This is a genomic window from Paraburkholderia suaedae (assembly GCF_040812055.1).
Classification (GTDB): domain Bacteria; phylum Pseudomonadota; class Gammaproteobacteria; order Burkholderiales; family Burkholderiaceae; genus Paraburkholderia.
The window spans coordinates 1-56,241 of sequence record NZ_JBFOAH010000011.1; the positions used below are offsets into that span (position 1 = coordinate 1).

Sequence of the window (56,241 nt, forward strand, 5' to 3'; positions counted from 1 at the left end):
GCGCCTGGCAGCGGTAGTCGATGCGGCTCGCCCGTTCGGCGCGACCGTCGTTGCGGAGGGCGTGGAAAGCGCCAGCCATCATACGGTGGTCACCCAGTCGGGAGCCGATTTCGGGCAGGGCTTCTTCTATGGTCGAACCATGGTCATCAGTCTTCTGCTCACGTTTCTCGAGGCCGGTGGAACGTCACTGCGGATGCAAAAGAAACGGCGCTGGCGATGAATGGCACCATATTCACTGCACTCCGAAGGATGAAAGATTCAGCCGACGCATGCTCACACGTCCCGTGCCATGGGGGAAAGAGGAAGAAAAGCGCATGAAGGAAAACCGCGCAACTTCACAAGCCCGGCGATGGCCAGCCGCGCCACGATGGAAGGGCGCGAGCTGCAGGACGGCCAAAAGGACGAAAACGTGGTGCTGGAGTTTCGACCGAATACCCGGTGCTATCCGCATGGGGAACATGAGTTACAGCATTTATCTGCTGCATGGTCTCGTGATAACCATCTTCATAACGCGACCGGGGGTAATGCCTTATGCGCTGGAAAGCAACGAAAAATCCTGGATGGTCACTGCTACCGTGTTCGCCATCATCATCGCCACGTCCATCGTTTCTTTTGCGGTGATCGAGCGCGGAGGAATCCGGCTCGGTCGCCTGTGTTTAAAACTCATCGACGAGCACGGATGGACCGGGCAGAGGTGCACGTTGAAGTCGTGAACGAGACTGTTTCCACGAGGTAGACCCTTCCATTGATCCGAGGCGCATCGTATCGACGCAATTGCCATCGCTGCTGTTCCCGCGTAAACGGCTGCCGCCGTTTCGTCGTGACACGCACGCTCTCGCATACAATTGCGGCTTTTAGCCGGGGGGCAGAATGAAAAGCAAGATCGTGGCTGCGATGTGCATGGTGCTGTCAGCTTGTACAACTATCACCGATGTAACGCCGGCAGGAAGCGGTAACTACACCGTAACTACGCAGGTGCGCGGTGGAATGACGCCATGGGGCGAGATAAAGGCGACGAGTCTGAAGCGGGCCGACGAATACTGCCGCAGCCAGTCCAAACAGATGGAACAGGTCAACATGGAGACGCACGGCGTCCGAGGATGGACGCCTCAGGAAGCCGAGCTCGTCTTCAAATGCTCTAATCACACGACGGCGCAGTAACGGTCAAACGTGCGCCCCTAGCGGTGGAGCGGTCAAGCGGCCCATCGGTTTACGCCAGGTCGGCCAATCTGTTCGGCTATTCGCACGGGCTGATGGTCGTCAACGCGTTCTTTGAGAACGTCAGCCGCGCCAGGATGGAAGGGCGTGAGCTGCAGGACGGCGAGAAGGACGAAAACGTGGTGCTGGAGTTTCGACCGAATACCAGCGGAGAAATGCTGATCGCCTGTCTGTGGTCGCACTGTTTCGGATTCGCATGGATCGGGGCGTACTTCATCGTCCCACTACTGCGCGGCTGGTGGCCGAGTATTGCGCAGCCGAGCATCCCGCCCGAGGCGTGGATTGCAATCGGTGGCGTGCTCGGGGTGGCGAGCTTCTTCCGCGGGAAGATGCAAAGCGACCCGCGTGTGCTGAGCGACAACCGCGGATGAAGTTTGTTGCCGTCGCCCCAGTCTCCAGCATGACCCCGCTAATGAAGCTTTCCCGCAAGGGCCTAAGCAGCTTATCATCGCCAACTCGATTAAGTGCGCGACCGCCGGGTTCAAGAATCTCCCCCTTGGTTGGGCCGGCCCCTCGCAGCGTGCGCCCATGGCGCACAGCATTCGGTGCCGCTGCGAGCAAGACTTTTGCGAGGTCCCAATGACACGAATCTGTTTGAACATGATTGTGAAAAACGAGGCGCCGGTGATCGCCCGATGCCTCGCGAGCGTCAAGCCGTGGGTTGACAGCTGGGTGATCGTCGACACGGGATCAAGCGATGGCACCCAAGCGATCGTCGAAGAGGCGATGAGCGGCGTCCCTGGGACGCTGCACGAACGGCCGTGGCGCAATTTCGCGCACAATCGCAACGAAGCCATGGAACTGGCCAGATGCCACGGAGACTATCTGCTCTTCATTGATGCCGACGAAGTGCTCGAAACGGATCTAGGGTTCGCTTGGCCAGAACTGCATATTGGGGGCTACCAGTTACGCTGCAAGTTGGGCGACTGGAGCTACAACCGCAACAGCCTGGTCGCGACGGATCAGCTGTGGCGCTGGGAAGGCGTGCTACACGAGTACCTGACGCTGGACAGTCCGCATACGTGGGGCGTGCTTCCCGGCGCGTCGATCGTGGTGGCGAGGGATGGCGCGCGTGCACGCGACGCCAACACCTATCTGCGCGATATTGAGGTGTTGGAACGCGCTGTGCGAGACGAACCGCATAACGCACGCTACCGGTTCTATCTCGCCCAGAGCTATCGCGATGCCGGCCGCTCCGAGGAGAGCCTGCGTGTCTATCGTGAACGCGAAGCGATGGGTGGCTGGGAAGAGGAGCGCTGGTTCAGCCTGTATCAGATCGCCGTGCTTCTGGAAGCGGCCGGAGCATCGCGCAAGGACATCATCGAGGCATACCTGAGCGCCTGGCAGGCGCGTCCCCAGCGCGCGGAACCGTTGTACCGGCTTGCTCGCTATCATCGCCTGCGCAACGAATTCGCGCTGGCCTGGATGTTCGCGGGCCAGGCGGTTGCGATAGCCCGGCCTGCCGATGCGCTGTTCCTCGACGACTCGGTCTACGCGTGGCGCTCACTCGACGAACTCGCGGTGAGCGCCTATTACGTCGGCGCCGTGGAGCAAGGGCGCGCCGCGCTGAAACAGCTGCTGGACGAGCGTAGATTTCCCAGCGAGGAACATCCGCGTATTGAGGGGAATAAGCAGTACTTTGGGCTTTAGTCTGGAATGCGGGCCGTACCGCAAAGAGCGGCCCGCATTCCAGCGGGTGCAGAAACCTAGTTCGGCAGCACGCCGCTCAGGCAGATCATGTAGGTGAGTCCGGCGCTAGGTGGCGCAAGAGTGGGCAAATCGAAAGTTCCGCCGCTACCGCCAAACGAATAGCCGATCACAGAGAAGAGCTGAGCGTAAGTGGTCGTCGATTCGGCTGTCCCAATGGCTGGCACGGAGTTCGTCATGGCCGAAATGGTGGCGGAGTCGGCCGCCGTCAGCCAGACAGTGCCCACCGTGCAAGCGGTCGGGCCGGTGGCACCGATGGCCCCAGTCGCGCCGGTGGCGCCGACGGGCCCCATAATTCCCATGGGGCCCGTCACGCCAGTCGCTCCGTTCGCGCCCGTCGCGCCCGTCGCGCCCGTCGGCCCGGTGGGTCCACCGCTGGGCCCAGTCGCGCCCGTCGCGCCTGCGGGCCCAGTCGCGCCAGTCGCGCCGCTGAGCCCAGTCGCGCCAGTCGCGCCGCTGGGCCCAGTCGTGCCCGTGCCCGTCGCGCCGGCGGGCCCGGTCGCGCCCGTTGCTCCGGTCACACCCTGACCGCCTTGTGCGCCCGTTGCTCCGCTCGCGCCGGCAGGCCCAGTCGCCCCAGTCGCTCCTGCAGCGCCAGTCGCGCCAGTCGCGCCAGTCGCGCCAATGTTGCCACTCACGAGTTGCTGGGCCACCGTGGTGAGGCTCGTATTCGTACTCGCGAGTTTTGCCTGCAACTGCTCTAGTGCATCATCATACGCATCGCCGCTCGTGGCCTGAAATTGCTGGTTGAGCAGATTCACCGATGCGGCACTGACCCCCAGGTTCGTCAGTAACTGGTTGACGTTCGCGAGCGAGGTCGCGAGGCGGGCAGTGGCGACCGACGCCGAGGCCGACGAGAACGTGTTGAAGAACGTCTCGGTGTCCGTGCTCATGGCCAGGCCGGCCGTCACGAGTTCTGTGAGAGGGGTGACATCGGTACTGCCGGGCGCCTGGATATAGGAGTGGAGCGCCTCTCCCCCCGACGTCATGACGCGCGCGACGCAAGGCAGCGCCAGCCCGGAGGTGGAGACGCTCCAGGTGCCGTCGGCGGCGGTCGTGGTCGTCGTTTGCCCGGACACGCAGTTGAGCGACAGACTGGCGTTCGCGATCGGCGCGCCGGTAGCCGCGGTACCATTGATGGTAGCGGGAGGCAGGGACTGTGGGGTAGAGCCGGAGCCTCCACAGCCAGAGAACAACGACGTAACAGCCAAGGAAAGAACGAATGCTGAATGCTTTTTTTTCATTGCGATCTCGCATAACGGGATCGCACGGTGTGCCGACTAGCGACCCGCCGCGCGGTTGATTGAAATAGAGCTTTGTCCACAAGCTGGCCGCGCCCATTGTTCGTACGTCATGGTGCTTCTCACAATCCGGCGGCCCGGGTGAAGGGCTCGGGTGTCCATTGGCTGATGTATTGCCGTTTGTTCTCCAAGAGGTCGGCGTTCACGGCACAGCCCAACGAGATGGTTAACGGCCGCTTTTTTTCATTCTTTAGTTTTCTTAAAGAAATAGATGCGTAAGCAACTAGGCGGCCTTGGTCGTTCTGACAGTATGTCGCGACTTTTAAGTGGAATGTACAGGGCAGATATTGTGTACAGGATGTCCGTTGACTTTGGTAGAGCGAACATTCGAACCACAACCTGGTCCTTCCCCTCCCGGCCGATTGTCGTCCGATGAGCGCGCGCGAGCCCCGGACTGCGAAACAGTCGGCCGATGCTCTAAAAGGGGGAGTTTCGTGCGCTACAGATTTGCTACAGCAATTGTAGAAACCCATAGCTGACAGGCCTTGCGCCTATCATTCCACCCCCCTGAACTACGGGACATCAAAGGCCTCGTGCTTGCCAAGCTACTGTGGACTCCAGCCAGCCTCGCGGCCGTCATGGGTCGAGATCGGCAACTAGCGGCCAAGAAGAGCCGGTTGAGTCGTCAGGGAGAGCGGCCGCATCGGCGCCGGCATCGGACGTTCGCGCCTTCAGAACAAAAGTTTAAAAGTGCAATTTTTGCTCCCTGTAGTTTCGGCGAGTTCGCGCGCTCGCGTACACTGGGTGATCAGTGCGTTCGGGTGCAACACGTCACGAGAAACCTGAACTAGGGGTAGGCAATTGCTGATAGTTGACAAAGAAATCGAGGCACAATGGCCACCAATGAGTTGACCCAAAATGCATCCATTGAAAGGGGCTGGTCGGCCTTCTTTGAGCATTTTGAGCGTTTCGACCAGCAACGGTTACATCAAAAGAAGGAAGGTCTCAACGACTACAGCCTTCTCGCGTCCGTGCTGCGCATTAGCGATGAAGTGCGACTGCATTCTCGCTTCCTTTTCTCGATGCTCAATCCCGCCGGATTGCACTTCCGCGGTAGCGCTTTTGCCGAGGCATTCATGTCCGCTCTTGGACATCCCGATTTGCTTGACTGGTCAGCAGTACGTGTCCACCGCGAACACAACTATGTCGATCTCTATTTAACAGACGGAAAACGCCATGTGCTGATCGAAAACAAGCTGAATGCGATCGATCAACCAGGACAAATCCGGCGATACGTCGACTGGGTTAGAAAGGAAGGCGAGGAAGGAGAATCATCGGCCGATGCCGACGACGTCTTCTTTGTCTATCTTTCGAACGGACGGTCGCACCCTTCGCCTGCAAGCTTGGCTCCGTATCAAATAGAGACCTCGCTCGACGGCTCCTATATCGTCGATTCAGAGCGCGGGAAGCTAGCTCGCTTTATGAGTGCCCACTACGCGGAGCACGTTCTCTCGTGGATTTTAACGTGCCTCGAATCGGTTCGTGACATTAAGAACTTGCGGAACGCGTTCGAGGAGTACCGTGTCATCGTTCAACGTGTCACAAAGACCTATAAAAGCCGCGTCATGAATCTTGAATCGTTTTTGTTGGAAGACTCCGCTGAAATGGACAGCCGTTCGCGCATTCGTTACGCCTTCGAAATTTCCAAAAAACTGCCCTTGATAAAAGCGGGGTGGCTTACGAAGATGTTCGAAGAAGGTTTGACGAATCTCCTTCGCGAATATGTGACCAACGGGCAGTTGGTTCCGATCAGCGCTACTGAAAGCGTGGATCTCGAGCGTTTTCAATTCGTGGATCGACACGCAAGGCTTTTTTTCAACGAGAAGGGTACAAAAGAAGTCAAGGATAAGGGACGGTTTTGGCGTATCACTTCGGGGCCGCTATCCGATTCCATGGTCCTAACGGTGGCTTTTGGCAGAAGTCATTTGCATATTGGTCTGCTACCAATTCGAGTCAGTGATTCGAATCAAACTGAATTCGACAAGACCGAACGAAAAAGTGCGTGTGCATTCAAGCTCGCAGCAGACGGCGAAGCATTCGAATTCAAGCGTCACGCAGCCATCAACAAGGTGCTTCCGGGCTTGGTCTCTTGGTCGGCCCCGCTTGACGAGGAAATCGAGAACTTGGCGACGTTCGAGGGAAGCCGGCAAGCGTCCGTGGTCAAGTCACTCCTTGAGCGGGCGATCCAAGGGCACCCGTCGCTCGTGTCAGAGTTTGGATAAGGAAATGAAGGTATTTCTCGACGATTTGCGCGAAACGCCGGCCGGGTGGGTGCGCGCTTACTGGCCTGAAGAGGTCAATTGCTTGCTGGAGGCATGCAACGTCGACGAGGTGAGTCTTGACCACGATCTCGGTGACGACGCGCACGGAACGGGATACGACGTAATTGTCTGGATCGAGGAGGCCGTCGCAATTGGGGGATTTACGCCACCGCGCATCATCGTACATTCAGCGAATTCCGCGGCAGCGGCACGAATGGAAGCAGGCATTCGTGCAATCGAAGCTCTCGTAAAGGCACGGCCCAAGCCTCCAACGAACACGCAAAGGTAACTGATAGCGTTGACGAAATGGCCGACTAACCGCCGCTAGCAGCCCGCGTAGCTGCCCTGCGTTGCCGCTCGGACGTTACCAACGGCCCTTTTGCACCTTCATTTCGGCCGTTCGGGCCGGAAAGTGGAAAGTCCCCTTCGGGTCGGCTTCCGGCGGTCGCCATCGGTCGAGATTGGCAGGATCCGTCGCTCGCCCCCCGCGCCATCCAATCAAAGCTGCCGACCTTTGCCGTGCGTCACGAGCGACAAGCGGGGATAGCGGTGAAGCAGGGCGGCTCAAGTGTGTCGCGTCTGCTGCATCCGCCGTGCCGGGGGCTCGTCGCCAGACCCGGTTGCTCTCACCCTTGGTCCCGGACGGCGCCACACGCCTCTGTCAAGATAGGCTCGATACGCCATAGCGACGCGTGCGTCCGATGCCCGTTGGAATCGACAACAGGCACGTTTGCTTGCTCGTGCTTGATGCGCAAAAAAGTAGAGTTTGCCTGAAGCATTCTGCCAATTTCCGCGTTGTCAGAGTGCATCACCGGAGTTTCCAGATCTGATAGAAACATTCCATTTGCTTCGGCGATGATTTCGCCGGTGTGCAGGTATACGTACTGGTGGGTTCTGCGACGGTCGATGGCCTGTGCGAGTGACGATAGAGCTAGCCTCATAACTTCTTCCTTGGACAAGTAGAAAATCAAGCTGTTTTGCGATTTCACATCGCTGCCTGCCACGCCGTCCGTTGGATGCAGGACCCAATGCGGTGACGTTGGTTCTAAGAGGCATCCCGGCGCGGAAAGGCGGCCAGTCGTCATCAGCAGCCGTACTCGCTGTCGACGACCCCCGCACCCTCGGCGACACGCGCCAGGTCGGCGGCCCGTTGCAGTTCTAGTTCCAGCAACGCCATATTCAGCGAGGAGACCAGTTCTTGCGCCTGGTCTTGCGTAAGCACGACCGTCTCGACTCGCTGTTCGACTCTCCAGACGTTCGGGAACGCCCGCCCGCACAGGCGGATGGTGGACTGTTCGTTGGCCGAGTCGACGTCAATCTTCCAGCGGCCTGTTGGGATGAGTATTCGCGGCATCATGCTTTCGCCCGTGCACCGGGTCTTTCTGTAAGCGACATGGATAAATTAGAAACGTATGCAAGCCTGCTAAGGCCGCATGAAGTAATTGCGGAAAACCTTGCTTAGCTGTCCGAGGAGCCTAATGGAAAAAACCCGCCCCCTTGTGAGGGGCGGGCTTCAATACCCTGAGGCGCGAGCCAAAGGGTATTTACAAGGCAAATGCTGATTACGAAGCCAACACGACGCCGTGTCCTGCGTTGAGCGTCGCGCTGACCGTGTGCAGCCCAGTGATCTGAACGAGCGAGTCACCTTGAGCCAGTGTGCCACCTGCGGCTGCGGCTGCACTGTTCTCGACGACGTACGTATTGCCGGCGTACTGGAACGCAACCGCCTGGTGACCAGCGACGTTCGTCAGGCTTGCGTCCGCCAGTTGGAGTGCTGCGGCGAACGTTGAGGCCGCGCTGACCGACGTCTGCAGGGCGGTGCTTGCCTGTGCAACCGTCAAGATGCCGGCATCCTTCAGCGTGATGATGTCACCCGCAACGGCACCATTGATAACGGTGTTCGCTGCGACTGCACTTGCGGCCACGCCGTCAACCAAAACAGAATCGGCGCCGGTTGCGAGCGTATGCGTACCCAGATTGACCGTTGCCAAGTAGCCCGAGACCGAGTTCGTTGCAGCGCCGCCGGAAACGTTAATCAGGTTCGAACCCGTGCCCACGGTGATGTTGACCGTGCCCGCCGTGGTCGCATCGACGATGCTGTTATTGGCGTTGCCGAGCGTAACAGCGTTGGTACTGCCTGCAGCAGCTGCACCCAGAGTCAGAGACACATGGCTGTTATCCGTAGCACCCGAAATCGTGATGCCCGAGGTGTTGCTGTCGTTCAGCGTCACATTTTGGCCAGCCGACAGAGCAAGCGACTTGAGGTTGTTATCAGTCACTGTCGCCGTCATCGCGCCCGTCAGCGACAGCTTGGTCGCAACCAGCGTCGCGTCGTTGAACGTGACAGAGCCGGTGCCCGAGTTCGTGACCGACAGGGTACCTGCGACGCTGTCCGTCAAGTTCAAGGTGGTCGCACCGGTGCCCGAGAACGTCAGGTTGCCCAGCGCGTTATCAGTCATCGTGACAACCAACCCAGCCGCATTGCTACCCGTGTTGTTAATCGCCATGCTGGTAGCCGCGTTGCTGAACGCCGTAGCACCGATGGTTAGACCACCCGCGCCGCTGAAGTTCAGCGTGCCAACATTCGAATCAATGAGAGTGGCGATATTGTCACCCGCATAGTTGAACGCCACGTTGTTGTCGACCAAGTTCAAGGTGCCAATGCCATTGCCGTTCGCGTCAGCCAACGTCAGCGACGTCACCGCTTGAGCTGCGCCAGTAGCCAACGTCGAAGCAGCGGCGCCGTTCAAAACAACGGTCGCAGCATCGGTTGCGCCGGTCGTATCAACATAGTTGACGGCCAACGTGCTCGCAACGGCGGTATTGGCGAAGTTGATCGACGCGTTGGTATTGACGTTGGTCAGCGTCGTACCGCCAACAGCCGCTCCCGTCACGTCAATCGCTTTGATCGACGAACCGAAGACGGAGGCGTCCTGCGAACCGGTGACGGCAGCGGTGATACCCAGCGTTTCAAAGCCGGTAACCTTCGCACCTGTCTTGGCCGCGGTGAAAGTACCGCCGATGTTATTCAGGATAAGCTCATCGCTTGCGCCCGAACCGCCGGTGATTGCCGTCGTTGCGTCTGCGGCGATCGTGATGGTGCTGGCACCGGTCGAACCCGATGCGTTGAACGTCGTCGTCGTGTCGTTGACCGCGCCGGCGTAGCCTGCCGCTCCCGTGACGTTAACGGCGGTTGCCGACGTAGCGTTGGTAACCGTCAGAACCGACGAGCCAGCAACGTTCAACGTCTTCAGGTTAGCGTCAGTGAAGCCGGTAAGCGTCGACTTCGTCGCGCCCGTCGTCACATTCAGCGTCGTGATCTCGGCGTTAGTATCGGTGACGGTGTTGTCGCTGCCCATAAGAGCGCTTGTCGACAAACCGTTGACCGTCAGGTTCAAAGTCGCGTTCGTCGTCGGCGTTGCACCAGAAGCGGTCGCATTCGTAATCGCCAAGGTGCCTGCTGTGCCAGACAGGGACAAAGTCGTCAACGCGTTATCGTTGATGGCCGAGGTTGCACCATAGCTGTTCAGCGTGACGCTGGTAATCGTGTTCGCCTTCGTGGTGTTGTAGTTCGCATCGCTGACGGTCACAATGCCGTCGCCCGAAACACCGACGACACCCGCTTTTGCTGCGACCGGGGCAACGGCGGTGACCGCGTTGACGCCTTGCGTACCCGCAGCAGCCGGAACAGCGGGGACACCCACGACACCGGCCACTCCCGTCACTGCCGCAGCGCCCACTGCAGCGGCTGCTTGGTTGACCACGACCGAGGTCGTCGACGAGGTACCAGTAACGGTGACGGCATTCATTGCCACGTTCACGGTGTTCGATGCCGCGTCGCCAGCCGATTCCGTGACGGTGACCGTCGAGCCGCCCTTGACGATAATTGCGTCGTTCATGTTAGCGTTAGCCGAGCCGGTCGTTTCGTTGACGACAACGGCACCGGTCGTCTGGACGTTGGCACCGACCGAAATGGTGCCCGCACCGGTCGTCGCACCCATAGCCGTCACGTTGACCGAAGAGCCGCCGTCAACCGCGATGCTCGAACCAAGCAGCCCCGATTCAGTGACCGCAATGGCGCCTGCCGGGCTGGTAACCGTGCCGACCACACCACCGACCGTTACGTTGCCACCGGCCGACTTCACCGTAACGTTATTGCCGCCGGAAACCTGGATCGTTGTGGCGACCGCGCCAGTCACAGTCTCGTTCGTCGTCGCTGCCGCATTCAGGGTAACCGTGCCCGTGCTCGCTTGGGTCACGTTCACCGAGTTGAGGCCGGACCAGCCGCCCTTCGTGGTGTCCAGAGTGACGGTTGCGGCTACACCCGATTCCGTGAGGTTGAGCGTCGCGATACCATTGACCGTGGAGCCTGCGGGCTGCGAAATCGCGCTCGCGCTGGCCACGTTGAACGTATTGCCCGTGCCCGTGCCGTTGATGGTATCGACCGCAGACCACGTCTGCGTGGTACCGAGTGCGCCACCGTCGATAGCATTGACTACGTTGTTGTTGCCGGACAGTGTGATGTTATCCACACCCGTAGTGAGCGTGACAGTCTGCGAAACCGCACCCGCACCGATGTTCGCAATCGTCGTCGACAGAGCTGCCGTTGCCGTAGCTTGGGTCGTCGCGTCGACAACCGTCGCCACTGCCGCACGAGCGTTGTTCGATGCTGCCGTGCCCGAGTAAGCGACCTGGCCAGCAACCGACTGGGTCAGCGCTGCGGTGAACGAGTCAGCGTAAGCCAGCTTTGCGGCCAGTTCCGCCGCATCGCCATTTTGCGCGCCGTTGTAGATGTTAAGAGCGACCGAAGCCAGCGTGAACTGACCGCTGTTGATGCCGTTCACGTAAAAGTTCAGGCCCGCCACATCAGCAGAACGACCGAACAGCGTTTGATAGATGGCGTTGACTTGCGCCGGAATGCTCGAGCCGCCATACAGAGCGGTCGATTCGGCCGACGTGCCAAACGCGTTGATGATCGTGCTCAGGTTGCCGTTAGCAGCGGTCAGCTGGTTAACCCAGAATTGCTGACCTGCCGGATCAGCGGGGCGGCCGTAGTAGGCCAGATACGCTTGTTGTACTTGTTCTGCGAAGGACAGTGCGGCCATTTGTACATTCCTTAAAGAGTTGTCTAATCACACGTGTGACGCGTCGGCAGATCCATGCAGTGGCCGAAGCGATTTACCTACAATTGGCAATAAGCATTGGCCACCGCACTCTGACAACGCCCGGCGGATTTTCCATGTCCGCAAGCAAGCAATGTGTGATGGGGCTCACAATTTCGTAAATAGCCAGGAAAAGTTGCGTGCGTAACGCATAACGTCGGAAAACGAAGGCAAAGCGAGCATGAAAATGCCGTCCCTGAGAGGGATGCGGGCGCAAGCAGGGGAAAGCGGCAGGAAAGTCCGGCGAAGAAGTAGGAGCACCACCGATCCGGTATAGCGAATTGGGGGCGGTGCTACTGGGTTCCGGCAATCTAATCTGGGAAGACAAAATCGGCAGGGATACTGCAATGGCCGCTTCTATCCTGAGAGGCAAAGGGACGATAACCTATCCCGCAGAGACGAACTGTGACGGCTATCACATTTCGAAGCGTCGTGACTATTTCCGACTGCGCGTCAAATCCAATCGCCCGGCACATCACCGAAGCAGAACAGCCTTTCTCCTACCTGGGCCGCCGGGGGCAATGTGTGGTCGCAGCGCGCAAGGCACCGCAGCCGGATACCGGCTGATGGTCGCTACGCCGACAGAAAATCATCCGGTAGAACCGGGCAGGGCTGGAAGCTAACAGACGGCGTTAACGCGAGAAACAATGGCTTAACAAAATCGCCCGCGATGCAATGCTAGTTACCGACGAGACCATAAGCGCCGAGAAAGAAGTGGCTCGATGCCTCGGGTGCGTCCTTCTCAGTCGCGTCGGACTTGGAAGCATGTTCCGCGGCGCCATCTGAGCCGGCCGCCAGGGCCTGCTGTTCGAGCGCCCGGCTCGCATGCGAGTGTTCCAGCGCGCCTGTGAGCTCACGGATCAGGTCCACCATCCGCTCCTGCTGCATTACATAGTGTCGGGTCGTCGTTACGCCGACACTGTCGTCCGGTTCATCAGCCACGAACAGAGACAAGCTCACATGGCTTGATTCGGAGGCTGGCTCAATGGTCCAGTCGACGATCCAGCGTCGGGGGCCGTATCGCTTTCGGACCGCTTTTGCCTTCCTGTTTAACTGGGATGTCATAGAAATTTTCGGTGAATGCATGGCAGCCGACTTGTGAACTGTTCAGTTGTCGTGCCAGACGTCGCCTAATTTAGTGCAGATACCGACGCAGGGTTGTGCCCGCAAGCACAATCTTCAAACTAATTGCTAGATCGGTTCGGGGAAGCCGGGGAGGGCGGTTGGGTCTGAGCGGCGAGTGCGCAAAGTCACGCGGTCAGAGAGGGAAGAGCGCACGGGCGGCAGATTGAGATCGCCGCAGGTCAGTTGTGCTTGACGATATCAATAAGGCCGCTCGAACAGGCAGCTGCCGAATTACCATAAAAAAATGCGGCCGCATCGGCGGCCGCATTGCCATCAACCGTCTTCCGGCGTGACCGGAACGTACGGTTCTCGCGTTCAGTGTATGAGCGGCATCGGAGTGGCGGCGTTCGCAAGCTGCGCAGAGGGAACAAACCACTGCGCTATTCCGAACAGATCCTCAGGCGTCAATATCCCTGCAGCACGTTTGAGTTGCAGTTCGGCCAGCAAGTACTGATAGCGCGCGCGCGCCAGATCGCGCTTGGCCAGGTAGAGCTGTTGTGTCGCCGTCAGCACGTCCAGGTTGGTGCGCATGCCGGCCTGCACGCTTTTGCGTGTCGCGGTAATTTGCAGCGTTGCGGATTCCACCGCGCTCGTCAGCGCATCGATTCGCGTCAGGCTGCTGACGCATACGTTGTACTGCTTGCGTAGGTCAAGTAACACCTTGTCGGTCTTGTCCTGCAACTCGAACTGCGCCCGTTCGTAGTTGGCCTGCGCCTGTTGCGACGACGCTTGCACAAGTCCGCCCGAATACAGCGGTATGGTTATTTCCACGCCGATGGATTTGGTCAAATAACGCTGGTTAATGATATCTACTGTGTTGGACTGGCTTTTTCCTATACTGGCTACAAGGTCTACGCGCGGATAAAAACCTGCACGTACAACTTTTAGCTGCTGCTCCGCCGCCTCGACAGAGTGCCGTTCAGAGATCAGCTGGGCATTGTTCTCAAGGGCAATTTCCCGCCATTCGTCGAAGCTGATCGGCGTAGGAAGCGCCGGTCGATACGTATCCTTAAGCCGGTCAAGGCCGGCGATGTCCAGCGAAGCGGGCAATCCCGTCAGCGCTTCTAGCGTATGCGCCGCGTTATCGACATTGTCGTGCGCATCGGCTACGTCTGCCTGTGCCAGCTCTGCCTTCGACTTTGTTTCGAGGATATCGGTGCGCGTGCCTTCCCCGTTACTGAACATGGCTACGTTACCCGCATACTGCTCGTCAAATGCCTTTTTCTGGGCCGTGGCAAGTAACAGTTGTTCCTCAGCAAATACGGTGTCCGTGTACGCGGCCAGCACGCGGACGAGCAACTCCTGCTTACGGTCGTCAAACGTCGCGTCGCCAGCCAGTGCTGTTGCCTTGCCGTAGCGGTAACGCGCAACGCCTTCGAAGTTGATCAGCGATTGTCGCAGCGACACACCCTCTGAATATGCCCCGTAGACCTGATGGCCGGGCGGCTGGCCAAAAACTGTCGAATCAGTCACATTGCGGTACTTCGAATAATTCGCCGACACGTTCGGCAGCAAATACGACCGGCCAATCGCAACGTTAGCGTCATCGGCTTCCTTCTGCTTCGCCGCTGCTGCGAACACAGGATCATGGCCGAGCGCGGCCTCATAAGCGTCAGCCAGACCGAGCGCATTCGCCGCTTGCGGCGCAACGAGCGCAGTGCCGAGCGATATCGCAAGCGCGATGGCGCGCAGTCGTGGGGCGGTGCGAGTCGTCCGGCGCGAGCCAACCGAGAGCGACCTGCTACCCAGCAGGGTTATAAGCACACCTTGCACGTCAGTCCCCCGACCATGCGGTGCGCGACCGATCGATGAGCGGCTTGAACAGATAGTTCAGCATCGAGCGCTGGCCGGCATTGATGAACATTTCGACAGGCATGCCAGGCTTCACGTTCAGATTCCGTAAGAGTTTCATGCCCTGCGGCGTGACCTTCGCGCGCACCCGGTAGTAGGGGGCGCCCGTGTGATCGTTGACGAGCCGGTCGGCGGAGACGAAGGTCAGCACCCCCGGTATTCTCGGCGTGCTGTTCTGGTTGAATGCGGTGAACATCATGTCGACGGGCATGTCCTTGTGAACCTTGTCGATCAGGTTGACCTCCAATTCGCCTTCAACTTCCAGCGGCTCGCCGCTCGGCACCACCTCCATGAGCTTTGCGCCTGCTGCGACCGTGCCGCCATTGGTGAAGACGTTCACGCCCACAACGGTTCCATCGACGGGAGAGCGCACTTCCGTGTTGGCAAGTTCGAACTCGCTTTCTGCCAGACGACTTTTCAGCGCCTCGGTATCGCGCTGCACTTCACTGAGCTGCGTGCGCACGTCTTTCATATAGTCTTGCTGCAACTGCGAGATGCGCAGGTGCGCTTCGGCCATCTGGCTCACAAGCTGTCCGGTGTTGCCGGCCTGGCGGGAAATCTCGCTGTTCAGTGCGGCCTCCTGGCGTTCGAGATCCTGCAGCTTGCTGCGCGGCACATAGCCTTCGCCAGCAAGCTCGCGCACGCCGGCCAGCTGATCCTGCAGCGTCTTGCGCTCGGCTTGTTGTTGTACCTGTGAGTCGCTCTGACCGGTGAGCTGTGCGTGATAGCCCGCAATGGTCTCTTGCATCGCGCCCACCGACGCCTGCAGCGCGAGCCGGCGTGTAATCAGCAGTTGCTGCTGCAGCTTCACGTCGTCTTCCGCTTCCTCGTCGTGCGCCGCGACACGATCCATCAGCTCGGGCGGAAAGACGATGTCCTTTGCGTTCGTCGCCTCGGCGACAAGGCGCGCTTTGGTTGCCAGTTCGGTCAGATACTGCGCCCGGATGGTGGCGGCCTGCGACTTCGTCTGGACGTCGTTCATCCTGACGAGCACCTGCCCAGCCTTCACCTCATCGCCATCCTGCACGAGAATGTCGCGAATGATGCCGCCGGTCGGGTCCTGGATCGTCTTGCGGTTGCCCGCAACGACGACCGTTCCCTGAACTGGCGTACCTTTGCTAAGGGGGGCAAACGCGGCCCACACGAGCGATCCGACGATGCCTACCAGAACGACGGTCCAACCGAGCCTGACGTAGCGTGATTCGTCGACATCGACAACGGGCGGCAACGCGGCTCCGAGCACCTCGACAGCAGGCACCGCCGCTTTCTTGCTTGGGAAATTGAACATGGAAATCTGCGGATCAGACTGTGGACTCCGCCGTTTGGGCGGCGGAAGGTTGTTGTTGATCGGGCTGAGCCGTTGGTGCGGCGGCCGATTGTGCCGGGGCGTTCTGCAACGCTGCGAGCACGTGCGGAGTAGGGCCGTACATTCTGAGCTGGCCTTCCACTAAAAGCAGAAGCTTGGTGGTCGCCGCAATGATGCTGGTGCGGTGTGTAATTAGTACAACTGTCTTTCCGGCGCTCTGCAGACGTTCGATGGCGTACTTGAGTGCTGCCTCGCCGGTCTCGTCCAGATTGGAGTTCGGTTCATCGAGCACGATGAAAGACGGATCACCGTAGAGCGCACGAGCCAGACCGATACGCTGTTTCTGGCCGCCGGAAAGCCCCGCACCGCGGTCGCCCACCAGCGTGTCGTAACCCTGCGGCAAACGCAAAATCATCTCGTGAACGCCAGCAAGCTTCGCCGCGTCGATCACCTTTTCTGATTCGATCTGGCCAAAGCGCGCGATGTTCTCGGCAATCGAGCCGCCGAACAGTTCAATGTCCTGCGGGAGATAGCCGATGTGCGGTCCAAGCTGGTCCTTGTCCCACTGGTAGATGTCGGCTCCGTCGAGCCGCACCGTGCCGACGGCGGCGGGCCACACGCCCACCATGAGCCGCGCGAGCGTCGACTTGCCGGAGGCGCTCGGTCCGATGACGCCAACGATATCGCCCGCGTCGATCGTAAAAGACAGGCCATGCACGACCGGCAGACGCGAGCCGGGCGCCGCCGCGCTCACGCCCTCGAGCGTCATGCGGCCGGCCGGCGGCGGCAAGCTCATGCCGATACGGCGCACCGGATTGTTTTCGAGCAGATCGACGAGCCGGTCATACGCACTTCTCGCGCTACTCCACTGACGCCACACGGAAATCACCAGTTCCAGCGGACCCAGCACCCGGCCCATCAGGATGGAGCCGGCGATCATCATGCCGGGCGAGACCTTGCCGTCGATCGCGAGCAGCGCGCCAAGCCCCAGTACCAGCGACTGCAGGGCCAGCCGGACGAACTTCGTCACGTTGCCCACCATCGCTGCTTTCTCGCTGGCTTCAGCCTGGCGCGCCAGAAAACCGGCGTTAAGTACCGACCACCGTGCCATCAGGTTGGGCAGCATGCCCATCGCTTCAATGACTTCAGCGTTGCGCAGGTTAGCCGTGGCAAGCGAACTGGAGCGGATCGACAGCGCGGTTGCTTCGGCCAGCGGACGGCGTGAAACGCGCTCGTTGGCGATGGCGAGCGCAATCAGAATCACCGAGCCGGCCAGCGAAAAGACGCCGAGCCAGACGTTGAACATGAAAATGACGGCCAGATAGATCGGAAACCACGGCGCGTCGAAGAAGGCAAACAGTGCATTGCCCGTCACGAACTGCCGGATCGTGGTCAGATCGTTCAGCGACTGGCCAGCATTGACCCCCTGCTGTTTGAGATTGGTTTCGAACGCAGCCGTATAGACGCGGCTGTTCAGATGCATGTCGAGCTTGCCGCCCACGCGGATCACGATAAAACTGCGCACGTACTCGAGCACGCTCGAAAACGCGTACATCCCCAGCGTGATCAGTGAAAGCATCGCCAGCGTGACGCCGTTGCGGCTCGGCAGCACACGGTCGTACACCTGCAGCATGTAGATGGAAGGCACGAGCATCAACAGGTTGATGAGCATGCTGAAGATACCGATGGTGCGGAATACGCGCCGGTAACCCAGCAGCGCCTGGATGATCTCGTTCGACGGTACCCGGACTTTCTTTGTCATTTTGCTGTTGTCGCGCTGGCTGATCGCGACACCTCTCGGCTGGTCTGTATTGTGATCTGTAAGCTGTTCGACACCGTAGCGTCGACCCCTTGCGACGGCGCTCATTCTGATCTATCGAGCCCCTGATAAATGTGACGGCCGTCACATCATTTTGGGAAAACAAGCCGGATACTTGCGCTGCTTCCAGAATCCCCTATTGCAGGCAGTCGATGCTCCAACAACATAATTCTGACGCGCAGCTCGATATTGCGATGGGTGGGCGTGCGCTACTCACGCCGCTGACCGGTATCGGACAATATGCGTCGCATCTCGCCCGCGAATTCGTCCAGCGGGGGCACAGCGTGCGGTTCTTCTATGGGACGCATTGGTCTTCGTCGCGCGAGGGGAGCGGTAGTGCTCCGTCCGCCGAGGTGATGGGAGCGAAGTCGTGGCGCACGGTGGTCGCGGGCAACGCAAAGCGCTTTGCGCGCAGATTCGTGCCCGGCATTTACCGTTTCATGCCGCATGTCGAACAGTATCGTTTCGATTCAGGCATACGACGGCAGCGTGCCCCGCAGATCTATCACGATCCGAACTTCATCCCGTTCCGCTTTCGCGGCCCGACCGTGATCACCGCGCACGACGTCTCGTGGGTGCGTTATCCCGAGTATCATCCGGCCGCTCGCCTGGCCCTTCTGCGGGCGAACTTTCCAAGGGCTCTGGAGCGGGCCGAAAGAGTTATCGTGGTATCGGACTTTGTGCGCGATGAATTGCACGCGTGTTTTCCCGTCGCGCGCGAGAAGATCCAGGTGGTGCATAACGGCGTTTCGAACCGTTTCCGGCCGCATTCGTTCCACGCGACCCACGACGTGCTCACGCGTCACGGCCTCGTGCACGGGCAGTACTTTGCCGCAGTGGGCACGCTGGAGCCGCGCAAGAATCTGCACACTGCGCTCGCGGCTCATGCACGACTGCCGGCCAATGTGCGCCGCAAGTATCCGCTCACTCTGATTGGCGTGGAAGGGTGGTTGACCCATTCGCTGCACGCGGCACTCGAGCACGGCTTGCGCGAGGGCTTCGTCCGCAAGCTAGGCTATGTATCCGACGATGAGCTTCCGCTCCTGATCGCGGGAGCACTCGCAGTGGTGTATCCGTCAGTGTATGAGGGATTTGGCTTGCCGGTCGTCGAGGCGATGGCGTCCGGCGTTCCGGTACTGTGCTCGACGGCACAGGCGCTACGGGAAGTAGCGGGCGACGCTGCTATCATGCGCGACCCTGCCGATGTCGAGGGCTTTAGCGACGCGATGCAGGCATTGATCGACGACGGCGCGTTGCGCAAGCGGCTAATCGCAGCGGGAAGCGAGCGAGCGCGTTGCTTCAGCTGGCAACGGACCGCCGACGAAACCCTTGCCGTTTATCGGCAGATCATCGCCTGAGAATATCGCGCGGCGCAGGCGTCGGAGCTATTTCTAATCTGTTCATGCATACATTAAGAACCAGCCTCGCGCACGTGCTGCTGCTGTCGCGCCAGGATCTCATTGACCGGCACCGCGAGAATGCGCTCGGCGCCGCGTGGCTGCTGATCCAGCCGTTGACCTTCGTGGTGTTGTTCAGCACCGTCTTTTCGCGCTTCATGCGCACACGAATTGGCGCAGACGCAGATCCGTATCTGTACACCGTCTATCTGATCGGCGGTCTTCTCACGTGGAATCTGTTCGCCAACCTGCTGAACAGGCTTACGCCTGTCTATGGCTCGAAGGCGCACCTGATCCGCAAGATCAGCGTGGACCTGTGGGTCATGCCGCTTCATATCGTGATTGCGGAATGGGTGGTGTACGGCATCACCATGGCGTTTTTCGCAGTGTTCCTGTTGATTATCGGCCACCCGATCGGTGTGCAATGGCTGGTGCTTCCCGTCATTGCGCTGCTGCTTAGCGGATTCGCCTACGGCGTCGGCATCATTCTCGGCACACTCGACGTATTCATTCCGGACATCAAGAATGTCCTTAATGTACTGCTGCAGTTCGCTTTCTGGCTCACACCCGTCGTCTACCTCGCCTCGATCCTCCCGCCGTGGGCCGCAAGAACGCTGCACCTGAGCCCCATCTTCTGGGCGATCGATGCGGTGCACGGCATCATCGTGTGGCATCAGTATCCGCCGGCGAAGGAACTGATCGGGCTCGCTCTCGCCGCGTGCGTCAGTCTTATGGCGAGCCGGCTGCTGCTGCGCCGTCTACAGTCCGAATTGAGGGATATGTTATGACGGGTAGCGTGCAGAAGGATTTGCCGGTGCTGGAAGTCCAACAGTTATCGAAGCGTTTCAAAATCTATAACCGTACCGCCGATCGTCTTGTCGAGGGCCTGTTTGGAAAGGTGCGGCATCGCGTGCACGTTGCACTCGAAGACATTTCATTCTCGCTCGCACAGGGCGAGGCGATTGGCGTGCTCGGACAGAACGGTGCCGGAAAATCGACGCTGCTCAAACTGGTGAGCGGTGTGCTGATGCCCGATGCGGGAACGATCGAGCGGCGTGGGCGTATCGCGGGCCTGTTGGAGTTGGGTACCGGTTTTGACGGCAGGCTGTCGGGTCGAGAAAACATCGCGGTGAACGCGCGACTGATCGGCATGAGCAGCGCGGAAATCGAGGAACGCTTCGAAGCGATCGTCGCTTTCTCTGAACTGGCCGGCTTCATCGACGCGCCGCTGCGGACTTATTCTTCCGGAATGATCATGCGGCTCGGCTTTGCAGTGGCCATTCACGCTGACCCGGTCTGCTTCATTGTCGACGAGGCACTGGCAGTGGGCGATGCGCGTTTCCAGCAGAAATGCCTGAAGCGCATTCGCGAGTTCCGCGATAGCGGTGGGTCCATCCTGTACGTGTCACACGACATCAATTCGGTCAAGCTGCTGTGCGATCGGGCCATTTTGCTCTCGGACGGGAAGCTCGCCTATGACGGGTCGCCTGATGAGGCCGCGCAGATCTACTACCGGTTGATTGCGGGCGTCGACGACGAAGAGGCGAACAGGAATGAGTCGACGCCGGATTCGTATGGGGCGTTGCGCACTCGCATCAAGAAAGTGGTGCTCTCCAACCGGTTCGGACCGGCCGTGCGTTTTGCGTCCGCAGAAGAGGTCACGATCGAGCTCGAATGCGAGTCGAGCCAGACCGTACAGCTTTCGGTGGGCATCCTGATTCGCGACCGTTTCGGTCAAGACGTATTCGGCACCAATACGGCCCTGTTGCGCGAGCACGCGCAGTTTTCGGCGGGTGACAGTGTCTGTTGCCGCTTCTCGCTGCCGCTGAATTTCGCTCCCGGCAAATATACGGTGACCGTCGCATTGCATTCGGAAGATACCCACGTGCATGACTGCCAGCACTGGTGGGACGCCGCCGCGACCTTCGAGATTGCCGGTTTCAGCGACGTGCCGTTTTCCGGACTGTGCTACGTGCCGGTCCGCTTCGATCAATATCCCGTACGGGACTTCGTAGAACCCACGTTACAAGAATCATGACAAACGCCGTACTTCAAGACCTGATTGCGCGTGTGAAGGCCGAGGCGGCCGCGCATGCTTCTCCTGACGACGCAGGCGTCGCGCTCGCGCTGCAGCGTTCGCCCGGCGTATCGGGACCGGCGCCGGATGCCGCCGATCTTGCCGATAGCGGCGGCATCGAGCGCCTGTTCGTCGTCGACAATGCCGAGTTTGTCGGTGCCGCTTATCGGCTTCTGCTCGGACGCGAGGCCGACGAAACAGGCCGCGCCAACTATGCGGGCCAGCTCGCGCGCGGGGTCAGTCGGCTCGTCGTGCTGGGGCGGCTGCGGATGTCGCCGGAGGGGCGCCGCACTGCTGTGCCGGTGGTGTGGTTCAAGGCGGTGATGGCGCTGGTGGCGGCAGATCATCTGCTGCGTCGTGCGGGACTGGGCGCGGTCGTATCGCGTGCCGGACGATATGCGGACGGCCTGTATGCGCGATACCTCGTCAGGCGTTCGCTGCTTGCATGGCGAGGCCGCTTTGAGAATACGGTCGGGGTCGTGCTGCGACATGGCCAGCGGGTCGAGCAGTTGTCGCGCCGCATGATCGATATGCACGAGAAACTGATACCCACGCCTGTGGTGTCGCCGGAAACCATAGACGCCTATTACCTCGCGTTCGAAGATGCCAATCGCGGTAGTCGAGACAGTGTGCTGGAAAAACTCTCGATCTATCGTCACTGGCTTGCAACGTGTGTGCCGCATGCGGAGGGACTTGCGCATCAGATCGTGGATATCGGATGTGGCCGGGGTGAGTGGCTATCGTATACACGGCAGCACGGCCGCGACGCGATCGGCATCGATGTCAACCGGGTGATGGTGGATGCGTGCCTCGCACAGGGGCTGAATGCACGTTGCACGGACGCACTCGCATTCCTGCGCAGCTTGCCCACCGGCTCGGTTGCCGCAGTCACGGGCTTTCATATCATCGAACATCTGCCGTTCGACTATTTGTTCGCGCTCGTCCAGGAGAGCTACCGCGTGCTGGTAGAGGGCGGCTCCGTACTCTTCGAGACGCCGAACCCGGAAAACGTGCTGGTGGGTAGCCACACGTTCTATCACGACTTCACGCACCGCAATCCGATTACGCCGAGCGCGATCTCTTTCCTGCTCAAGTATCACCGTTTTGAAGCGATCGACATCATTCGCAGCAGCCCTTACCCGGAAGAAGCCAAGGTGCCGGGCAACGATCCGCTCACGGAGCGCGTGAACGGGCACTTGTGCGGTCCGCAGGACTTCGCGGTGCTAGGGCGCAAGCACGCTGCAGCAGGGGTTCACGCGTGAAGATTCTTGTGACAGCCAACCTCGTGCCGTTCATGCACGGGGGCGCTTCATATCACATTGCCGGCGTGGTCCGTGCATTGCAGCAGGCGGGGCACGACGTCGAACTGTTGCGCCTGCCGTTCCGGTTCTCGCCGGAACAGGACATCGTGCGAGCGATGGAGCACGCGGCCTCGCTCGACTTCGTGCGCCCCAATGGCGTCACGATCGATCAGGTCATCAGTCTGCAATTTCCGGGCTACGGACTATCGCATCCCGATCACCGGGCGTGGGTGATGCACCAGCACCGTGCCGTCTACGAACTGTACGACGCGTCGCAAGCGTCGGCAGAACTGACCCGGCTGCGTGACCAGGTGATCGCGTTCGATAACGCCGCGCTTTCGCGTGCGAATCGCGTGTTCGCCAATTCCCGGCGCGTTGCAGCGCGGCTGCATGACTTCAACCGGATTGCCGCGACGCCGCTCTACCATCCACCGGCGCAAGCTGAGTCGTTCCGATGCGAAACGGCCTTGCCCTACGTATTCTTTCCGAGTCGTCTGGAAACCCTCAAGCGTCAATCGCTACTGATCGAGGCGGCGCAGCGCATGCGCTCGTCGCTGAAAATCCTGCTTGCGGGCGATGGGGGCCAGCGCGAGGCACTCGCCGCGATGATCGAACGCCATGGTGTCGGCGATCGGGTATCGCTGATCGGGCACATTACCGAAGCCGAAAAGCGCGCGTTTTATGCACGCGCGCTGGCCGTCGCGTTTCCGGCTTTCGACGAAGACTACGGTTACGTCACGCTCGAAGCGATGCTGTCGTCCAAGCCTGTGATTACGTGCACCGACTCGGGCGGCCCGTTGGAGTTCGTTCGCCACGGCGAGACAGGCTGGGTGGAAACGCCGGACGCCGACGCACTTGCCAAACGCCTCGACTGGCTGGCGGGGCATCCGCGCGAGGCCGCCGAAGCGGGGCTTCGCGGCCGCGAAGCTTACCGCGCGGCGGACATCTCGTGGCGTCACGTCGTCGAGACGCTCACCCAACCTCTTTGATCCGGTTTTCCATGAGAATTGCCATTGTTGCGCCGAGCCCGGTGCCCTTTGTGATCGGCGGCGCCGAGAACCTGTGGTGGGGTTTGCTGGAAGCACTGAACGCACGTCCGGGAATTCAGGCGGACTTGCTCAAGGTGCCCACTCGCGAGCGAAGCATGGGCGAGCTGCTGGCCAGCTATCGCCAGTTTTCCGAGCTCGACCTCGACCACTTCGACCTGGTCATCAGCACCAAGTACCCGGCATGGGCGATCCGGCATCGCAATCATGTGGTCTATCTTCAGCATACGCTGCGTGGACTGTACGACTGCTACCCGCCCGGCATGCCGACCCGGTTCGACGAGGACGCGTTGCTCTCGCTCGGCATGCCGACGCGAATCGTCGACGCATTGGCCAACTGCCGTGCAACGGACATCGAGTTCGACGAACTGCTCGATGCGCTCGACGCGGCCTGGCAACGCGCGCCGCAGGCGCCGTGCTGGGCTTTTCCCGGCCCGGTGACGCGTGCGGTCATCCGTCTGCTCGATGCGGTGGCCATGCGGCCCGACAAGATTGTGCACTATGCGGCGATTTCGCAGACCGTTGCAGCCCGCGATGGTTATTTCCCGGCGGGCGCGACGGTTGCCGTTCATCATCATCCGACCAGTCTCAAGGGGCTGGCACCCGGGCCGCAGCAGACGCTGTTCAGCGCAAGCCGTCTCGATCCGGCCAAGCGAATCGATCTGATCATCGAGGCCTACAGGCTGAGCGGGGTAGACGTGCCGCTCCATATTGCAGGCAGCGGACCCGATGAAGCACGGCTGCGCGAGGCGGCGGCCGGCCATAGCGGCATCCGCTTTCTCGGGCGGGTGACCGATGCCGAGCTCGCGCAAGAGTACGCGCGGGCCCTGTGCGTGCCGTTCGTGCCGCGTGACGAAGACTACGGTCTGATCACGCTCGAAGCGATGCTGTCGGCGAAACCGGTCATTACCACGACGGATTCCGGCGGTCCGCTCGAACTGATCGAGCATGAGCGCTCGGGGCTTATCGTCGAGCCCAACGCCGAAGCGCTGGCGGGCGCGATGCAGCGCGTCTGCGGTGATCTGCCGAAAGCGCTGCAGATGGGGCAGGCTGGCTACAAGCGTGCGGCGCTGCTCGATTGGAACAGCCTGTGCGATGCGTTGCTCGCGGGCGGCCGCCAACCCGCCACGGTCAGTCGGAGCGCCGACGCCGCGACACCGGCTGCGCCCAACGTTGTAACGCGGCGTGCCAAGCCCATCTTAGGGGTCCTCAATACCTATCCCATTGCGCCGGTGATCAGTGGCGGCAAGCTGCGCCTGCACGGCCTTTATTCGCGCGTTGCCGAACAGTTTCAGGTGCAGTTCGTCAATCTGGCGCCGGCGCATCTGCGCGGCGTGCGCAATCTTGCTGCGGACTTCAGCGAGGAGCTTGTGCCGAAATCGCAGGCATTCGCCGAGGCCGAACAACAGCTGGAGAACTCGCTCGGTGCTTCCGTCGAAGATCTGGCAGCGGCGCTGCATCCTGGCGCAGCGCCGCAATGGCTCGACACCATCGATGCGCTGGCGCGTCGGGCCGACCTGATCGTGTGTTCGCATCCGTATGCCATGCCGGCGTTGCGAAAGGTTTCGTCGCGGGCTTTCGTCTACGAAGCGCACAACGTGGAAGCGGATCTGAAGGCGGACATCTACGGCTCACATCACTGGGCGATCGATCAGGTGGCGGCGCTCGAACGGCGCGCCGTGCTCGACGCGGCGCTCGTGACCGCGTGTTCGGCTCAGGACCGCGAGCGCATGGCTGGACTCTATGGCGCGCAAGACGATAACGCGAAACTGATCGTCGTGCCGAACGGCATCGATGTGACGGCAACGCGTTTGCGCACCGCCGCGCAGCAACAGAGTCGCCGCTCGGCGCTGCGCGTGGCGCAGCCTCTTGCACTCTTCATGGGTAGCGCTCACGGTCCGAATATCGACGCTGCCCGCCTCGTGATCGAGGCGGCCGCACAGTTGCCCTCGGTGCACTTCGTATTGCTGGGTTCGGTCTGCCACGCCGTCGAAGCATGGGAGCGGCCGGCGAACGTCGGCCTTCTGGGCGTGGTCAGCGACGCGGAAAAAGCCAGTTGGCTTGCTATCTGCGACGTGGGCCTGAATCCGGTGATCTCAGGATCGGGAACCAACCTGAAACTGCTCGAATATGCAGCAGTGGGCTTGCCTGTGGTGAGCACCGAGTTCGGTGCGCGCGGGCTCGGTTACTGCGCCGGCGAAGACTATGTGCCGGCCGATGCGGATGCTTTCGCGCAAGGCGTCGATGCGATGTTGCAGCTGACGCAGGCAGAGCGCGACGCTATGGTTCATAACGCTCGCCGTCGCGTCGAAGCTCAGGGAGACTGGGCCGCGATTGCCGCAGCTTATTCGCAGGCGCTTGTGCAGCTTCTTCAATAGGCACACGGCGCAGAGAGGTGCGGACCGTTACCCGACTGGTCCGAAGCCGTACTGCTTACAGCAGATAATGGCTCAACGGGAGCAGCCCCTCGGTCTGGCCGACCACGGCAATTTCGACCGTGGGCGCCGGACCGGCGGATTGCGCGAGGGCCGCATGCGTGACCTCGTGCAGCAGGCTGTCGACCGAATCGTACGCATGCGGGTGAAGCAAGCCTTGCCATTCCAGGCAAACGGACCGGTCTTCGGCGGGGGCCGCCGGTGCATGTTGGACGCTGATGGAGCTCTTCATGGAAAAGATATGCCTATAGAGTTGCCGCTATTCTAGCGATTCCCGCAGCGATTGTCGCCTTAGTACGTCCAGGACAGACCCAGCGAGCCGTTGTAGACCGTATAGGCGAACAGCGAGATGGAGTCGGAAACCCGCTGTGCCGAGACCTGCGCATACAGCGACCAGCCACGAATCAAAGGATACGTATAGCGCAGCGACGCTGAGCGCACGGTCTGGCGCTGAGCGAGGCTGCCGAAAAATACGGGGTCGTAGGCAGTCGCGTCATTCAAGGTGCGCTGCTGCAGTATGGCTTCGACCTGACCATGACGATTCATATCGTAGTCGAACGACAGCCATGCGGAATAACCGCGCTGTGTGCCACCGGGCCGGCTGCCATGCGGCTTGTCCCACGCCGGACCAATAAAGAGCTGCATCGATGTGTGTTCGCCCACGTGCGCCTGAAAGGCGGCACGCACGGCGAAGTACATGGCATCGTAAAGCGAATTGCCGGGATAGACCGAGTCCACGACCGTCACGTCGACGCCGCCGCGCGCGAGCACCGGCTGCCACGCTGCCGGCGGCAGCCAGAAGCCGCCGTGCCATCCCACGTCACGCTGATACATGCGCGAGCCGAGCCACAGCATGTTGGTCGTCAGCTGGTTATACAGCTCGCCTTGCGAGAACGTCCTGGTGTCGGCCACCCCGATCGTCACGGCACGCTGATCGAAGTCGTGCTGACTGCGGTACTGGCGGGCGGAAAGTCCCGCGATCAGTTCGAGGCCAGGCACTGCGGCAATGGGCAATTCGCCCTGCACGGCGGATTCGATGTACTGGTCGCGGTGGGGGAGGTTTTCCGGCAGCACGGTAAGCGAGGTCCATGGTGCTTGTGGCGCGAACGTCACGACGGGATCGGACGGGCCGAAGTTCGCGTTCGACGTTACGCCGACTCCGACGCTTGCGGTGAGCTGCGGCCGCGCTGTCACCCGCGCGCAGGTGCTTGCCTTGTAGTAAGTGATCAGCTTTCCGATTGCTGGGGGCACCTCGTATTGCGCCTCGATTCGGGTCAGTGTCTTCATCGACAGATCCCGTTCCCCCAACTGGCAATACAGCATTGCAGCGTCGAGCAATGCGCCCGCCTGGCGCGGATCGCGTTGCACGAGTTCGTTCAGCAACGCGAGTGCGCGCTGCCGATCGCCGTCGCTGATCGCCTGCTGCGCCTGGGCTTGCAGATCGTCGTTGATGATCTGCTCGAAATTGTCCGCCTGTGTCTGCGCTATCGCATTCGGGGCAAAGAGGCCGATCGCAGCGCAGACTGCAAAGGCGCCCAGCGTGAGGAGTGCGTTCGCTGCTCGGTCCGCCGGTCCCGCGGCGATGCGCTGCCTAGTGAGTAGCATGCGGCTCGCCTTCGTGCACCGTGTACAGCTGCTCTGCAGCATCCCGTCCGCGCAGGGTTGCCTGCGCGCATGCCTGCAGGCGATGACGTCCCGTCTGCCGTGCTGTTTCCTGTCCGATCAGCAGACTGGTTTCCAGAGTTCTGGCGTATTCCTGCAGCCGCGACGCTACGTTGACCGTGTCGCCAATCGCCGTATATGACTTGCGAAACGTCGAGCCGATTTCGCCCACCACGGCTGTGCCGCTGTTGACCCCGACGCGCACGCGGATCATCCTGCCGTCGAGGGCGGGCAGGTCACTCCGGTTCAGCGCGCTTATCTCTCGCAGCATCGCGAGCGCGCAATCGAGTGCGCGATCGGCATGGTCGGACTGCGCCAGAGGTGCGCCCCAGAATGCCATCAGTGCATCGCCCATGTATTTGTCCAGCGTTCCGTGCGTCCTATGCACGCAATCGGTCAGGCGGGTGAGGATCACATCGGTCATCGTGGCGAGTTGCTCGGGCGGCATCTGCTCGGCAAGGCGAGTGAAGCCTTCAATATCGACGAACAGTACGGAAATTTGCCGGCGCTCGGGTTTGAAAGTCGCAAGCCCGCGCTGCCGGATGATTTCGCGCAACACCGTCGGCGGCAGATAACGGCTAAAGCGCCGTTCGAACGAGCGGATGGCCGCCTGCGAAGAGATCCATTCAATCGGCGCCTGCACCAGCAGAAATGCGCCGGCGGCAACCAGCGGCAATGCGGCGAGGCCCGCGGGCACGATGCGCGTCGATGCAAGCAACACGATCCACAACGACGTGGTCGTCACCAATGCGACAAGCGCGATGCTCGCGCGTTGAACTCTGAACAGCAGCGCAAACGCGACGATCGAGCATGCGGTCCACGCGATCGGCAACCATGCTGCCAGTGGCGGCCCGCCCTGGCCAGATCCGGGATCGAGCATTTCACCGACCAGTTCCGCGTGCACGACGACCGCCGGCAGCCACGGGTCGATTGGCGAGGCGATGTGGTCGGTCAGTCCGAGCGCCGACGAGCCGACCAGCACATAGCGCTTGGCGAGCAGTGCCGAGGGCGCGGTCTGCGCGAGCACCTCGTACGCGGAGATCACGTCGAATGACTGGACCGGACGGCGGAACGGGATGTGCATGAATCCACGCGAGTCGACGGGTAACCGGTCGATCGGCATCACGGGCGACCCGTGAGCGTGGCAATGCAGCAACTGCCAGGCAAGCATCGGGTAGAGCGCGTTCGCGTAGCGGATCAGCGGGGGAATCGAACGTACCACGCCGTCCAGACTCGCGTGCGGCGTGACATGGCCGACGCAGACGTCGGCCGCGTCGAAGAAGTTGCCCACGAAGCCCGAAGCGATCGGTACGTGCGCCGCCTTGATGCCCGCAGGCAGCGCCCCACCGAGATGGCCTGCATGAGGCGCATCGGCATTGGCGGACATCGCGAAAGCTTCCGCAAAGACCAGCGGAAACTGATGCGCGACCGCGAGCAGCGCGTGGTCTCCCTGGGGCGATGCTGCTTCGGGAAACATGACGTCAAGGCCAACGGCTTTCGCGTGATACTGCACGAAGAGATTCTGCGCAAGCCGCGCGATGACAGCGCGCGGCCACGGCCACGGCCCGATCGCCTCCAGCGAGCGCTCGTCGATGTCGACCACCGCGATGCGCGGGTCCGCTCGCGCACTCAGCAATTGCACCTGCCGCCAGTCGTCGATCGCGTACCCTAGCCGGCGATAAAGCTCGGGCGACCACACGCCGCTCGCCAGGAGGCACGCCGTCAGTGAAATCAGTGCGAATATCGTGAGGCGGATGCGGTCGAGCGTGCTCAGGCCCGCTACCGCGACCACTGGGTCGCCCCGACCGCGGTGTTGTTCCCGTCCAGAGCCTTCAGAAAGAGATAGCCGGCCTGCGTGGCGTTCTTGCCGGCGAGCGCGCCCGTCACCGTGGCCGGCGACACATAGTCGCTGTGCAGCGTGCCGTCGGCCTCTACGCGACCCTGTGCCGAAATCAGATAGCTCGCGCCGTTCGCAGTGAGATTCAGGCTAGTGAGGAAAGTACGCGCGCCAAAATCGATCGATAGAGACGGACTGCTGATCTGCGCCTGGGTCGCAGCGCCCGTTGCGGCATTCATCACATAGGCACTGGACGCCTGCAGACCAAATGTGACGCTGCCATACGTGGGCATCACCATGTCGGTCTGCGGGGTGCGTGTCATCGCGAACGGTGTAAAGGCACCGACCCAATCGCCGCCCTTCTGGAGCAGGTCGGTCAGGCTCGTTTCGGCCGCGGCGGAAGCAAGCGGCGCAAAGCGCCCCCAGAAAATCTGCTGGGACTCGGGCGGTTCAACAACAGCTGGCGCGGCTGGCGGTGCGACAGACGGGGGCGCCGGCGCGAGTTGCGGCTGGGAAGGGGGTGTCAACGGAAAGTTCAGTTCTGCCGGGGCAACGCCGGGATTGACCGGCGGCTGCGTGGTCGCCGCGCGCGCGCTGTTTTCTTCGCTCTTCAGTGCAGCGGCCGCCCGGTCCGGCATCAGCCCCGGGAGTGCCGAATCGACCACGACAGGGCGAGCGCTGCCGCGATACACCTGCAGCACGGCGTTGCGCTGCCCGGCAAACAGTTGTGCCGCGGACGGACCCTCGCACGGGCCAGCCCCCGTTTCTGCGCAACCCGCGCCGAGCGGCGTCATTACGATCCCGCCGCTACGCACGTCCGCGCGGGTGACGTTGGCGTCGGTAAACACGGTGAAATCGGTGCCTCGCACACCGAGCGCGGCAACCGGCGTATTCATCCGGTAGTGGTCGCGGGCCGCCTGTGCGCCCGTGCCGGATATCTCGCGCACCACGCCTTTGTGCAGCGACAGCTTGATCACGGTTTTATGCGGATCCGCGGGGTCGTATTGATACCGGTCGAACGTGAGCGACGAATCCGGCCGCACGCTGATGAAGCCGTGATCGACCGTGGTGATATACACGTACCCGTCTGCGCCCGTCTCGATCGTATCGCCCTCTGCAATGGCGGCGCCCCGGGCAAGGGACGCGCAACGGGTCTGCGCGTGCTGCGCACACGCCTGGCCGATCACGACGACTGCATTGCCCAGCATCGCAGGCTCCGCGTGTGCGGCACCCTGCAGCAAAACAGCAGCGCCTGCAACGAATTGCAGTGCGACTGTTTTCGGCCCCCGTGTGATGCGTTTATGCATTGATTTTTTCCCGATATCCGCCATGCAGTGCGGTCGGCGCAATGATCGACCAAATTTTGTCTGCAAGATGTGACGGTCGTCACAGATATCCATGCAAAGTGCGCCTATTGTCTGTCTGGATTAAAGCCGGGGAAAAGCAATCAAGAGATGTCGACAGAAGATGGAACGATAAACAATGGCCCGTTGAAGGCAACCGACCTCCTGAAACAACAGAAACTGCTGCGCAATGTAGCAGACGATGTCATTGAAGAGACCAGCCGCCATATCCGCTATCGCCGCTTCAGCAAACGGGAATTCGTCGTCCACAAGGGCGATGCCGGCGCGTCCCTGCTGATGTTGATGTCCGGCCGTCTACAGGTGATCGCGCTTTCGGAAGATGGCCGGGAGGTCGGACTGAATTTTGTGGAGCCGGGTGACTACTTCGGCGAGCTGTCGATTATCGACGGCGGCCCACGCTCGGCTTCGATCATTGCGACGACCGAATCGGTCGTGGGGTTCTTGCCTAAGCCTCAGGCACAGGAACTGTTTTACCGCAACCCGGCTGTTGTGGAGGCGCTTTTGCAACGGTTATGCCGCACCATCCGGCAAGCCTCGAACTACCGGTCGATGCTCGGTCTCACTCGCGCGTATTCGAGGGTCTATTCGGTGTTGGAAGCGTCGATGCGAAAGAGCGCCGGAGATCTGCTGACCATCGAGAATCTGCCAAACCAGCAGGCCATAGCGATCATGGCGAACGTGAGCCGGGAAACGGTATCGCGGGCCATCCGCTCGCTTATCGATGGGCAGGTGGTCGAGCGCGACTATCGACGCCTGATCGTGCGCAATGCCGCCATGCTCGCCAAGCTCGCTAGGGGAGAGGCGGAACTGCAACTGCGTGCGAAAGCGATGGGTGGGCGCGCGGATGTGGAGCCGCCGCCCATATCGTGAAAGTCTGGGCACCCGCCGCCGGCGACTGCGTACCCTGCATGCCAGTGCATCGGGCCAACGTGTCGGGAGTCGTTTCACGGTCGAGTCTTCAAGGTTGCGGTTGGCTTTAACGCCGTCGCTCCTATAATTCGGTATGCTTAGCATTATTGTCTGATCTCTTCGGCCGACCTGATGGTCGGCACGGTGCATAGCCGTCACCGCTGCCAAGCGGACACGCGCGCTTTTCCCCTTGCGCCACTTTTTTCTCCCCGCGCAGTACCATGCACACTGCTTCGTGCGCGAAACGCCGGCCAGCGTGCAACCCGCCTGTGCTGCGAATGAGTGAGCCTGAATTGGCCGCACGCGCAATCCATCACCTTGTGCAGGATGCGCCGCCATGCATATAGAACCGTTTCAAATTGCCATTCCCGAGCATGCCATCGACGATCTGCGTCGTCGTATTCGTGCGACCCGCTGGGCGCCGCTCACGCCGTCGCCCGCATGGCAGCAGGGCGCGGACGGCGCGTGGCTGCGCGAACTCGCCACCTACTGGGCGGATCGTTTCGACTGGCGGGCGGCCGAGCGCAAGCTCAACCAGCAGCCGCAGTCCATGGCCGACATCGACGGTCAGCGGGTGCACTTCGTGCATCGGCGCGGCGAGGGCAATGCGCCGTTTGCGCTCGTTATCACCCACGGCTGGCCCGGCTCGTTCTTCGAGTTTCAGGGGCTGCTCGATCAGCTCTGCCACCCGGCCGCGTTCGGCGGCGATCCCGCCGATGCGTTCGACGTCGTCGTTCCGTCTCTGCCTGGCTTCGCGTTTTCACCGGCGCCCACGCGGCCCGGCACGTCCGCGTTCCAGGTGGCGGACTTGTGGGTCTCGCTGATGCGCGGCCTCGGCTACCAACGCTTCGGCGCGCAGGGCGGCGATCTCGGTGCGGGCGTCTCCGTTGCGCTCGCCGGCCGCCACCCGCACGCGGTCGCCGGTATTCATCTGAACTTCTTGCCCGGCAGCTATGAGCCCGCGATCGGCGCGGACCAACAACCGCTCACACCAGCGGAAGAGCAGTTCCTGCGCGACAAGAGCGACTGGGCCGCACTCGAAGGCGGCTATGCACACATGCACACTACCAAGCCGCAGACCGTCGCGGCGTCGCTCAATGATTCGCCGATGGGACTGGCTGCGTGGATCGGCGAAAAGTTTCGTGCGTGGAGCGACTGCGACGGCGACGTCGAGCGGGTGTTCTCCAAAGATGAACTCCTCACCAACATTTCGCTGTATTGGCACACCCAGAGTATCGGTTCGTCGATGCAGATGTATTGGGAAAACCGCTTGCAGCCCATGCGTTTTGCAAACGGCCAGCGTGTCGCGCCGCCGGTGGGCTTCGCGCACTTTCCGAAGGAGCTGAGTCATCCGCCGCGTAGCTGGCTCGAAAGAACCTTCGACGTGACCCAATGGACGGACATGCCCAGCGGCGGACATTTCGCGGCGATGGAGAAGCCCGGCTTGCTCGCCGCCGAGATACGCCGGTTCTTCAGGCCGCTCCGGCAGGAGGTGCACGCGTGAAGAACAAGCCACCTTGCCGGATTGCCGTATCGTATGAGATCACGGGTATGTTCCCGGATCGAGGGTACGTATGGCACTTTCGTCGATAGCCGGTGAACGGCGCGCCAGCCGACGCCGCTTTTTGCGCACTGCGGGCAGCGCCGCGATGGGCGTGCCGCTCTCGCTTGCGCTGACGCGCATCGCAGCGGCGCAAACGCCGGCTCGCGGTCAATCGCAATCACGCATCGCGCGGCGCGTGATCCCGTCGACCGGGGAGCGCTTGCCGGTGGTGGGCTGCGGCACCTGGCGGACCTTCGATGTCGACAACGATCGCGCCGCGCGCGCCCAACTCGCCGAGGTGCTGCGCATTCTGTTCGAAGCGGGCGGTTCGGTGATCGACTCGTCGCCGATGTATGGATCGTCGGAAGCGGTCGCCGGGGCGTTGCTCACGCAACTCGACGCGCATGCACAAGCTTTCGTCGCGACCAAGGTATGGACTGAAGGGCGCGATGCGGGCATCGCGCAGATGGAACAATCATTACGCCGCTTCCAGCAAGCGCGCATCGATCTGATGCAGGTTCACAACCTGCTCGACTGGCGCACTCAGTTGACCACGCTGCGGGACTGGAAGGCACGCGGCCGGATTCGCTACATCGGCATCACGCATTACACGTCCAGCGCATTCGACGAAGTCGCCTCCGTCATGCGCAGCCAAAAGCCCGACTTCGTGCAGATCAACTACGCCGCCGATGATCGCGCGGCGGAAGCGCGGATTCTGCCGCTCGCCGCGGACCTGGGGATTGGCGTGATCGTCAATCAGCCGTTCGGCGGCGGCGGTCTGCTCACTCGGGTCGGCAAATGGCCGTTGCCCGCGTGGGCAGCCGAAATCGGCTGCACGAGTTGGGCGCAGGTGCTGCTCAAGTTCGTCCTCGCGCATCCGGCGGTGACGGTGGTGATTCCCGGCACAGGCCGTCCACAATACATGGCCGACAACGTGCGGGCGGGCTTCGGCGCGCTGCCCGATGAGGCGCTGCGCGCGCGCATCGTCGCCGCGGTGAATGCCTAGCGATGTGCCCGGCGCTGCAAGGATGTCCGCGCGAGGCGGCAACGAAACCGATTGTCCAATGAAGCGTAGGGCGTTTGCGTTCGCCTATCGAATGGCCGCGCTTCACATTGCATCATTTCAACAAAGCTTGAAATGTTCCGGCGGATGATTTATGGTTCCGGTCATGGACTCAAACCTCGTCGTACGCGCGTTGAGCGCGCTCGCCCATGAATCGCGGCTCGCGATCTTCCGCTTGCTGATCGTGGCCGGCCCGGACGGTATGGCTGCGGGTGAAATCGCCCAACACCTCGGGCTTTCGCCTTCCAGCCTGTCGTTCCACCTGAAAGATCTGTCGCACGCGGACCTCGTGAAGTCGCGACAGGACGGACGTTTCGTCATTTACACAGCGAACTTCGACGCCATGACGGGCCTGATTGCCTTCCTGACGGAGAACTGCTGTGCGGGTGCGCGCTGTGCCGCGAGTCAAATCCCAAGCTGCTGCGCAGACCGACCATGAAACGCACGCACATGTCGCCATTGACTACGTGGACAACCAGGAAATCAAATGAGCAGTACTGAAAACGCGATCGTCGGCGCACGGCCGGCGATCGGATTCTTCGAGCGTTATCTGACGGTGTGGGTCGCGCTTTGCATCGTGGGCGGCATCGTGGCCGGGCAGCGACTTCCGCAGCTCTTCCAGACAATCGGCCGCATGGAAGTGGCACATGTGAATCTTCCTGTCGGCGTGCTGATCTGGGTGATGATCATTCCGATGCTGATCAAGATAGACTTTGCCGCGATGACCCAGGTCAAGAGCCAGTGGCGCGGCATCGGCGTCACGCTGTTCGTGAACTGGTTTGTGAAACCCTTTTCGATGGCGCTGCTGGGCTGGATTTTCATCCGCCACGTCTTTGCATCATGGCTTCCGGCCGACCAGATCGACAGCTATATCGCCGGCCTGATTCTGCTCGCTGCTGCGCCCTGCACGGCGATGGTGTTCGTGTGGTCGCAGCTGTGCAAAGGCGATCCGTATTTCACGCTATCGCAAGTCGCGCTGAACGACTCGATCATGATCGTCGCCTTTGCACCGCTTGTCGCGTTGCTGCTCGGCCTCTCGGCAATTACGGTGCCATGGGATACGTTGATTATTTCGGTGGGGCTCTATATCGTCATTCCCGTCATTCTTGCGCAATTGCTGCGCCGGCATTTGCTCGCGCGTGGCGATGCACACTTCCGGCAAACGGTCGCACGCCTCGCTCCGTATTCGATCAATGCGCTGCTCGCGACACTGGTTCTGCTGTTCGCCTTTCAGGGGCAGGCGATTGTGCGGGAGCCGCTCGTTATCGCCATGCTCGCGGTGCCGATCCTGATTCAAGTGTTTTTCAATTCGGGGCTCGCGTACCTGCTGAACCGGCGGCTGGGCGTTGCGCATTGTGTTGCTGGCCCGTCCAGTCTGATCGGTGCCAGCAATTTCTTCGAGCTGGCAGTCGCCACGGCAATCAGCCTGTTCGGCTTCCATTCCGGTGCAGCGCTCGCCACCGTGGTAGGCGTGCTGATCGAAGTGCCGGTGATGCTGATCGTGGTCGGCATCGTCAACCGCTCGCAGCGCTGGTATGAAACGAAACACGGCATCAAGGGGCAACCGTTATGAGCGTCACCATTTATCACAACCCCGCTTGCGGCACCTCGCGCAACACGCTGGCAATGATCCGCAATGCGGGGATCGAGCCGGAGATCATCGAATACCTGAGCACACCGCCCGACCGCGAGACTCTGAGGGACCTGATCGCCCGCGCCGGATTGACGGTACGGGCCGCACTGCGTGAAAAGGGCACACCGTACGCGGAACTCGGTCTAGCCGATACATCGCTGAGCGATGAGCAGTTGCTCGATGCGGTGGTGAAACATCCAATCCTGTTGAATCGTCCGTTCGTCGTCACGCCGCTTGGCGTGCGCCTGTGCCGGCCGTCGGAACTGGTGCTCGACATTCTGCCCGCGGGGCAGAAGAGTTCGTTCACGAAAGAGGACGGCGAACAGGTCGTCGATAGGGAAGGAAGGAGACTGCTCTGATGACGCAGGACACGCCCAACGTCAGCGCCCCGCATCTCGACATACCCGATGTGCACAAGCTCGAACCGCGCACGGTGTCGCAGCACGCTCCGCGAATCCTGCTGCTGTTCGGCTCATTGCGCGCCACCTCGTATAGCCGGCTCTTGACGCTGGAAGCCGAACGCATCCTGCGCCATTTCGGCGCGCAAACACGGGTCTTCGATCCGCACGGCTTGCCGCTCGTGGACAGTGTGCCGGCCGGTCATCCGAAGGTAGTCGAATTGCGCAGACTCTCGGAATGGTCGGAAGGACAGGTATGGTGCAGCCCGGAGCGTCACGGGACTTTGACAGCGGTATTCAAGAACCAGATCGACTGGCTGCCGCTGGAGAGCGGTGGCGTACGCCCCACGCAAGGCCGCACGCTCGCGGTGATGCAGGTGTGCGGCGGCTCGCAATCGTTCAACGCGGTGAACGCGCTGCGCATTCTCGGCCGGTGGATGCGCATGGTGACCATTCCAAATCAGTCTTCGGTGGCGAAAGCCTGGCAAGAGTTCGATACTAATGGCCGGATGAAACCGTCGGCATACTACGATCGCGTGGTCGACGTAATGGAAGAGCTATACAAGTTTACGCTGCTGGTGCGCGACCGCTCGGACTACTTGACCGATCGCTACAGTGAGCGCAAGGAAGCGCACCCCGAGCTTGCGACCACACTGGCGACCGCCGCGATGAACCCCGAAGCGATGATCGCCAATGCAGACACTGACGATAGCGAAACGGAGTGACGGCGACAGCGGCCCCGGCATTGTCGCGACCTGGGCGCCCGCCGTTGCGCAGCTCGTCTCCTGGGGATCGATTTACTACGCGTTTTCGCTGTTTGTCGTGCCGATGGAAAGCGCAATGGGATGGCTTGTGTCGCTGATTTCGGCTGTTGCGTTCGTCGTTGCAGTCCGTCTCGCCTCCAGACGGAAGTTCAGCGAGCATCAAGTCAATGTCCGGTGAACATGGTGCCATGCAGATAAGAACAGCCAACGCGGCCGAACTGAGCGATATGCGAACGCTATTAGCCGCGAATGGCTTGCCCGTGGAAGACATTTGCACAACGCTAATCGAAGGATTCCTGATTATTCGAGGCGCACGCGGAACGATCGTCGGAAGTGGCGGACTGCAGCACCTTGGCTCGAGCGTGCTGTTGCGATCGCTCGCCGTCACCCGGGAATTACGCGGTACAGGTCTCGCGCGGCGGCTGGTCGCACGACTCGAAGACGACGCCCGGGCACTCGGCTACGAGGAACTCTGGCTGCTCACCACGACTGCGGAACGCTTTTTCGCAGTAGCGGGCTATGAGCGGGCCAGCCGCGACGACGTGCCCGCCGAGGTGCGCTCATGCACGCAGTTCGCGGTTCTATGTCCATCCACGGCCATCTGCATGCGAAAGCGTCTGCTGCCGGCGCATTGCCCGTCTGCCGTCGAACGGCCGGCATCGAGCTGATTTCGCCATTGCCGATGACTGCCATAAGTCGTGTCCGGCACAGCGTGTCGGTCGCTCAATTTTTCTCGAAGCGGTCAAGTTTGCATTTGGCTTGCACCCACAACCGCTACCCAGCCCATCATTCAAAAAAAGAACGCCCTCGGGAATAAAACGCCGTAACCCGCAGTCATGCCTCGTGAACCGAGTCGCAAACGCCGCCGGACTACCCCGGCGTGCACGCGAATTCTTATCGCGAGGTCACCATGTCGTCACATCATTCATTCGATCCGGCGCGTCGCGGCGCGCTCAAATGCCTTGCGTACGGCGGGCTGGGCACCGTTTTCGTGCTGGCGGGCGGCGTACTGACGCCGGTGGAACTGGCGGTCGCGGCCGACGCGAAAACATCCGCGGCAACCGTGGGCGTGCCGCTTTTCCTGCAGATCAGCGACACGCATATCGGCTTCAACAAGGAAGCCAACCCGGACGTGGCGGGCACGCTGAAACAGACCATCGACTTCGTCAACGCGATGCCGGTCAAGCCCGCGCTGACCATCCATACCGGCGATATCACGCATTTGTCGAAGCCGGCCGAGTTCGATCTTGCCGCGCAGTTGATGTCCGGTCTGAAGATCACCGAACTGCATACCGTGCCCGGCGAACATGATGTGACCGACGGCCCCGGCACCGAGTACTTCAGCCGCTTCGGCCAGGCGTCGGACAATCGGGGCTATTACAGCTTCGACCATCAGGGCGTGCACTTCGTCGGCCTCGTCAACGTCATGCATTTCAAGCCGAACGGCCTGGGCGGCCTCGGCGACGAACAAATCGCGTGGCTCGAAAACGATCTCAAGGGACGCTCGTCGAGCACGCCGATCGTGGTCTTCGCGCACATGCCGATGTGGACCATCTACGAGCCGTGGGGCTGGGGCACCGGCGACTCCGGCCAGGCGCTCAGTCACCTCAGGCGCTTCGGGTCGGTGACGGTGCTCAACGGGCACATTCATCAGATCGTGTCGAAAGTGGAGGGCAACATCACGTTCCACACCGCACGCTCGACGGCGTATCCGCAGCCGACAGCCGGCATTGGCGAGGGCCCCGGCCCGCTGAAAGTGGCAAGCGACCAGCTGCCGAAAATGCTCGGCGTCACCAGTGTCAGCATCGCGCGTCATCCGTTGAAGGCGACACTCGCCGATGTGACGCTGGTCTGAATTCAGCCTCATTTCACGCATTCGACTTTCAGGAGATTAGTTATGCAAACTATACGCACTGGCCGCCTGCTTTCGCTTTTGCTCGCCGGCTCGATAGTGATCGCCGCGTCGGCGGCGCTCTGCGTGGCGCGCGCCGAAACGTCCAGCGCTGTCATCATCAAGAACTTCATGTTTTCGCCGATGGCGCTCACCGTCAAGGCGGGCTCGACCGTGACCTGGAAGAATCTGGACGGCGAGCCGCACACGGTCGTCAACGACGCCGGCCTGTTCCGTTCCGCCGCGCTCGACCAGAACGATTCGTATCAGTACAAGTTCGACAAGCCGGGCGTCTACAACGTGTTTTGCGGCATCCATCCGAACATGAAGGAGACGATCACCGTCCAGTGAGCAGAGCACTGCGCCGCACAGGACCCAAGCCGGCGCTCACGCGGTATGCAGTTCGCTCAGGCGGCAAAGCAAAATGCCGTAGCCGCTCAGGTGGTCCAGGTACATGCTCGTGAAAACGTTGGACGCGGGCAGATCTTCGATGATGTGGCGCAACGGTTCCCTATGCAGCGGCGGCGCCGGCAACGGCGGCCGTTCGATCCGCGGACCGGCCGTCGCCGAAGATCACCACCGGCCGCAGCAACGCGCCGAGCCACAGATGCGGCGCGGTCAGCCAGATCAGCAGCGTGCCCCGCGGCATGGCGACGACGTTGGACAGGACACGCTTGTAGAAATAGCTTGTTGCCGCCGAAATCGAGCTTCCCAGCGCCAACGTCAACATCGCCGAGCCGGCCAGCGATACGGCCGCGTCCGGAAACCCGAGCACGGAGGGGAGAGCGAAACGGATCCATAGGCCGGTGCGAGCTTCGTGTACTTTGCGGTTCGGATAACGAAAAGCGCGCCACAGCGCGGCGAACTGGCGTGAGGGGTTTGTGGGTGTAAGCGTTGGGCATGTCTTTCGTAATGGCCGATGACGAAAAGCGGCTCTCGTCGGCACGACGACCCGACAGCACCGGTGCGCACACGGTCTTTGGAGAATCGGCACAGTGGCAGGTGTGCAGAACGGGACGTCACGCCGAACGGCTTCCCGGCGATGGCCGCAAAAGCGCATCGCGTCGGCCCCGAGCGCAGAGCCGGGGTGGGCGCGGTTGTTGCGGATTGCAGGGCGAGAGCGCGGCGCATGACGTGTAGTCGCCCTGGCGGCGCGAGGCGCAGCCGGTGGCACGGCTTGCGGCGCGGCCGCGGTTGAATAATTTACCGGTTCTCCGGGCAAACCCTGCGTTGCGCGGCGCGCACATCGCGTGTTGTCGTCCGGGGAGGCGCGAGTTACATTCATCGAGCGGCACATGCATCGAGCTTGCGATGTCATGTGATCGACGTCTGATGCAGGCAGGATTGGCCTTGCAGTGGGCCAGGCAGACAGACTTGGGACGTATTTCGGAGCTATTGCGATGGCCAACCATTCCGACTTCCCTTACTCAAAGGCGGCCGGCCGGGAGGCCGAGTTCGAAGACGGCGACCTGCATCGAGCGGATGCGTCGCAGCCACGCTTTGGCCGTCTCGCGCTTTGCACGGCGGCTGCCGCGGCGCTTGCCTGCGGCGTGCTCGGAACGGTGGCTTACAGTGTCTGGTTCAATCGCGATCAGCAGGCGTATGCCGAGGCCATCGCTACGGCGCGGCAGGCGCTGCGCGTTCGCGGGCCGGAGGCAACCGGCGAGTCCCGGCGGCAGCGCGCGCCGCAAGCCGTGATGGCGGCCACCGGACAAGCGCCGGCCGGCGCAGCTACGGATGCGTCCGCGAGGGCCACAGCAGCAGCCATGACGGGCGCGCCCGCAATCATGGCGCAGGACGGCGCAGTCACCGCGAACCCATTGACCACTACAGCGCCAACCACAGCGACGACCACAGCGACGACCACAGCGCCAACCACAGCGCCAACCACAGCGCCAACCACAGCGCCAACGACCACAGCGCCAATCGAACCAGGCGTCACTTGGCAGGCTGGCGCAGAGCGCGGCAAGCAGGCGGTCTGGTCGGGTGAGATTTCGCGACCCCCGACGGCGACTGTCACCGCGCTCGCCGACACAGCGCCCGCCGACCCGGCACTCGCCGACAACATCCGCCCGGCCCCGGCAACGCCACCGACACCCGCACCTTCTCCTCGTCGCAATATCCGGCGCGCAACCAGCGCCGATTCCGCCGCGCAGCCGACGACCGCCAGCAGAAGCGCAAAAGAGGCACGGATCGCGCAACGTGAGCGCAATGGCTCGGCGGCCAACGCGGCGAGGCACGAGAGCAGTCTGCTCGCGCGGATGGGTGAGTTCTTCCGACGCGTAAGCTATCGGCAACATGACAGTCGACGTCAGCAACAAGACTTCTACTCGCACCCCTGAACCGCGACGGACCCGGCGGATGGAGAGCAAATCCCTGCTGGCGATGCGCTTAAGGCCAGGTCCGGCAACTATTGCCGTCGCGTCGATGCTGTGTCTGCTGCTCGGCCTGCTGTACCTGGCGATCCAGATCAGGACCGTCTTTTCCGACCAGCTCAAACAGGAATACGCGAGCCTGGTTCTCGACGCCGCCGCGCGCGCCGAGAGCGCGCGTGAACGGCTCGGCGCCTGGCCACACATGCCCCAAGGCAATGCGGCGCACGCGCAGGACTACCAGCGCGCTCGCGACGAGTTCACACAGCGCCTCGTGTCGCTCGCCGCTCTGGTGAACGCGAGCCCGGCCCCGGCGCCGCATTTTGCGCCCGCTATGCTGATGCCCGATGCGAGCCTCGCCGAGGCCGACGCAATGCTCGCCGACGTCTCCACCTACTGGCGCGCGCAGCGCGACGCCGACAGCGCCGACGTGCGCGTGCGGATCACGCATGTCGCACGCACGCTGATCGCGCTGGCGGCGCTGCTGTTCTGCATGCTGATCACGGCGCTCGGCATGTACGCGAGGCGCAGTCGGCTGCTCGCTGGACAGTCGCACGAATTCGAGCACGCGTCGCTGCACGATTCGCTGACCGGCTTGCCGAACCGGCGCAAGCTCCTCGCCGCGCTCGAGCAGGCCGCGGCGAGTGCGCTCGCCGCTACGCCGGCTCGCAGCATAGCGGTGCTGTATGTCGATCTGGACGGCTTCAAGCAGGTCAACGATTCGCTCGGTCATCATGTGGGCGACGAATTCCTGATGGCGGTCGCCATCTGTTTTCGCGAATCCATGCGCGAGGCGGAACTGGTGGCGCGCATCGGCGGCGACGAATTCGCCGTGCTGGTGAGCGCCTATGCGAGTCGCGCGCACCTTGCCGAAATCGCGCGGCGGCTGATTGCGTGCGTGGTGCACATCGACGAGCAGATCGGGCTCGGCCACGTGCGCGCCAGCATCGGCATTGCGTGCTTTCCCGAGCCCGTCGACGACTACCGGCGCCTCGTCGTCGCCGCCGACGAGGCGATGTATCACGTCAAGCGCAGCGGCAAAAACGGCTTTGCGTTCGTCGCGCCGGCGAAACGGCCGACGGTTTCATGACCTCCACGACGTGGACGTTGGCTGCCGCACCGGCGGTGTGGTGGCTGGCAGGGTTGCCGCGCGGCGCGCGCAATCGCCGATGATCTGGCGACGCCGGTCATCGGTCGTGCCTTTCCATTCGCGGATTTCTTCCCGGGTACGCAGGCAGCCTACGCAAAAACCCGATTGGCCGTCGATTCTGCAAACGTCGATACACGGTGATTGAATTGCCATGTCTGGATCATGAGTTGCGGTGAAATGACCTTCGACGGCAGCGTGCGAAAACCGGCGAATCGCTGCGGCGAAGCGCGCAGGCCGTGAGGTTGCTGCCCGCGCAGGGCCGGCGAGTATATCCGAGCCGCGCTTCGAACGGGATGCCCGTTTCGAGCAGCATCCAGGGAACCGCCATGCTCGCCGCGCCCGACGAGTAATAAAAGAACGTAGGACATGCATCGGCTCCGGTGTCGAGCGAATTTGCCGGCCTCGTGGGCCAGTCAGAAAGCAGAAAGGGGCTGTCGCCACGAGCCGACAGCCCCTTCAGGTACTAAGACCACCCACACAACTTGAGTTGCAACGCTCAGTGCACCGATGCGTGCGAGCGCTCGACCGTTCGCGGCTGCGTCACCGCGCTCACCAGGATGAACACGACCACGTTCACCGCCAGCGCGAGCAGACCGATGTTCACGTCCTTCAACGCATCGGGCAGGAACGGCATCAACTGGCCGATGGTCCAGTGCAGCGTGGTCGTGAGCGTGACCACCGCGACGCCGGCCACGATGCCGCAGAATGCGCCCTGCTTGGTGGCTCTGTTGCGCGGAAAGAGGCTGCAGATCACCGCGGGGAACAACTGCGTCACGAAGCTATAGCCCATCAGCAGCAATGCGACGATCGTCTCGCCGCCGCGCAGCGTGAAGCCCACCGCCACCAGCGCGACGATCGGCACCAGCACGCGCGCGAGCGTGCCCACCGACGCATCCGACGCGCCGCGGTTCACCATGCCGCGATACACGTCGTTGGCGAGCAGCGTGGAGGCGGACGTGAGGATCATCGAGCCCGGCACCAGCGCGGTCAGAATGCCGGCCGCGCCGATCACGCCGACGAACCACGGGTCGAAGGTCTGCAACGACAGGCGGAACAGCGACAGGTCGATGTCGGGTCCCTTCAGGCCCGGCACGCGCAGCGTCGCTGCAAAGCCGACGAAGAACACGAACAGCAGGATCAGCTGATACAGCGGCAGCACGATCGCATTGCGGCGGAAGATGCGCTCGTCCCTGGCGGTGAAGATCGAGCCGAACGTGTGCGGCCACATGAAAAAGCCCAGCGCCGTCAGCAGCACGGTCGACTGGAACCACGTCACGCTCGAGCCGCGCGCCGGGAATGCGAGGAAGCCCGGGCGGGCGGCGTCGATGGTGCGGAACATCTCGCCAAGGCTGCCGTAGTAGTGCAGCGGCAGATAGATGCCGAGGAACAGCACGATCGCGAGGATCAGCAGGTCCTTCACCACCGAATTCCACGCGGACCCGCGTACCCCGGAGGCGATCACGTAAGCCGTCACCACGAACGCGCCGATCCATATGGCCGCCGTCGACGAAATCGCGCCATACGACGCGGTCGCGACGATGATGCCAAGCCCCTTGAGTTGCAGCACGAGGTAGGGGATCAGTGCCGTGACGCCGACCAGCGCAACCAGCGTGCCGAGCGCCGGGCTATCGTATTTGCGCGAGAAGAAGTGCGGCTGCGAGACGAGGCGGTGTTGCTTCGCGTAACGCCAGATGGGCGGCAGCATCCAGTACGACAGGATGTACGCGAGCGAGCCGTACGCGAGGATGTAGTAGACCGGCGCACCCTTGCCGTAGGCGAAGCCGCTGCCGCCGAGGAAGGTGAAGGTCGTGTAGATCTCGCCGGCCATCAGCAGGAACACGAAGGCGGTGCCGAAACTGCGGCCGCCCACGGTCCACTGTTCGAGGTTCATGTCGTGGCCGCGCCGCGCCCGCACACCGAGAAAGAGGGCGAACAGCGTGACGGCCGCAATGATCACGAGTGCGCTCATGAACGGACCTCCTCGCTATCGGCGATGAAATTGCGGTTGGCCGGGTCGAGGCGGTAGACGATCGCCATGATGATCGAAGTCAGCACCACCCACATGACGATCCAGGCCAGCACCAACGGCATGCCGAGCATCAGCGGCTCGACCCGATTCACAAAGGGTACGCCGAGCAGAATACCGATGAACGGCAGCGCGGCGAGTGCACGAAGCAACATAGGGGCAACTCCTCGAACGGTTAGGTACGTCTCGTAGAAAGCGCAGCTTCTTCAAAGACTGTATGCCTGTTAGTTTGCTTACGTAAAGAGGGTCAAAAAAGTGTAGGCTTTTCGAAAGTTGCGCACGCATCGTTCCGAGCAGCGCTTGCTGCGCTGCAACGCGGTGCCCGCAACGCGGCGCGCCGATGCACGCGCCCGCGCGCGGCTTTTTGCGGGCTTTGCCTGGCGCGCCGCGATATGATCTGCACGGGGTAGGGCGAGCATCGTCCCGAGCACGCGAAGCGGCTCGGTTTCATCAACATGGGTGGGCGTCCCCGGCAGGCCGACTGAGCGTCGCGCCAGCTGCGCCGCCGCCCGATACGGATCGCATATGGTCGCCAGTCTGATCTCGGACATTCTGTTTGGCTTCACCGGGCTGATCAGCATCATCAACCCGATCGGCATTGCTTTCGTCTTCCTCGACCGGACCGCGGCATTGACCACCGGGGAACGCACGGCGCTCGCGAGGAAAATCGCCGTCAACGTGGTCTGTGTGCTGCTGGTGGCTTTCTTTATCGGCGCGCCGATCCTGCATTTCTTCGGCATTTCCCTGGAGGCGCTGCGCATCGGCGGCGGGCTCGCGGTCGCGGTGGGCGGCTGGCAAATGCTCAACGCACCCGACACGCAGCCGGCCGATCCGCAGAGCGTCAAGCGCGTCGATGCGGACAATGCGGTATCGAAAGCGTTCTTCCCGCTCACCATTCCGTTGACCACCGGACCGGGCTCCATCGCGACCGCGATTGCGCTGACCGCGAACCGCACGCACAAGCTGTCGGAGTTCGTGCTCTCGAGCATCGCGTCGGTGGTGATTTCGTTCGCGGTGGCCGTCACCGTCTATCTGGTCTACAGCCGCGCGGTGATTTTCGCCCGCTACCTGGGCGTCGAAGGGACCAAGGTGGCGATGCGCGTCTCTTCGTTTTTGCTGCTGTGCATCGGCGTGCAGATCATGCTGACCGGCTTCTCCGAATTCCTGATCCCGATCGCGACGCTGCAGCCCGTGGTCAAATAGCCCGGCGGCCGGCGTTGCGCTGCGCCGGAGCGCTCGGCCGTGTCAAAGGAAAGCGGTTCATGTGCCGCTGGCCCGCATATTCCGGCAATCCGCTTCAGCACAGTTCAAGCTGTAACTGGCGTGAAGGGGGGGTATCGCAGTGGCGCCGGGGAGGGTCACGCCGTGACATATCGGAACGCTAGCGCGTCAGCAGCATCGAACTGAGCACCGAGAACACGGTCGACGGCAAATCGGCGAGGCGGCTGACCACCACGTTGTGCGGATAAAAGTCCTCGACCGCGTCGGTCAGCACGCCGATTCCTACCAGTTCGATGCCGCGCTTGCCGATCGCCGCGACGCGTTCACGCAGATCGCGGCGCAAGACTTGCGGATCGCCGTCGCCGGTCGACGGATAGCCGTCGGAAAACACCATCAGGATGCGCCGCGCGGCCTGATGATCGGCGAGCCGCGTCGCGGCCCACGCGAGCGCTTCGCCGTCCGGGTTCTCGTGACCACACTCGATCGCGGCGATCCCGCTCAGGTCGGCCGCGCCGAAGCGCTTGTACACCTTCAGATCGAGCCGCTCGACGAAGCGGTTATAGCGCTGCAAGTCCGCGCCGGCCGCGACTTGCCGCTCGTAAAGCCGCCGCATGGGCGCGGATTCGAGCGAGCAGTAGCCGAGCACTTCGCAATCAAACGAGAGCTGCGTGAGCGCATCGCACAGCGCCGCCGCGCACAGGCGCGCGAGCTCGATCTTGCGCCCCGCCATCGACCCGCTGCGGTCGATCAGCAGCGTTACGGCAACGTCGCGCCCTTTGGCTGCGCGCTGCGTGCGAAACGGCGTGCGGTAGCCGGGCGACGTGGCGAGCTTCGCCAGCGCGGTTCGGTCGATCTCGCCGCGCTCCTGCTCGCGGCGCCAGCGCACGCGCTCGTCGGCGCTGAGCGCGCGTTCGAGCTTGTCCTTCAGTTGCGCGGTGTCGGCGCGGGCTTGCACGCGCAGCGCGCGCCACGCGGCGCTGTCGCCCTTGCCCGTGAGATCGGCGAGCACGTCGAATTCGGTGGCGAGTGGAATCGACAGCAGGGCGCGAGTCGCGTGGGGTGCTGTCGCGCCGGCTTCGGTTGCGCTGCGGCCGGACGGCTGCTGCGAGTCGGCGAGCGACTGGCCCATGCCGAGCGCGTCGTCGGCCTGCGCGCCGCCGTTGCGCTCGGCGTTCGGCAAGGCCGAGCTGTCGTGATCGGGCAGTGCGGTGTCGTCATCGTCGCAAGGCGCGCAAGGCGCCGCGGCGCTCTGCGTGTCGATGTCCTCGACGGCAGCCGGGCTGAACGCCATGCTGTTCGCGTCGCCCATCGACAAGGCCCGCACGCGCGCCACCAGCGCGTGCGCCGCCGCAATGCTCCGCGCAGTCGAGCCGCTCGCGCGCGCCTCGTGCAGCAGATCTTGCGCGGCATGCAGCGCGGCCAATAGCGACGGGCTCGCTTCGCTGCGGGTCGGCAGTTCGTCCCACAGTGCGCGCTCCACCAGCCAGACCAGCCGCTCGCGCCAATGCAGCTTCGGCCAGCGTTGCCGCACGCGCTCGGCGGCGTGCTCGCGCAGCTTGCCGATGAACCAGCGCGCACCCGGGTATTCGTCGAGCAGTTGCGCGCATACGCGCCGGTCGTCGATCACTTGCGCGAGCGTCGCGGCCACGCCTGCGGGCAACGCATCGAGCTGCGCGAGCGACGCGTGCTTCGCGCGCGCTACCAGCAGGTCGAGATAGCCGATCAGTACATCGGGTTCGATGCCGCCGTTTAGCTCGTAGTCCGGAATCACGATGCGGCCCGGTTCGACACGTGGACCCTCGGGGCTGAACACGACGCTCACGCCGTATTGACCGGTCAGCACGCGGGCCACCTTGCCGAGCGTCGATTCGAATGCGAAGCCGCGCTTGTCGTGCGTTGCGTGGGCGGCGTTCATGCGCGGGTTCCTGGTGGAGTTGATTGGCGCATACGTCGGCGGATGACTGGGCGCAGGCGTTGCCGCGTTCGTTGGCGCGCTCGGCTCGGCCGGGTCGGGCGGCTGGTGTGGCTCGCGCGGCTTACGCGACTCACCCGGCTCGCGCGATTCACGCGGCTCACGCGGCTCACCCCGCTCACGCGGCTCGCGCGTCTCACCCTGCTCACCCGGCTTACCCTGCTCACGCGGCTCACCCTGCTCACCCGGCTCACCCGGCTCACCCGGCTCACCCGGCTCACCCGGCTCACCCGGCTCACCCGGCTCACCCGGCTCACGGGGCTCACCCGCCCGGCGCGATGTGATGGCGGACGATGCCGCGAATCAACGCGGCGTCCTCCGGGCTCACTTTTGCGTAGATCGCCGGCCCGGCGGCGCGCTCGGGGTCGCCGGTGCGCAGCATCAGCTCGGCCCAGTCGAGCAGGCGTCGGGTCGAAAACGCGCTCGACAGATCCTCGCGGGCAAATGCCGCGCGGCAGTCGGCGGCGATCGCGGCAAGCGTTGCCGCAAGCGTGCGCGTCATGTTCGGCGCCAGGGTTGCCATCAACACGTCGGCTTCTTCGGCAGGCGTCAGATAGTCGAGCAGGTACACGCGCCAGCGATCGAGAAACGCCTCGTTCATCAGATTGGCGCCCTGGTAGAGATGCCGGAACTGGCTCATCGCGCCGACCGCGTTTGCCGTAGCAAAGAGCCGGAACGATGGATGGGGCGCCACGATCTCGTTGCCTTTCTCCTTAAGCACGAGCCGGCCCTGCGGTTCCAGCACGGCGGTGAGGGCGGCGAGAATCGACGGCTCCGCAAAATCGATTTCATCGACGATCAGCCACAGCCCTTCGCGCATCGCCGTGGGCAGCACGCCGTCGACCCATAGCGTCTCGCCGCCCTTGACGGTCCAGAAGCCGACGAAATCGCCCACGGTGGTCTGCCCGTTCATGTTCGAGCGCAACACTGCGTGACGCGAGCGGGCCGCGACCTGTTCGATCAGACTGGTCTTGCCCGCGCCGGTGTGACCGATCAGCATCACGCGGCGATTTTCGACGATGTCTTCCACGATGTCGTTAAAGCGCGCCGCGAACAGATAGGCGGGGTTGACGCGCGGCACGAGCGCGCCGCCGCTGCCGCAGCGCATCTTGACGTGACCGATGCGCACCGTCTCGCCAGCGTCGTCATGAGGCTGCTGTCTTGCCGTCGCGGCCCGCGCTGCAACGCGCTGCAATTCCGGCATGAACGCCTGGCGTTCATGCCCGCCGGGCTCCCCCGCGGTGTCGCCGGCCTCGATCGCGAAGCCTTCGCGGCGCCATTTTTTCAGCTTTGCGCGCAGGTTCTCCGCGTCGACCACCAGATCGATATCCACCGTGCCCGCGCTCCCCGCGTCGTCGACGCCGTGTTCGAGGCGATAGGTCTCGGGCCGGTCAGCCACGCTGACGCGCCACCATTCCACGCCGGTGTTTGTCACGCGCCGATAGAGGCCCAGGTTTGCGTCGTCATGTTCGTCTTCGGTGAGTGCTGGCGCGTTCATGGCAAAAAGATGGAGGGTCGGTTAGTGGACTGCATGTCGATTTGCCTGAGCAAATTGCCGGCTATCTTATCTTCTGCAGCTTTCGATCTTCTAGACGACTCGCCATGCACGCCGCATCAAACCGGCATCCCGGCTGAATCTTCCCAACGAACAACAAGAAAGTCCCTACTGACTTAGCCTGAGAAGGCTAATTAAACTCTCAATCAAGAAAACCGACGTGCGCCGTGCTTGCACCGGTTCAAGCGGTCTATGGTTCGTATTCCTTATCAATAGCCCATAGCATCTTCAACGCGATAGAAAAAAGGACCCCATACAATGCAGAAAAACAAGCGTGACACCAGATGGAGCGGCGCCTTATCGCTGAAAGTAACGGGGCGTCGCATCGCTGTCGCCGGCTGTCGTTTGCTCCCCATTGCAGTCCTGGCGAGTGCGATGAGTTGGCACGCAGCGGCGCAGACACCGACACCGCCAGACGTGGCGGAGGCTGCCAAAGCGGCATCGTCGACAACCGTGCCGTTGCGATCCGCGTTGAAGATGAACACGCAGAATCTCGACCCGCAAACAACCCACGACCGCTTCATTATCCGGTACCGCAACGGCGCCGCAGAAGGCCGTTCTCCCGCAGCGGTCCAATCGAAACTTGATCGGCTCGCAAGTGCATTCCCGTCGAAGGCGCGCCATTCACGCCGTTTGGGTACGGGAGCAGACGTCGTCACCACGGCGCGCAAGCTCGACGCCCGCGAAGCCCGAGCGTTCATGCGCGCGATTGCGTCGGACCCGGATGTCGAATATGTCGAACCGGACCGGGAGATGTCGATACAGCTGGTTCCGAATGACCCCGAGTATGTCAGGCAATGGGCGCCGAAATCGGATCCGAATAGCCCGAGTATAGGAATACGTGCGGAAGGAGCATGGGACTACGCAAATGGAAATGGCGTTGTGATGTCGCTCGTCGATATGGGTGTGACCAAACACAGCGACCTGACCCCTAACGTGTTGCCCGGCTACGGTTTCATGGGCGACAGCTCCGGCGGAGACGGCAGCGAGCCAGGCATCACCGGAGAAAATTGTACGTCGGTGGTGTGGCACGGTACCCACGTCGCCGGCATCATGGGCGCAATGACCAATAACAGCAATGGTATAGCCGGCATTGCGCCAGGGGCCAGGATCGTGCCGGTAAGATCGATGGATGCGTGCGGCAGAGGCGCGATGTCGAATGTTGCCGAGGGCATCGTGTGGGCCGCCGGCGGCAGTGTCCCAGGCGCGCCCGTCAATCCTTATCCGGCTAAGGTCATCAATGTGAGCGTCAGCGTGGGCGGCACCTGCGACCGGACCTTGCAAAGCGCCATTGCTGACGCCACCAGTCGCGGTGCGATCGTTGTCGCAGCCGCAGGGAACGACAATAAAGATGTATCGAGTTCTGCGCCCGCCAACTGTCGCAATGTCATCAGCGTCGCCGGCACCAGTTTGGGCGGCCGGTATAACCAGTCGAACTATGGGCAGATGATCGACATTGCTGCGCCTGCCCAGGACATCTGGTCCACCTATAACAGCGGGACCAGGCAGCCGGCATCGGAGTCGTATTCCTACATGAGCGGTACGTCGATGGCGGCGCCGCACGTCACCGGGGTTGCTGCGCTCGTTCAGTCGATTGCGCCAAAGCCGCTGACCGTCGCGGAAATGCGTAATCTTCTTCAGCAGACTGTCCAACCTTTCGCCAAGGGGCAGCCGGATCAATACATTGGGCCGGGCATTCTCGATGCGAATGCGGCTGTCATCGCAGCCAAAGCGGGAAAGCTTCCTGTCGCGGCGGATTTCAATTGCTCACAAAGCCAGGATTCGATGCAGGTGACTTGCACCGACCTGTCTACCGCCAGAGGCGGGGTCCCAATCAGGACATGGGCGTGGAATCTCGGCATTGGCGCTGCCGATACCGTGAGCACCAAATCAATCAATCCGGTATGGAACTACGACCTGCCCGGCGTCTATACGATCAGCCTGACCGTGACCGACGGCAACGGGGTCGTGAGCAGGTACACGCGGCCATTCGAAGTCAAGGCGCCAGCATTCACGGATCTCACCAACGATTACGGTCCGGTGAGGTTTTCAATGACACCGGGCCAGACACTTTATTTCATGGTCACGATTCCGACTGGCCCGCGTTCGATGATGATGACGGGTCCGGACGGTAATCCTATTCGAGTCGGGTGGAAAGATTTGACGTATATCGTGACGCCGGACGGGGCGAGCGACACCGCCACTCTGTCTGTGCGATCCGGCTCTATCAACATGGTCGCTCCTGATTGCACGGCCACTATGGCGCAGCGCACGCCGGCCCAATGCACGATCCCATTGCCGGGTTCCGGCGGAAATTTCTACGCAATGGTCAAACCGTCCACGGCGATCAATGCATCGATCGTATTCAAAGCCACCAATTGGCAAACGTCGGATGTCTTGACTAACGGATATTGAGGCCGCGTGCCCCTCAGAACAGAGTACAGCTGCTAGTGCAAGTCGCGATCAATTATGCAGGATGACGAAGTAATCATAGATGCGCTGGTTGCACGAGCCGATATGCACTTTTCTTCACTGCATATGACTCGAGCGGCGGCATGTTATCGGAAGGTTCTGAGTGTGCGCCCGCGCGATGCGCATGCACTGCATCGCATGGGCCTCGTCTGTGTCCATTTGAACGATCTGGAGCAGGCACGCGCATACATAGACAGATCGCTGGAGGTCGCTCCTCACCGGGCCGATTGGTGGGAGCATGCGGGCCTGCTTGCTGCGCTGAATCATCAGTACGCATCTGCGGAAAGCTGTTATCTGCACGCGATCGGGCTGGCGGGTTATAGCGCGAGCTTGCACAGAAATCTCGCTGACTGCCTGCGGCGGTCGGGCCGTCCAGGAGAAGCGATCGTGCACTACGAGAAATCGCTTCACATGGAGCCGGAATCGGCGCATGTCAGTCGTGCGCTTGCCAGGATAAATACCGAGCTTGGCGACGTCGATAAGGCTGTCGACTATTGGATGCGCACCTGGCTTCTACAGCCGGCGGCGTCGAAAGAAGATCTCGACAGCATTGTGGCGATCACGATATCGGTCACGTCCCGGTGCTCGACAAAACGATCCGTGAAATTAGAACCCGCTTTTGCGACGATACGGCAGCCATCAAAGCCGTGGTGTACGTGCTGAATAAATGCCGCCGCTATGAAGAAGCGTTCGCAGCAGCGCAGCAGGGACTCGCTATCGACCCACATGATGCGGTCTTGTGTCAAAACGCGGCATGGGCGCTCAGGACCCTCGGGAGAGTCGCACAGTGTCGGGCCTACAGTGAAAAGGCCGCGTTGGCGTTGCCCGACAATCCGTTGGTGCAACACCAGTACTCGGGAGTGCTGCTGTGTCTTGGTGAATTCGAGGAAGGCTGGAGGCGACACAAGTCCTTTTACGAAATTCCGGAAAACCGCGTGGTAATGGCCTGGCCGGCTTTCCCCGAATGGAGGGGCGAGCCGGTCAACGGATGCCGCTTCTTGCTGGTGGGCGAACAGGGGCTTGGGGATCAGATACAGTTTCTTCGGTTTGCGCAGTGGCTAAGCTGGCGCGGCGCGAGCGTGGATGTGCTGGTTGACGCACCGGTCGCGGCGCTGGCGAAGACGATGCCTGCGGTACGGCACGTGTTCACCGCAATGCCGCCGGGGCCGTACCGTTACTGGTGTCACATGTTCAGCGTGCCGGAGCATATGAGACTGGAACTACCGATGCTTCCCGTCGTCATGCCGTACCTCGCTGCGCAGCCGAACAAAGTGCGCGATTGGCAGGCCAGCATTGAAGGCAGCTCAGCACTGCGGTCGTCGCCAAGAAACCGAAGAATAGGCATTGTATGGGCGGGCGATTCTCGCCTGAGTCTCGATCGTTTCCGTTCTATCCGGTTCGATAAGTTGAAACCGTTATTTGCTCTACCGAATATCACGTGGTTTTCGGTTCAAAAAGGCGAGAAAGAACGAGAGCCCGAAGGACTGGCGCGTCAATTCGACGTACACACGCTCGGCCCGGCCATCCGCGACTTCACCGATACGCTCGCCATCCTGCACTCTCTCGATCTGTTGATCACGGTGGACACATCGGTCGCGCATCTGGCGGGGGCTGCGGGCTTGCCGGTCTGGGTGCTTGTCCCCGCATACACGGACTGGCGATGGATGACCGACAGACCGGACAACCCCTGGTATCCGTCCATGCGGCTATTCCGTCAGCGCAAGTTGGGCGAATGGGAGCCCGTGATCGAAGAAGTGCGAAATACATTGCAGCAATGGTGCGCCGTGCGCCGCGATGCCAGCGGCGAATCGACGATGTAGCGTATGCATCGCAATGCGCCACCCCTTAATGCGCGTTTCGCGCAACGCGAACAGGCGGGGTCTGCCCTTTGACCCCCGAGTACATGTATCAAATTGCGCCTTCAATCGTCGTCAAGCGCTGGCCTGTCCCGCGCTCAGTGCCTCATCGCGTGCACCGGCGGCTGTCTCGCGGGCGGATCGCCTTCTGGAGCGCGCGAGGGGTCCTCCGGCCTATCGTCGTCCGGGTCCGGATCGGGGTCGACGTTTGGCAACGGCGCATCGGGATCGACTTCGGGCGGCGTCGGCGTATGCATGCTCCAACGTGGAATGCGACAGGTGTTCGCGCCGCGAGCTGAGGCCGTCGATAAATTCATAGCTGTCTCCACAGGTGATTTCATTGCTTGCAATGACGCAACGCCCGTGCCTTTGCTCGCGAGTTCGCGAGAAGCGGCGGGCTCTCAGCCCGTAAAACACACGCTGGCGTCTCGTGGAACAGCTATTGCTCGAAGCCGGCACGCGCACAGCCGCTTGGCACGGCGCATCGCACACGACACATCGAGCACTGACCGTGCAGGAACGAGGGAGCACATGGCGCGACATAAGGCCGACGTGGCTGACGACGACTTCGAGATCTACGCCAGCTATCACGGCACCGGCGACGGCCGTTACGTAGGGGGACTGAAGGTCGTCAGAAAAGCGGACCGGAAAATCCTGTTCCCGTTCGATGGCGCACCCGAGATCGGTCCCTATACGACCGCGGACGAGGCACGGCGTGCGGCGATCGCCTATGGGCGGCAAATCGTCGCCGCGGATCGTGCCGCACCCGAAAAGTGACGCAAGCGCTGCCTGGCGTGGGACCGATGCACGCCGCGTCGCGCCGCGCGATAACGTGCTATCGCTCAGCACCGCTGATCATGGCATGCCACCGAGCGACGGCGAGATGGTACTGCCGCGGCTGGGATCGTCGGGATGCTGGTCGGGCATCGTTGGCTGTGCGGACAGCGGCGGGTGCGCGCGATAGCAGCTGTCGATCGATGCACTGGCAAGACAACGCTGGAATGCATCCGCATCGTTCTTCTGCGCGAACTTATATAGGGTTCGCTCCACCTGCACCTCGGTGTCCGATACACGAATCGTCGTGATCGTCATGACGTTCTCCTTTTTTACAAAAACATGGGCGGGACCTGTGCTGTCTGCGCCGCAACGGCTATGCCCACCGGGCTCCGACGTGCGGACGCCGCCGGCGTCAGAGAATCGCGCGGGCGTTCGTGAGGGAGAGGGACCGGATGTTGCTGCACCGAAGGAATGCTCATTCGAAGGAGGGCGCCATGCAGGACACCGATCCCGCCAGCAACGACAAGCCTGACATATCGCCGGAGACGAAGGCGCGCAACAAGCCGAGCGGAAAGCATTATGTCGAGCCGAGCCCGCTGGGTATCGAGCCGGTCGAGCAGACCGGCGTGGACGCGCAAACCAATCCGCCGCGCTCGAACGAGCGGCCGGACCAGACGGCCGAAGTGCCGCTAGGCAGCGGCACGCATGCCGAGCCGCCGGGCGGTGGCGGACGCGAATCGCAACGCAAGGATTGACGACCTGGCCGCGCTGAGGCGTGTGAGTGAACCCGAACGGAGAGCTGTATGCAACAGGACAACGAACCACTGAATCCCGGCGACGAAGCACCGCCGGACGCGCCGGGTGTCGGCGAGGATATTTGCGCCGCGTGCCACGGCACGGGCAAGGTGGAAGGCGCGCGCTGCACGGTGTGCGGCGGCACCGGCAAGGTGTTGCAGGGCATTGGCGGCGGTTGAGCCACGCGCGTGCCGGCCGGAGTCGGAAGGCGTAACCAAGGCGGCCGGCACGCACCCAGCGGCGCATGAGCGAAGCGTCTGGAGACGGCGCGAGGTTGGCCGCGCTCGCGCGACGCGCGGGGGCGCGCTTGGGCGGGCGTCGTCATCGGTGTGGGTCGGCGCGGACGAACGCTGCCTATCGAGTGCGAGTGGGCCGCGCGATCTTCGCCGCGCCGGCTGTTGCCGGTGTCGCGGCAGCGCTGCGGGCCTGCGCTGCGCGCGCTCCCTTTAAGTTGCACGAAGTTCTGCCCAGGCAGCGGACATCGTCTCGTGTGATTCACAGCGGAAAGGGACCTGCCGGGATGCGCGCGCTTGTGCAACGGTGAATCACTCACACGCCTTACCGCCCGGATTCGTCCTAGACTGGAACCTGCATCGACTCACGTGCCGCGAGCCTCAGGAGCCAAGGAAACCATCATGCCCAACGATACGCAACATGGATTCGACGCGGCCCAAACCGAGTTCGAAGCATTCCTGCTCGAACCGCGCGATTGGGTCCCGAACAACCGCAAGTTGCCTGTGGTGATCTACCGGCGCGCGCTGACGCCCAAGAGTGGCGATCTGGCCGCCGCCTTCGAAATCCTCTTCAAACGCAACACGTGGCCGGCACAGTGGCGCAACGGCATTTTCGACTACCACCACTTTCATGCCACCGCACACGAAGTGCTCGGCGTCTCTGGAGGCTCGGCGCAGGTGATCGTGGGCGGGCCGGGCGGCAAGGTGGTGACGATATCCGCGGGCGACGCGCTGCTGCTGC

The 56,241-nt window shown here is 62.1% G+C and carries 54 protein-coding genes and 3 pseudogenes (1 of these 57 only partly in view); 34 read left to right on the forward strand and 23 right to left on the reverse strand.

Annotation, left to right across the window (positions count from 1 at the left end):
* The 5 genes and pseudogenes from ABQJ48_RS16590 to ABQJ48_RS16610 form a co-directional block, all read left to right on the forward strand.
* On the forward strand, nt 1-220 hold a 220-nt coding region (locus ABQJ48_RS16590; RefSeq protein WP_367839097.1), incomplete at its 5' end, for an EAL domain-containing protein.
* 238 nt (nt 221-458) lie between these two features.
* Nucleotides 459-713, forward strand: a complete 255-nt coding sequence (locus ABQJ48_RS16595) for a hypothetical protein (protein ID WP_367839098.1) — start codon at nt 459-461, stop codon at nt 711-713.
* Nucleotides 714-870: 157 nt separating this feature from the next.
* Nucleotides 871-1,161, forward strand: coding sequence for a hypothetical protein (locus ABQJ48_RS16600; protein ID WP_367839099.1), 291 nt, complete (start codon nt 871-873; stop codon nt 1,159-1,161).
* Between the two features lie 68 nt (nt 1,162-1,229).
* Nucleotides 1,230-1,409 (forward strand): annotated as a pseudogene (locus tag ABQJ48_RS37845) (SOS response-associated peptidase family protein); the annotation flags it as partial.
* A 409-nt stretch (nt 1,410-1,818) separates the two neighbouring features.
* Nucleotides 1,819-2,868: a tetratricopeptide repeat-containing glycosyltransferase gene (locus ABQJ48_RS16610; RefSeq protein WP_367839258.1), complete on the forward strand. Its 1,050-nt coding sequence runs from the start codon at nt 1,819-1,821 to the stop codon at nt 2,866-2,868.
* 56 nt (nt 2,869-2,924) lie between these two features.
* Here the strand turns inward: ABQJ48_RS16610 and ABQJ48_RS16615 are convergent, their stop codons facing one another.
* The gene (locus ABQJ48_RS16615; protein WP_367839100.1) at nt 2,925-4,169 is read right to left on the reverse strand and encodes a tail fiber protein; all 1,245 of its coding nucleotides are present in this window, start codon (nt 4,167-4,169) and stop codon (nt 2,925-2,927) included.
* Nucleotides 4,170-5,059: 890 nt separating this feature from the next.
* Here ABQJ48_RS16615 and ABQJ48_RS16620 point away from each other — a divergent pair.
* Complete coding sequence (locus tag ABQJ48_RS16620) at nt 5,060-6,448, forward strand: PDDEXK-like family protein (protein ID WP_367839101.1); 1,389 nt, start codon at nt 5,060-5,062, stop codon at nt 6,446-6,448.
* Nucleotides 6,449-6,452: 4 nt separating this feature from the next.
* Complete coding sequence (locus tag ABQJ48_RS16625) at nt 6,453-6,776, forward strand: cyclic-phosphate processing receiver domain-containing protein (RefSeq protein WP_367839102.1); 324 nt, start codon at nt 6,453-6,455, stop codon at nt 6,774-6,776.
* Between the two features lie 337 nt (nt 6,777-7,113).
* On the opposite strand, the gene ABQJ48_RS16630 is transcribed toward ABQJ48_RS16625, so the two are convergent.
* The 8 genes and pseudogenes from ABQJ48_RS16630 to ABQJ48_RS16665 form a co-directional block, all read right to left on the reverse strand.
* A complete protein-coding gene (locus ABQJ48_RS16630; protein ID WP_367839103.1) occupies nt 7,114-7,476 on the reverse strand; it encodes a hypothetical protein in 363 nt (120 codons plus the stop codon).
* Between the two features lie 95 nt (nt 7,477-7,571).
* Nucleotides 7,572-7,844 (reverse strand): hypothetical protein, encoded by a 273-nt coding sequence (locus ABQJ48_RS16635; RefSeq protein ID WP_367839104.1) that lies wholly within the window; start codon nt 7,842-7,844, stop codon nt 7,572-7,574.
* Nucleotides 7,845-8,049: 205 nt separating this feature from the next.
* The gene (locus ABQJ48_RS16640) at nt 8,050-10,890 is read right to left on the reverse strand and encodes a beta strand repeat-containing protein (RefSeq protein ID WP_367839270.1); all 2,841 of its coding nucleotides are present in this window, start codon (nt 10,888-10,890) and stop codon (nt 8,050-8,052) included.
* Between the two features lie 393 nt (nt 10,891-11,283).
* A pseudogene (locus ABQJ48_RS16645) lies at nt 11,284-11,592 on the reverse strand (DUF4214 domain-containing protein); the annotation flags it as partial.
* A gap of 735 nt (nt 11,593-12,327) precedes the next feature.
* Nucleotides 12,328-12,609 (reverse strand): hypothetical protein, encoded by a 282-nt coding sequence (locus ABQJ48_RS16650; RefSeq protein ID WP_367839105.1) that lies wholly within the window; start codon nt 12,607-12,609, stop codon nt 12,328-12,330.
* A 480-nt stretch (nt 12,610-13,089) separates the two neighbouring features.
* Complete coding sequence (locus tag ABQJ48_RS16655) at nt 13,090-14,547, reverse strand: TolC family outer membrane protein (RefSeq protein ID WP_367839106.1); 1,458 nt, start codon at nt 14,545-14,547, stop codon at nt 13,090-13,092.
* Nucleotide 14,548: 1 nt separating this feature from the next.
* A complete protein-coding gene (locus ABQJ48_RS16660; RefSeq protein WP_367839107.1) occupies nt 14,549-15,913 on the reverse strand; it encodes an HlyD family type I secretion periplasmic adaptor subunit in 1,365 nt (454 codons plus the stop codon).
* A 13-nt stretch (nt 15,914-15,926) separates the two neighbouring features.
* Nucleotides 15,927-17,693, reverse strand: coding sequence for a type I secretion system permease/ATPase (locus ABQJ48_RS16665; protein ID WP_367839108.1), 1,767 nt, complete (start codon nt 17,691-17,693; stop codon nt 15,927-15,929).
* A gap of 209 nt (nt 17,694-17,902) precedes the next feature.
* On the opposite strand from ABQJ48_RS16665, the gene ABQJ48_RS16670 reads away from it, so the two are divergent.
* Genes ABQJ48_RS16670 through ABQJ48_RS16695 form a run of 6 tightly spaced genes read left to right on the forward strand, consistent with a single transcriptional unit; the run spans nt 17,903 to nt 25,949 of the window.
* On the forward strand, nt 17,903-19,108 hold the full coding sequence (locus tag ABQJ48_RS16670; RefSeq protein WP_367839109.1) for a glycosyltransferase family 4 protein: 1,206 nt from the start codon (nt 17,903-17,905) through the stop codon (nt 19,106-19,108).
* Nucleotides 19,109-19,152: 44 nt separating this feature from the next.
* The gene (locus ABQJ48_RS16675; RefSeq protein ID WP_367839110.1) at nt 19,153-19,935 is read left to right on the forward strand and encodes an ABC transporter permease; all 783 of its coding nucleotides are present in this window, start codon (nt 19,153-19,155) and stop codon (nt 19,933-19,935) included.
* Nucleotides 19,932-21,185, forward strand: coding sequence for an ABC transporter ATP-binding protein (locus ABQJ48_RS16680; RefSeq protein WP_367839111.1), 1,254 nt, complete (start codon nt 19,932-19,934; stop codon nt 21,183-21,185). The genes ABQJ48_RS16675 and ABQJ48_RS16680 overlap by 4 nt, the downstream gene beginning before the upstream one ends.
* A complete protein-coding gene (locus ABQJ48_RS16685; RefSeq protein ID WP_367839112.1) occupies nt 21,182-22,486 on the forward strand; it encodes a methyltransferase domain-containing protein in 1,305 nt (434 codons plus the stop codon). Before ABQJ48_RS16680 ends, ABQJ48_RS16685 begins: the two co-directional genes overlap by 4 nt.
* Nucleotides 22,483-23,514, forward strand: a complete 1,032-nt coding sequence (locus ABQJ48_RS16690; RefSeq protein WP_367839113.1) for a glycosyltransferase family 4 protein — start codon at nt 22,483-22,485, stop codon at nt 23,512-23,514. Before ABQJ48_RS16685 ends, ABQJ48_RS16690 begins: the two co-directional genes overlap by 4 nt.
* Before the next feature lie 11 nt (nt 23,515-23,525).
* Entirely contained in the window at nt 23,526-25,949 is a 2,424-nt protein-coding gene (locus tag ABQJ48_RS16695) for a glycosyltransferase family 4 protein (protein WP_367839114.1), read from the forward strand.
* Between the two features lie 55 nt (nt 25,950-26,004).
* On the opposite strand, the gene ABQJ48_RS16700 is transcribed toward ABQJ48_RS16695, so the two are convergent.
* Genes ABQJ48_RS16700 through ABQJ48_RS16715 form a run of 4 tightly spaced genes read right to left on the reverse strand, consistent with a single transcriptional unit; the run spans nt 26,005 to nt 30,713 of the window.
* Nucleotides 26,005-26,238: a hypothetical protein gene (locus tag ABQJ48_RS16700; RefSeq protein ID WP_367839115.1), complete on the reverse strand. Its 234-nt coding sequence runs from the start codon at nt 26,236-26,238 to the stop codon at nt 26,005-26,007.
* Between the two features lie 59 nt (nt 26,239-26,297).
* Nucleotides 26,298-27,611 carry a tetratricopeptide repeat protein gene (locus ABQJ48_RS16705; protein WP_367839116.1) on the reverse strand — a complete coding sequence of 438 codons (1,314 nt, stop codon included), beginning with the start codon at nt 27,609-27,611 and terminating at the stop codon, nt 26,298-26,300.
* A complete protein-coding gene (locus ABQJ48_RS16710) occupies nt 27,598-29,460 on the reverse strand; it encodes a CHASE2 domain-containing protein (RefSeq protein ID WP_367839117.1) in 1,863 nt (620 codons plus the stop codon). Before ABQJ48_RS16710 ends, ABQJ48_RS16705 begins: the two co-directional genes overlap by 14 nt.
* Entirely contained in the window at nt 29,448-30,713 is a 1,266-nt protein-coding gene (locus tag ABQJ48_RS16715) for a FecR family protein (RefSeq protein ID WP_367839118.1), read from the reverse strand. Before ABQJ48_RS16715 ends, ABQJ48_RS16710 begins: the two co-directional genes overlap by 13 nt.
* A gap of 246 nt (nt 30,714-30,959) precedes the next feature.
* On the opposite strand from ABQJ48_RS16715, the gene ABQJ48_RS16720 reads away from it, so the two are divergent.
* The 11 genes and pseudogenes from ABQJ48_RS16720 to ABQJ48_RS16770 all read left to right on the forward strand — a co-directional run bounded on the left by ABQJ48_RS16720 (nt 30,960) and on the right by ABQJ48_RS16770 (nt 39,421).
* Nucleotides 30,960-31,739 (forward strand): Crp/Fnr family transcriptional regulator, encoded by a 780-nt coding sequence (locus tag ABQJ48_RS16720; protein ID WP_367839119.1) that lies wholly within the window; start codon nt 30,960-30,962, stop codon nt 31,737-31,739.
* A 376-nt stretch (nt 31,740-32,115) separates the two neighbouring features.
* Complete coding sequence (locus tag ABQJ48_RS16725) at nt 32,116-33,282, forward strand: epoxide hydrolase family protein (protein WP_367839120.1); 1,167 nt, start codon at nt 32,116-32,118, stop codon at nt 33,280-33,282.
* 70 nt (nt 33,283-33,352) lie between these two features.
* A complete protein-coding gene (locus tag ABQJ48_RS16730) occupies nt 33,353-34,327 on the forward strand; it encodes an aldo/keto reductase (protein ID WP_367839121.1) in 975 nt (324 codons plus the stop codon).
* Nucleotides 34,328-34,490: 163 nt separating this feature from the next.
* On the forward strand, nt 34,491-34,823 hold the full coding sequence (locus tag ABQJ48_RS16735) for an ArsR/SmtB family transcription factor (protein WP_367839122.1): 333 nt from the start codon (nt 34,491-34,493) through the stop codon (nt 34,821-34,823).
* 48 nt (nt 34,824-34,871) lie between these two features.
* On the forward strand, nt 34,872-35,957 hold the full coding sequence (arsB, locus tag ABQJ48_RS16740; protein ID WP_367839123.1) for an ACR3 family arsenite efflux transporter: 1,086 nt from the start codon (nt 34,872-34,874) through the stop codon (nt 35,955-35,957).
* On the forward strand, nt 35,954-36,376 hold the full coding sequence (gene arsC, locus ABQJ48_RS16745; protein WP_367839124.1) for an arsenate reductase (glutaredoxin): 423 nt from the start codon (nt 35,954-35,956) through the stop codon (nt 36,374-36,376). Before arsB ends, arsC begins: the two co-directional genes overlap by 4 nt.
* On the forward strand, nt 36,376-37,140 hold the full coding sequence (gene arsH, locus ABQJ48_RS16750) for an arsenical resistance protein ArsH (protein ID WP_367839125.1): 765 nt from the start codon (nt 36,376-36,378) through the stop codon (nt 37,138-37,140). Before arsC ends, arsH begins: the two co-directional genes overlap by 1 nt.
* Nucleotides 37,109-37,264 (forward strand): annotated as a pseudogene (locus ABQJ48_RS16755) (MFS transporter); the annotation flags it as partial. The gene arsH and the pseudogene ABQJ48_RS16755, both read left to right, overlap by 32 nt.
* Before the next feature lie 142 nt (nt 37,265-37,406).
* Nucleotides 37,407-37,847, forward strand: coding sequence for an arsenic resistance N-acetyltransferase ArsN2 (arsN2, locus tag ABQJ48_RS16760; protein ID WP_367839126.1), 441 nt, complete (start codon nt 37,407-37,409; stop codon nt 37,845-37,847).
* A 242-nt stretch (nt 37,848-38,089) separates the two neighbouring features.
* A complete protein-coding gene (locus ABQJ48_RS16765) occupies nt 38,090-39,034 on the forward strand; it encodes a metallophosphoesterase family protein (protein WP_367839127.1) in 945 nt (314 codons plus the stop codon).
* A gap of 42 nt (nt 39,035-39,076) precedes the next feature.
* The gene (locus tag ABQJ48_RS16770; RefSeq protein ID WP_367839128.1) at nt 39,077-39,421 is read left to right on the forward strand and encodes a cupredoxin domain-containing protein; all 345 of its coding nucleotides are present in this window, start codon (nt 39,077-39,079) and stop codon (nt 39,419-39,421) included.
* 160 nt (nt 39,422-39,581) lie between these two features.
* Here ABQJ48_RS16770 and ABQJ48_RS16775 read toward each other — a convergent pair whose 3' ends face one another.
* Nucleotides 39,582-39,845, reverse strand: coding sequence for a hypothetical protein (locus ABQJ48_RS16775; RefSeq protein WP_367839129.1), 264 nt, complete (start codon nt 39,843-39,845; stop codon nt 39,582-39,584).
* Nucleotides 39,846-40,470: 625 nt separating this feature from the next.
* Between ABQJ48_RS16775 and ABQJ48_RS16780 the strand changes: the two genes are divergently transcribed.
* Both ABQJ48_RS16780 and ABQJ48_RS16785 read left to right on the forward strand, forming a co-directional pair.
* Entirely contained in the window at nt 40,471-41,412 is a 942-nt protein-coding gene (locus ABQJ48_RS16780; protein ID WP_367839130.1) for a hypothetical protein, read from the forward strand.
* A gap of 19 nt (nt 41,413-41,431) precedes the next feature.
* On the forward strand, nt 41,432-42,532 hold the full coding sequence (locus tag ABQJ48_RS16785) for a diguanylate cyclase (protein WP_367839131.1): 1,101 nt from the start codon (nt 41,432-41,434) through the stop codon (nt 42,530-42,532).
* Here the strand turns inward: ABQJ48_RS16785 and ABQJ48_RS16790 are convergent.
* The 4 genes from ABQJ48_RS16790 to ABQJ48_RS16805 form a co-directional block, all read right to left on the reverse strand.
* Nucleotides 42,527-42,745: a DUF1289 domain-containing protein gene (locus ABQJ48_RS16790; RefSeq protein WP_367839132.1), complete on the reverse strand. Its 219-nt coding sequence runs from the start codon at nt 42,743-42,745 to the stop codon at nt 42,527-42,529. The genes ABQJ48_RS16785 and ABQJ48_RS16790 overlap by 6 nt on opposite strands.
* A complete protein-coding gene (locus ABQJ48_RS16795) occupies nt 42,682-42,960 on the reverse strand; it encodes a hypothetical protein (RefSeq protein WP_367839271.1) in 279 nt (92 codons plus the stop codon). The genes ABQJ48_RS16790 and ABQJ48_RS16795 overlap by 64 nt, the downstream gene beginning before the upstream one ends.
* Before the next feature lie 128 nt (nt 42,961-43,088).
* Nucleotides 43,089-44,561: a sodium:solute symporter family protein gene (locus ABQJ48_RS16800; protein ID WP_367839133.1), complete on the reverse strand. Its 1,473-nt coding sequence runs from the start codon at nt 44,559-44,561 to the stop codon at nt 43,089-43,091.
* Entirely contained in the window at nt 44,558-44,773 is a 216-nt protein-coding gene (locus ABQJ48_RS16805) for a DUF3311 domain-containing protein (protein WP_367839134.1), read from the reverse strand. The genes ABQJ48_RS16800 and ABQJ48_RS16805 overlap by 4 nt, the downstream gene beginning before the upstream one ends.
* A 370-nt stretch (nt 44,774-45,143) precedes the next feature.
* On the opposite strand from ABQJ48_RS16805, the gene ABQJ48_RS16810 reads away from it, so the two are divergent.
* Nucleotides 45,144-45,821 carry a MarC family protein gene (locus ABQJ48_RS16810; protein ID WP_367839135.1) on the forward strand — a complete coding sequence of 226 codons (678 nt, stop codon included), beginning with the start codon at nt 45,144-45,146 and terminating at the stop codon, nt 45,819-45,821.
* Nucleotides 45,822-45,999: 178 nt separating this feature from the next.
* Here ABQJ48_RS16810 and ABQJ48_RS16815 read toward each other — a convergent pair whose 3' ends face one another.
* The 3 genes from ABQJ48_RS16815 to ABQJ48_RS16825 all read right to left on the reverse strand — a co-directional run bounded on the left by ABQJ48_RS16815 (nt 46,000) and on the right by ABQJ48_RS16825 (nt 49,851).
* Nucleotides 46,000-47,754: a cobaltochelatase CobT-related protein gene (locus tag ABQJ48_RS16815; protein ID WP_367839136.1), complete on the reverse strand. Its 1,755-nt coding sequence runs from the start codon at nt 47,752-47,754 to the stop codon at nt 46,000-46,002.
* Between the two features lie 319 nt (nt 47,755-48,073).
* Nucleotides 48,074-49,309, reverse strand: coding sequence for an AAA family ATPase (locus ABQJ48_RS16820; protein WP_367839137.1), 1,236 nt, complete (start codon nt 49,307-49,309; stop codon nt 48,074-48,076).
* 266 nt (nt 49,310-49,575) lie between these two features.
* On the reverse strand, nt 49,576-49,851 hold the full coding sequence (locus ABQJ48_RS16825; protein ID WP_367839138.1) for a hypothetical protein: 276 nt from the start codon (nt 49,849-49,851) through the stop codon (nt 49,576-49,578).
* A gap of 214 nt (nt 49,852-50,065) precedes the next feature.
* Here ABQJ48_RS16825 and ABQJ48_RS16830 point away from each other — a divergent pair, with 214 nt between their 5' ends.
* Genes ABQJ48_RS16830 through ABQJ48_RS16840 form a run of 3 tightly spaced genes read left to right on the forward strand, consistent with a single transcriptional unit; the run spans nt 50,066 to nt 53,658 of the window.
* Entirely contained in the window at nt 50,066-51,781 is a 1,716-nt protein-coding gene (locus ABQJ48_RS16830; protein WP_367839139.1) for a S8 family serine peptidase, read from the forward strand.
* Between the two features lie 54 nt (nt 51,782-51,835).
* Nucleotides 51,836-52,501: a tetratricopeptide repeat protein gene (locus ABQJ48_RS16835; protein WP_367839140.1), complete on the forward strand. Its 666-nt coding sequence runs from the start codon at nt 51,836-51,838 to the stop codon at nt 52,499-52,501.
* Nucleotides 52,420-53,658 carry a tetratricopeptide repeat-containing glycosyltransferase family protein gene (locus tag ABQJ48_RS16840; protein ID WP_367839141.1) on the forward strand — a complete coding sequence of 413 codons (1,239 nt, stop codon included), beginning with the start codon at nt 52,420-52,422 and terminating at the stop codon, nt 53,656-53,658. Before ABQJ48_RS16835 ends, ABQJ48_RS16840 begins: the two co-directional genes overlap by 82 nt.
* A gap of 134 nt (nt 53,659-53,792) precedes the next feature.
* Here the strand turns inward: ABQJ48_RS16840 and ABQJ48_RS16845 are convergent, their stop codons facing one another.
* Nucleotides 53,793-54,011, reverse strand: a complete 219-nt coding sequence (locus ABQJ48_RS16845) for a hypothetical protein (protein ID WP_367839272.1) — start codon at nt 54,009-54,011, stop codon at nt 53,793-53,795.
* Between the two features lie 214 nt (nt 54,012-54,225).
* Between ABQJ48_RS16845 and ABQJ48_RS16850 the strand changes: the two genes are divergently transcribed.
* The gene (locus tag ABQJ48_RS16850) at nt 54,226-54,471 is read left to right on the forward strand and encodes a DUF6723 family protein (RefSeq protein ID WP_367839142.1); all 246 of its coding nucleotides are present in this window, start codon (nt 54,226-54,228) and stop codon (nt 54,469-54,471) included.
* Between the two features lie 78 nt (nt 54,472-54,549).
* Here the strand turns inward: ABQJ48_RS16850 and ABQJ48_RS16855 are convergent, their stop codons facing one another.
* Nucleotides 54,550-54,786: a hypothetical protein gene (locus tag ABQJ48_RS16855; protein ID WP_367839143.1), complete on the reverse strand. Its 237-nt coding sequence runs from the start codon at nt 54,784-54,786 to the stop codon at nt 54,550-54,552.
* A 179-nt stretch (nt 54,787-54,965) separates the two neighbouring features.
* Here ABQJ48_RS16855 and ABQJ48_RS16860 point away from each other — a divergent pair, with 179 nt between their 5' ends.
* The 3 genes from ABQJ48_RS16860 to ABQJ48_RS16870 all read left to right on the forward strand — a co-directional run.
* Entirely contained in the window at nt 54,966-55,226 is a 261-nt protein-coding gene (locus tag ABQJ48_RS16860) for a hypothetical protein (RefSeq protein ID WP_367839144.1), read from the forward strand.
* A 48-nt stretch (nt 55,227-55,274) separates the two neighbouring features.
* Entirely contained in the window at nt 55,275-55,445 is a 171-nt protein-coding gene (locus tag ABQJ48_RS16865) for a hypothetical protein (protein WP_367839145.1), read from the forward strand.
* 456 nt (nt 55,446-55,901) lie between these two features.
* Nucleotides 55,902-56,241, forward strand: partial view of a cupin gene (locus ABQJ48_RS16870; protein ID WP_367839146.1) — the 5' portion only. It continues 206 nt past the right edge of the window; only the first 340 of its 546 coding nucleotides appear in the window; its start codon is at nt 55,902-55,904; its stop codon lies beyond the right edge, outside the window.

What these genes read in the sequence shown, in the direction of transcription:
- ABQJ48_RS16685 (WP_367839112.1), top strand. Translation starts at nt 21,182, where the DNA reads ATGACAAACGCCGTACTTCAAGACCTGATTGCGCGTGTGAAGGCCGAG.
- ABQJ48_RS16770 (WP_367839128.1), top strand. Translation starts at nt 39,077, where the DNA reads ATGCAAACTATACGCACTGGCCGCCTGCTTTCGCTTTTGCTCGCCGGC.
- ABQJ48_RS16790 (WP_367839132.1), bottom strand. Translation starts at nt 42,745, where the DNA reads ATGGCAATTCAATCACCGTGTATCGACGTTTGCAGAATCGACGGCCAA.
- ABQJ48_RS16705 (WP_367839116.1), bottom strand. Translation starts at nt 27,611, where the DNA reads ATGCTACTCACTAGGCAGCGCATCGCCGCGGGACCGGCGGACCGAGCA.
- ABQJ48_RS16660 (WP_367839107.1), bottom strand. Translation starts at nt 15,913, where the DNA reads ATGTTCAATTTCCCAAGCAAGAAAGCGGCGGTGCCTGCTGTCGAGGTG.
- ABQJ48_RS16860 (WP_367839144.1), top strand. Translation starts at nt 54,966, where the DNA reads ATGCAGGACACCGATCCCGCCAGCAACGACAAGCCTGACATATCGCCG.
- ABQJ48_RS16700 (WP_367839115.1), bottom strand. Translation starts at nt 26,238, where the DNA reads ATGAAGAGCTCCATCAGCGTCCAACATGCACCGGCGGCCCCCGCCGAA.
- ABQJ48_RS16615 (WP_367839100.1), bottom strand. Translation starts at nt 4,169, where the DNA reads ATGAAAAAAAAGCATTCAGCATTCGTTCTTTCCTTGGCTGTTACGTCG.
- arsH (WP_367839125.1), top strand. Translation starts at nt 36,376, where the DNA reads ATGACGCAGGACACGCCCAACGTCAGCGCCCCGCATCTCGACATACCC.
- ABQJ48_RS16625 (WP_367839102.1), top strand. Translation starts at nt 6,453, where the DNA reads ATGAAGGTATTTCTCGACGATTTGCGCGAAACGCCGGCCGGGTGGGTG.
- ABQJ48_RS16665 (WP_367839108.1), bottom strand. Translation starts at nt 17,693, where the DNA reads ATGACAAAGAAAGTCCGGGTACCGTCGAACGAGATCATCCAGGCGCTG.
- ABQJ48_RS16695 (WP_367839114.1), top strand. Translation starts at nt 23,526, where the DNA reads ATGAGAATTGCCATTGTTGCGCCGAGCCCGGTGCCCTTTGTGATCGGC.
- ABQJ48_RS16675 (WP_367839110.1), top strand. Translation starts at nt 19,153, where the DNA reads ATGCATACATTAAGAACCAGCCTCGCGCACGTGCTGCTGCTGTCGCGC.
- ABQJ48_RS16815 (WP_367839136.1), bottom strand. Translation starts at nt 47,754, where the DNA reads ATGAACGCCGCCCACGCAACGCACGACAAGCGCGGCTTCGCATTCGAA.
- ABQJ48_RS16850 (WP_367839142.1), top strand. Translation starts at nt 54,226, where the DNA reads ATGGCGCGACATAAGGCCGACGTGGCTGACGACGACTTCGAGATCTAC.
- ABQJ48_RS16820 (WP_367839137.1), bottom strand. Translation starts at nt 49,309, where the DNA reads ATGAACGCGCCAGCACTCACCGAAGACGAACATGACGACGCAAACCTG.
- arsB (WP_367839123.1), top strand. Translation starts at nt 34,872, where the DNA reads ATGAGCAGTACTGAAAACGCGATCGTCGGCGCACGGCCGGCGATCGGA.
- ABQJ48_RS16785 (WP_367839131.1), top strand. Translation starts at nt 41,432, where the DNA reads ATGGAGAGCAAATCCCTGCTGGCGATGCGCTTAAGGCCAGGTCCGGCA.
- ABQJ48_RS16780 (WP_367839130.1), top strand. Translation starts at nt 40,471, where the DNA reads ATGGCCAACCATTCCGACTTCCCTTACTCAAAGGCGGCCGGCCGGGAG.
- arsN2 (WP_367839126.1), top strand. Translation starts at nt 37,407, where the DNA reads ATGCGAACGCTATTAGCCGCGAATGGCTTGCCCGTGGAAGACATTTGC.
- ABQJ48_RS16805 (WP_367839134.1), bottom strand. Translation starts at nt 44,773, where the DNA reads ATGTTGCTTCGTGCACTCGCCGCGCTGCCGTTCATCGGTATTCTGCTC.
- ABQJ48_RS16720 (WP_367839119.1), top strand. Translation starts at nt 30,960, where the DNA reads ATGTCGACAGAAGATGGAACGATAAACAATGGCCCGTTGAAGGCAACC.
- ABQJ48_RS16765 (WP_367839127.1), top strand. Translation starts at nt 38,090, where the DNA reads ATGTCGTCACATCATTCATTCGATCCGGCGCGTCGCGGCGCGCTCAAA.
- ABQJ48_RS16735 (WP_367839122.1), top strand. Translation starts at nt 34,491, where the DNA reads ATGGACTCAAACCTCGTCGTACGCGCGTTGAGCGCGCTCGCCCATGAA.
- ABQJ48_RS16680 (WP_367839111.1), top strand. Translation starts at nt 19,932, where the DNA reads ATGACGGGTAGCGTGCAGAAGGATTTGCCGGTGCTGGAAGTCCAACAG.
- ABQJ48_RS16865 (WP_367839145.1), top strand. Translation starts at nt 55,275, where the DNA reads ATGCAACAGGACAACGAACCACTGAATCCCGGCGACGAAGCACCGCCG.
- ABQJ48_RS16600 (WP_367839099.1), top strand. Translation starts at nt 871, where the DNA reads ATGAAAAGCAAGATCGTGGCTGCGATGTGCATGGTGCTGTCAGCTTGT.
- ABQJ48_RS16635 (WP_367839104.1), bottom strand. Translation starts at nt 7,844, where the DNA reads ATGATGCCGCGAATACTCATCCCAACAGGCCGCTGGAAGATTGACGTC.
- ABQJ48_RS16670 (WP_367839109.1), top strand. Translation starts at nt 17,903, where the DNA reads ATGCTCCAACAACATAATTCTGACGCGCAGCTCGATATTGCGATGGGT.
- ABQJ48_RS16800 (WP_367839133.1), bottom strand. Translation starts at nt 44,561, where the DNA reads ATGAGCGCACTCGTGATCATTGCGGCCGTCACGCTGTTCGCCCTCTTT.
- ABQJ48_RS16715 (WP_367839118.1), bottom strand. Translation starts at nt 30,713, where the DNA reads ATGCTGGGCAATGCAGTCGTCGTGATCGGCCAGGCGTGTGCGCAGCAC.
- ABQJ48_RS16610 (WP_367839258.1), top strand. Translation starts at nt 1,819, where the DNA reads ATGATTGTGAAAAACGAGGCGCCGGTGATCGCCCGATGCCTCGCGAGC.
- ABQJ48_RS16620 (WP_367839101.1), top strand. Translation starts at nt 5,060, where the DNA reads ATGGCCACCAATGAGTTGACCCAAAATGCATCCATTGAAAGGGGCTGG.
- ABQJ48_RS16835 (WP_367839140.1), top strand. Translation starts at nt 51,836, where the DNA reads ATGCAGGATGACGAAGTAATCATAGATGCGCTGGTTGCACGAGCCGAT.
- ABQJ48_RS16845 (WP_367839272.1), bottom strand. Translation starts at nt 54,011, where the DNA reads ATGAATTTATCGACGGCCTCAGCTCGCGGCGCGAACACCTGTCGCATT.
- ABQJ48_RS16725 (WP_367839120.1), top strand. Translation starts at nt 32,116, where the DNA reads ATGCATATAGAACCGTTTCAAATTGCCATTCCCGAGCATGCCATCGAC.
- arsC (WP_367839124.1), top strand. Translation starts at nt 35,954, where the DNA reads ATGAGCGTCACCATTTATCACAACCCCGCTTGCGGCACCTCGCGCAAC.
- ABQJ48_RS16855 (WP_367839143.1), bottom strand. Translation starts at nt 54,786, where the DNA reads ATGACGATCACGACGATTCGTGTATCGGACACCGAGGTGCAGGTGGAG.
- ABQJ48_RS16795 (WP_367839271.1), bottom strand. Translation starts at nt 42,960, where the DNA reads ATGTCCTACGTTCTTTTATTACTCGTCGGGCGCGGCGAGCATGGCGGT.
- ABQJ48_RS16730 (WP_367839121.1), top strand. Translation starts at nt 33,353, where the DNA reads ATGGCACTTTCGTCGATAGCCGGTGAACGGCGCGCCAGCCGACGCCGC.
- ABQJ48_RS16595 (WP_367839098.1), top strand. Translation starts at nt 459, where the DNA reads ATGAGTTACAGCATTTATCTGCTGCATGGTCTCGTGATAACCATCTTC.
- ABQJ48_RS16810 (WP_367839135.1), top strand. Translation starts at nt 45,144, where the DNA reads ATGGTCGCCAGTCTGATCTCGGACATTCTGTTTGGCTTCACCGGGCTG.
- ABQJ48_RS16830 (WP_367839139.1), top strand. Translation starts at nt 50,066, where the DNA reads ATGCGCGCGATTGCGTCGGACCCGGATGTCGAATATGTCGAACCGGAC.